General features: G+C 72.3%; 44 protein-coding genes and 1 pseudogene (1 of these 45 only partly in view). 25 read left to right on the forward strand and 20 right to left on the reverse strand.

Annotation, left to right across the window (positions count from 1 at the left end; translation table 11 throughout):
* The 4 genes and pseudogenes from ABZS42_RS17015 to ABZS42_RS17030 all read right to left on the reverse strand — a co-directional run.
* Positions 1–169 (reverse strand): annotated as a pseudogene (locus ABZS42_RS17015) (recombinase RecQ); its annotated part reaches 5 nt to the left of the window's first position; the annotation flags it as partial.
* An 18-nt stretch (positions 170–187) separates the two neighbouring features.
* Positions 188–850 (reverse strand): haloacid dehalogenase-like hydrolase, encoded by a 663-nt coding sequence (locus tag ABZS42_RS17020; RefSeq protein WP_355146201.1) that lies wholly within the window; start codon positions 848–850, stop codon positions 188–190.
* Positions 851–922: 72 nt separating this feature from the next.
* Positions 923–1,873: a TIGR03557 family F420-dependent LLM class oxidoreductase gene (locus ABZS42_RS17025; RefSeq protein WP_355146203.1), complete on the reverse strand. Its 951-nt coding sequence runs from the start codon at positions 1,871–1,873 to the stop codon at positions 923–925.
* 97 nt (positions 1,874–1,970) lie between these two features.
* Positions 1,971–2,096: a hypothetical protein gene (locus ABZS42_RS17030; RefSeq protein WP_281251427.1), complete on the reverse strand. Its 126-nt coding sequence runs from the start codon at positions 2,094–2,096 to the stop codon at positions 1,971–1,973.
* Between the two features lie 218 nt (positions 2,097–2,314).
* On the opposite strand from ABZS42_RS17030, the gene ABZS42_RS17035 reads away from it, so the two are divergent.
* Entirely contained in the window at positions 2,315–3,811 is a 1,497-nt protein-coding gene (locus tag ABZS42_RS17035; protein ID WP_355146205.1) for a glycoside hydrolase family 3 N-terminal domain-containing protein, read from the forward strand.
* 82 nt (positions 3,812–3,893) lie between these two features.
* On the opposite strand, the gene ABZS42_RS17040 is transcribed toward ABZS42_RS17035, so the two are convergent.
* Together ABZS42_RS17040 and ABZS42_RS17045 are read right to left on the reverse strand one after the other, a co-directional pair.
* On the reverse strand, positions 3,894–4,184 hold the full coding sequence (locus ABZS42_RS17040) for a GNAT family N-acetyltransferase (protein WP_355146207.1): 291 nt from the start codon (positions 4,182–4,184) through the stop codon (positions 3,894–3,896).
* The gene (locus ABZS42_RS17045) at positions 4,181–5,407 is read right to left on the reverse strand and encodes a cysteine desulfurase-like protein (protein ID WP_355146209.1); all 1,227 of its coding nucleotides are present in this window, start codon (positions 5,405–5,407) and stop codon (positions 4,181–4,183) included. Before ABZS42_RS17045 ends, ABZS42_RS17040 begins: the two co-directional genes overlap by 4 nt.
* Positions 5,408–5,469: 62 nt before the next feature.
* Here ABZS42_RS17045 and ABZS42_RS17050 point away from each other — a divergent pair, with 62 nt between their 5' ends.
* The 7 genes from ABZS42_RS17050 to ABZS42_RS17080 all read left to right on the forward strand — a co-directional run bounded on the left by ABZS42_RS17050 (position 5,470) and on the right by ABZS42_RS17080 (position 9,754).
* A complete protein-coding gene (locus ABZS42_RS17050; protein ID WP_355146211.1) occupies positions 5,470–5,838 on the forward strand; it encodes a hypothetical protein in 369 nt (122 codons plus the stop codon).
* A 65-nt stretch (positions 5,839–5,903) separates the two neighbouring features.
* Positions 5,904–6,725: a DUF1206 domain-containing protein gene (locus tag ABZS42_RS17055; protein WP_355146213.1), complete on the forward strand. Its 822-nt coding sequence runs from the start codon at positions 5,904–5,906 to the stop codon at positions 6,723–6,725.
* Between the two features lie 69 nt (positions 6,726–6,794).
* Positions 6,795–7,991 carry a mechanosensitive ion channel family protein gene (locus ABZS42_RS17060; RefSeq protein ID WP_355146277.1) on the forward strand — a complete coding sequence of 399 codons (1,197 nt, stop codon included), beginning with the start codon at positions 6,795–6,797 and terminating at the stop codon, positions 7,989–7,991.
* A 221-nt stretch (positions 7,992–8,212) separates the two neighbouring features.
* Positions 8,213–8,647: a phage holin family protein gene (locus ABZS42_RS17065; RefSeq protein WP_355146215.1), complete on the forward strand. Its 435-nt coding sequence runs from the start codon at positions 8,213–8,215 to the stop codon at positions 8,645–8,647.
* The gene (locus ABZS42_RS17070) at positions 8,644–8,991 is read left to right on the forward strand and encodes a DUF3618 domain-containing protein (RefSeq protein ID WP_355146217.1); all 348 of its coding nucleotides are present in this window, start codon (positions 8,644–8,646) and stop codon (positions 8,989–8,991) included. Before ABZS42_RS17065 ends, ABZS42_RS17070 begins: the two co-directional genes overlap by 4 nt.
* Entirely contained in the window at positions 8,988–9,260 is a 273-nt protein-coding gene (locus tag ABZS42_RS17075) for a DUF4235 domain-containing protein (protein WP_355146219.1), read from the forward strand. The genes ABZS42_RS17070 and ABZS42_RS17075 overlap by 4 nt, the downstream gene beginning before the upstream one ends.
* Positions 9,261–9,550: 290 nt before the next feature.
* The gene (locus ABZS42_RS17080) at positions 9,551–9,754 is read left to right on the forward strand and encodes a cold-shock protein (RefSeq protein WP_013732668.1); all 204 of its coding nucleotides are present in this window, start codon (positions 9,551–9,553) and stop codon (positions 9,752–9,754) included.
* A 131-nt stretch (positions 9,755–9,885) separates the two neighbouring features.
* Here the strand turns inward: ABZS42_RS17080 and ABZS42_RS17085 are convergent, their stop codons facing one another.
* Both ABZS42_RS17085 and ABZS42_RS17090 read right to left on the reverse strand, forming a co-directional pair.
* Entirely contained in the window at positions 9,886–10,083 is a 198-nt protein-coding gene (locus ABZS42_RS17085) for a hypothetical protein (RefSeq protein ID WP_076470225.1), read from the reverse strand.
* A gap of 124 nt (positions 10,084–10,207) precedes the next feature.
* On the reverse strand, positions 10,208–11,191 hold the full coding sequence (locus tag ABZS42_RS17090; protein WP_355146222.1) for an aldo/keto reductase: 984 nt from the start codon (positions 11,189–11,191) through the stop codon (positions 10,208–10,210).
* 83 nt (positions 11,192–11,274) lie between these two features.
* On the opposite strand from ABZS42_RS17090, the gene ABZS42_RS17095 reads away from it, so the two are divergent.
* Together ABZS42_RS17095 and ABZS42_RS17100 are read left to right on the forward strand one after the other, a co-directional pair.
* Positions 11,275–12,069, forward strand: a complete 795-nt coding sequence (locus ABZS42_RS17095) for a trans-aconitate 2-methyltransferase (protein WP_355146224.1) — start codon at positions 11,275–11,277, stop codon at positions 12,067–12,069.
* A complete protein-coding gene (locus tag ABZS42_RS17100; RefSeq protein ID WP_355146226.1) occupies positions 12,066–13,091 on the forward strand; it encodes an adenosine deaminase in 1,026 nt (341 codons plus the stop codon). Before ABZS42_RS17095 ends, ABZS42_RS17100 begins: the two co-directional genes overlap by 4 nt.
* Positions 13,092–13,583: 492 nt before the next feature.
* Here ABZS42_RS17100 and ABZS42_RS17105 read toward each other — a convergent pair whose 3' ends face one another.
* Together ABZS42_RS17105 and ABZS42_RS17110 are read right to left on the reverse strand one after the other, a co-directional pair.
* On the reverse strand, positions 13,584–15,005 hold the full coding sequence (locus ABZS42_RS17105) for a HAMP domain-containing sensor histidine kinase (RefSeq protein ID WP_355146279.1): 1,422 nt from the start codon (positions 15,003–15,005) through the stop codon (positions 13,584–13,586).
* 14 nt (positions 15,006–15,019) lie between these two features.
* Positions 15,020–15,709, reverse strand: coding sequence for a response regulator transcription factor (locus tag ABZS42_RS17110; protein ID WP_355146228.1), 690 nt, complete (start codon positions 15,707–15,709; stop codon positions 15,020–15,022).
* Positions 15,710–15,782: 73 nt separating this feature from the next.
* Between ABZS42_RS17110 and ABZS42_RS17115 the strand changes: the two genes are divergently transcribed.
* Complete coding sequence (locus tag ABZS42_RS17115; RefSeq protein WP_355146230.1) at positions 15,783–16,706, forward strand: ADP-ribosylglycohydrolase family protein; 924 nt, start codon at positions 15,783–15,785, stop codon at positions 16,704–16,706.
* A gap of 42 nt (positions 16,707–16,748) precedes the next feature.
* Here ABZS42_RS17115 and ABZS42_RS17120 read toward each other — a convergent pair whose 3' ends face one another.
* A complete protein-coding gene (locus ABZS42_RS17120) occupies positions 16,749–17,180 on the reverse strand; it encodes a hypothetical protein (protein WP_355146232.1) in 432 nt (143 codons plus the stop codon).
* Positions 17,181–17,475: 295 nt separating this feature from the next.
* Between ABZS42_RS17120 and thrS the strand changes: the two genes are divergently transcribed.
* Positions 17,476–19,482, forward strand: coding sequence for a threonine--tRNA ligase (thrS, locus tag ABZS42_RS17125; protein ID WP_355146234.1), 2,007 nt, complete (start codon positions 17,476–17,478; stop codon positions 19,480–19,482).
* Between the two features lie 246 nt (positions 19,483–19,728).
* Positions 19,729–20,241, forward strand: coding sequence for an HIT domain-containing protein (locus ABZS42_RS17130; protein ID WP_355146281.1), 513 nt, complete (start codon positions 19,729–19,731; stop codon positions 20,239–20,241).
* 120 nt (positions 20,242–20,361) lie between these two features.
* On the opposite strand, the gene ABZS42_RS17135 is transcribed toward ABZS42_RS17130, so the two are convergent.
* On the reverse strand, positions 20,362–20,844 hold the full coding sequence (locus ABZS42_RS17135) for a hypothetical protein (RefSeq protein ID WP_355146236.1): 483 nt from the start codon (positions 20,842–20,844) through the stop codon (positions 20,362–20,364).
* 205 nt (positions 20,845–21,049) lie between these two features.
* On the opposite strand from ABZS42_RS17135, the gene ABZS42_RS17140 reads away from it, so the two are divergent.
* Complete coding sequence (locus tag ABZS42_RS17140) at positions 21,050–22,108, forward strand: aldo/keto reductase (RefSeq protein ID WP_355146238.1); 1,059 nt, start codon at positions 21,050–21,052, stop codon at positions 22,106–22,108.
* 143 nt (positions 22,109–22,251) lie between these two features.
* On the opposite strand, the gene ABZS42_RS17145 is transcribed toward ABZS42_RS17140, so the two are convergent.
* Positions 22,252–24,411 carry an elongation factor G-like protein EF-G2 gene (locus tag ABZS42_RS17145; protein WP_355146239.1) on the reverse strand — a complete coding sequence of 720 codons (2,160 nt, stop codon included), beginning with the start codon at positions 24,409–24,411 and terminating at the stop codon, positions 22,252–22,254.
* 253 nt (positions 24,412–24,664) lie between these two features.
* On the opposite strand from ABZS42_RS17145, the gene pgsA reads away from it, so the two are divergent.
* The 8 genes from pgsA (at position 24,665) to ABZS42_RS17185 (ending at position 31,606) form a co-directional block, all read left to right on the forward strand.
* Positions 24,665–25,297: a phosphatidylinositol phosphate synthase gene (gene pgsA / locus ABZS42_RS17150; RefSeq protein ID WP_076470235.1), complete on the forward strand. Its 633-nt coding sequence runs from the start codon at positions 24,665–24,667 to the stop codon at positions 25,295–25,297.
* On the forward strand, positions 25,294–26,205 hold the full coding sequence (locus ABZS42_RS17155) for a phosphatidylinositol mannoside acyltransferase (protein WP_355146241.1): 912 nt from the start codon (positions 25,294–25,296) through the stop codon (positions 26,203–26,205). Before pgsA ends, ABZS42_RS17155 begins: the two co-directional genes overlap by 4 nt.
* 2 nt (positions 26,206–26,207) lie before the next feature.
* On the forward strand, positions 26,208–27,368 hold the full coding sequence (locus ABZS42_RS17160) for a glycosyltransferase family 4 protein (RefSeq protein WP_355146283.1): 1,161 nt from the start codon (positions 26,208–26,210) through the stop codon (positions 27,366–27,368).
* Positions 27,369–27,562: 194 nt separating this feature from the next.
* A complete protein-coding gene (locus ABZS42_RS17165) occupies positions 27,563–28,066 on the forward strand; it encodes a hypothetical protein (RefSeq protein WP_355146243.1) in 504 nt (167 codons plus the stop codon).
* Positions 28,067–28,231: 165 nt separating this feature from the next.
* On the forward strand, positions 28,232–29,149 hold the full coding sequence (gene pdxS, locus ABZS42_RS17170) for a pyridoxal 5'-phosphate synthase lyase subunit PdxS (protein ID WP_355146245.1): 918 nt from the start codon (positions 28,232–28,234) through the stop codon (positions 29,147–29,149).
* A 67-nt stretch (positions 29,150–29,216) separates the two neighbouring features.
* A complete protein-coding gene (gene pdxT, locus ABZS42_RS17175) occupies positions 29,217–29,825 on the forward strand; it encodes a pyridoxal 5'-phosphate synthase glutaminase subunit PdxT (protein WP_355146247.1) in 609 nt (202 codons plus the stop codon).
* A gap of 409 nt (positions 29,826–30,234) precedes the next feature.
* Complete coding sequence (locus ABZS42_RS17180; RefSeq protein ID WP_355146249.1) at positions 30,235–30,984, forward strand: YebC/PmpR family DNA-binding transcriptional regulator; 750 nt, start codon at positions 30,235–30,237, stop codon at positions 30,982–30,984.
* Between the two features lie 7 nt (positions 30,985–30,991).
* Positions 30,992–31,606 carry a DUF402 domain-containing protein gene (locus ABZS42_RS17185; RefSeq protein WP_355146251.1) on the forward strand — a complete coding sequence of 205 codons (615 nt, stop codon included), beginning with the start codon at positions 30,992–30,994 and terminating at the stop codon, positions 31,604–31,606.
* 70 nt (positions 31,607–31,676) lie between these two features.
* Here the strand turns inward: ABZS42_RS17185 and ABZS42_RS17190 are convergent, their stop codons facing one another.
* The 6 genes from ABZS42_RS17190 to ABZS42_RS17215 form a co-directional block, all read right to left on the reverse strand.
* Positions 31,677–32,738: an ABC transporter permease gene (locus ABZS42_RS17190; RefSeq protein WP_355146253.1), complete on the reverse strand. Its 1,062-nt coding sequence runs from the start codon at positions 32,736–32,738 to the stop codon at positions 31,677–31,679.
* 89 nt (positions 32,739–32,827) lie between these two features.
* Positions 32,828–33,721 carry an ATP-binding cassette domain-containing protein gene (locus ABZS42_RS17195; protein ID WP_355146255.1) on the reverse strand — a complete coding sequence of 298 codons (894 nt, stop codon included), beginning with the start codon at positions 33,719–33,721 and terminating at the stop codon, positions 32,828–32,830.
* Between the two features lie 81 nt (positions 33,722–33,802).
* The gene (locus tag ABZS42_RS17200; RefSeq protein WP_355146285.1) at positions 33,803–34,522 is read right to left on the reverse strand and encodes a response regulator transcription factor; all 720 of its coding nucleotides are present in this window, start codon (positions 34,520–34,522) and stop codon (positions 33,803–33,805) included.
* A gap of 32 nt (positions 34,523–34,554) precedes the next feature.
* A complete protein-coding gene (locus ABZS42_RS17205; protein WP_355146257.1) occupies positions 34,555–35,838 on the reverse strand; it encodes a sensor histidine kinase in 1,284 nt (427 codons plus the stop codon).
* 191 nt (positions 35,839–36,029) lie between these two features.
* Positions 36,030–36,977: a permease prefix domain 1-containing protein gene (locus tag ABZS42_RS17210; protein ID WP_355146259.1), complete on the reverse strand. Its 948-nt coding sequence runs from the start codon at positions 36,975–36,977 to the stop codon at positions 36,030–36,032.
* Complete coding sequence (locus tag ABZS42_RS17215) at positions 36,974–37,315, reverse strand: PadR family transcriptional regulator (protein WP_355146261.1); 342 nt, start codon at positions 37,313–37,315, stop codon at positions 36,974–36,976. Before ABZS42_RS17215 ends, ABZS42_RS17210 begins: the two co-directional genes overlap by 4 nt.
* Positions 37,316–37,555: 240 nt before the next feature.
* Between ABZS42_RS17215 and dnaE the strand changes: the two genes are divergently transcribed.
* Positions 37,556–41,089 (forward strand): DNA polymerase III subunit alpha, encoded by a 3,534-nt coding sequence (gene dnaE / locus ABZS42_RS17220; RefSeq protein ID WP_355146263.1) that lies wholly within the window; start codon positions 37,556–37,558, stop codon positions 41,087–41,089.
* Positions 41,090–41,296: 207 nt separating this feature from the next.
* On the opposite strand, the gene ABZS42_RS17225 is transcribed toward dnaE, so the two are convergent.
* Positions 41,297–42,535, reverse strand: a complete 1,239-nt coding sequence (locus tag ABZS42_RS17225; RefSeq protein ID WP_355146265.1) for a DUF418 domain-containing protein — start codon at positions 42,533–42,535, stop codon at positions 41,297–41,299.
* Positions 42,536–42,682: 147 nt separating this feature from the next.
* Here ABZS42_RS17225 and ABZS42_RS17230 point away from each other — a divergent pair, with 147 nt between their 5' ends.
* Positions 42,683–43,441 carry a TetR/AcrR family transcriptional regulator gene (locus ABZS42_RS17230; RefSeq protein WP_355146267.1) on the forward strand — a complete coding sequence of 253 codons (759 nt, stop codon included), beginning with the start codon at positions 42,683–42,685 and terminating at the stop codon, positions 43,439–43,441.
* A gap of 345 nt (positions 43,442–43,786) precedes the next feature.
* The gene (locus ABZS42_RS17235; protein WP_355146269.1) at positions 43,787–44,827 is read left to right on the forward strand and encodes an aminotransferase class V-fold PLP-dependent enzyme; all 1,041 of its coding nucleotides are present in this window, start codon (positions 43,787–43,789) and stop codon (positions 44,825–44,827) included.
* The last annotated feature ends 963 nt before the right edge of the window (positions 44,828–45,790 follow it).

The following is a 45,790-nucleotide window of genomic DNA, read 5'->3' on the forward strand; positions in this document are numbered from 1 at the left end:
CCAGCGTCAGCAGGTCCTGTTCGGACACCACACGCACGGACAGCGTCTTGTACCCCACCTCGTCGAAGAGAACCCTCATCCGGTCCTCCTCGTAGCCGAGCACGAGCCCCGGCCCCCACTCCGGGTGGCGGACCCGGCTGTGCACCGGGAACGGCCCGACCGCGCCGTCGTCTGCGGTGCAACGGATTCACCGAGTGCTGGCGACCAACCGGCTCAGCACCGGGAGCACACTGCGCAGGTCGCCGTCGTCGACGCTGGCCGTCGCCACCGCCCGGGCGCCCGCCGAGGCGTTGAACGCCACGCTCACCCCGACGTGTGCGAACAGCGGCAGGTCCGACCGGCTGTCTCCGACTGCCCCGCACGCGTCCGGCGCCAACCGCATCTCCCGTGCCTGAGCGAGGGCGAAGTCCCGCTTGTCGTACTCGTCGAAGTGCCGGGCGACGCGGCCCGTGAACCGTCCGTCGACGACCTCCAGACGCGGTCCGCTGAACGAATGGAACCCGAAGCGGTACGCCAGGTAACTGCCCACCGGGGACCAGGCCAGGGTCGCCAACACGGGCACCAGGCCACTGCGGCGGCACCACGTCACGGTCTCCGCGATACCCGCCACCAGGGGAAGGTCGGTGAGCCAGCCGGAGACCCGCTGCTCGGGCACGCCGGCCCATCCGGCCGCGTCCAGCTCCGAGACCTGTCGGTTGTCCAGCACTCCGGCGGCGTACGCGTCCTCCGCCTCCGCCAGCTCGGTACGGTGCCCGAGGAAGCCCGCCAGGAAGACCGAGGAGCTCGTGCCCGGGACGAGGGTGCCATCGACGTCGACGAACACGGCACCCGCGTGACCAGATGAGAACACGGGCCAAGGATGCCAGCGCCGCGCCGCGACGGACAGGCCGACCCGGGCTGGTCACCGTCGCACGGTGCCGGCTCAACGGAGGCGGGGCAGGATCTCCCGCTGGTAGAGGTCGAACAGGCCCTGGGTGTGGGGGCCGGTGTTGGCCACGTACACCTCGTCGAAGCCGGCCTTGGCGTACTGGTCGATCATCTCCAGGTGGGCCTCGGCGTTGTTGCCGCAGACGAACGACTCCTTCATCATCTCCGGCGCGACCAGCTGCGAGACCTGCTCGAAGTGACGTGGTGAGGGAAGCACCTGGGACAGCTCACCCGGCACGCCGGAGTTCGGCCACCGCTCGTACGCGACCTGCGCGCCCTCGTCCTCGCTGTCGGCGTACGCCGCCTTGAAGCCGCCCTGGCACGGCTTGTCGCCGCCCCCACCCTCGCGGAACCGGCGCACGAGGTCGGGGTCGGGTGTGGTGCAGATGTAGCCGTCGCCGACCCGGGCGGCCAGGTCCACCGCCTTGGGGCCGAAGCCGGAGACGTAGATCGGCGGCGGCGTGTCGGGCCGGGTGTAGATCCGGGCGTGCTCGACGGTGTAGTGCTTGCCGTGGTGGTTGACGAAGCCGCCCCGCCACAGCTCGCGGATCACCTCGATCGCCTCCCCGAGCATCTCCAGCCGCACGTCGGCCTGCGGCCAGGCGTCGCCGAGGATGTGCTCGTTCAGCGCCTCTCCACTGCCGACGCCGAGCACGAACCGGCCGTTGTGCAGCACGGCGCTGGTCGCCGCCGCCTGCGCGATCACCGCCGGATGGATCCGTACGGTCGGGCAGGTGACCGCGGTGGTCACCGGCAGCCGGCAGACCTGGCTGAGCGCGCCGATCATCGACCAGACGAAGGCGCTCTGCCCCTGCGCGTCCAACCAGGGGTGGTAGTGATCGGAGATCCAGAGTGCCTGGAAGCCGGCCCGTTCGGCGCCGCGTGCCTGGTCGAGCAGCTCGGCCGGGGTGTACTCCTCGGCGGCGAGAAAGTATCCGATCTTCATGCTTCTCCCTCGTGACGTCACCGGGTCAACGAGGGCAGCGGTACCCAGGCACCGGGGCGGGCACACCGCCGCCGCGGATGGCAGGCCGAAGTGACCGTCAGCGGCGGCGGAACATCGCCCGGATCGCGGCGAGTAGCAGTAGGCCGCCCACCACCACTCCCAGCAGTCGTACGCCGGGCACGTCGGCCGGGCTGGTCGCGTCGGCCAGCAGCGTGGGTTCCATGCCCCGCACTCTGCCCACCGGCCCCGCCCTCGGCAACTGTAAGGTTTATTGACTATTTGTTGGCGCGATGTGACCATGGCAGCACCGCCCGCCCGAGGCGGGCCAGAATCGCGAAGAAAGTGGGGGTACGGGGGCCGAATGAGTGAGCGCAGCGAGAAATTCATCAGGTGCGGTGCGGACGAGCCTCGTGCCGGTGCCGGCCGCTGGGAGGCACGGGCATGAGCCTTCCGGCGGGCCACCTGGCCGCGCTCGCGGCCGCCGTCCTGCAGCCCGGCTTCGTCGGCACCACCCCGCCGCCCTGGGTCCGCCGCTGGCTCGGCGAAGGGCTCGGGTCGGTGGTGCTCTTCGCCCGCAACGTGATCGACCACGAGCAGGTCGCCGCGCTCACCGCGGCGCTGCGCGCGGAGCGTCCCGACGTCATCGTGGCGATCGACGAGGAGGCCGGCGACGTCACCCGGATCGAGTCGGGCCGGGGCAGCTCGCGCCCCGGCAACTTCGCGCTCGGCGCCGTGGACGACCCGGAGCTGACCGAGGAGGTGGCCCGCGACCTCGGTGCCGATCTCGCGAGCCTCGGCGTCACCCTCGACTACGCCCCGGACGCGGACGTGAACTCGAACCCGGCCAACCCGGTGATCGGGGTACGGTCCTTCGGCGCCGACCCGGAACTCGTGGCCCGGCACACCGCCGCCTGGGTCCGCGGGCTGCAGGCCGGCGGCGTCGCGGCCTGCGCCAAGCACTTCCCCGGCCACGGCGACACCCAGGTCGACTCGCACCATGACCTGCCGTTGATCGGTGGCGGGCGGGCGCAGCTGGAGGCCGTCGAGCTGGCCCCGTTCCGGGCGGCGGTGGCCGCCGGCGTGCAGGCGGTGATGACCGGCCACCTGCTCGTGCCGGCGTTGGACCCGCAGCTGCCCGCCACCCTGAGCTCGCGCATCCTCGGCGGGCTGCTCCGCGACGAGCTGGGCTTCTCCGGCGTGGTGGTCACCGACGCCGTGGAGATGCGCGCGGTCGCCGACCGGTACGGCTACGCCGGCGCCGCCGTCCGTGCCCTGGTGGCGGGCGCGGACGCGATCTGCGTCGGCGGAGAGCGGGCCGGCGAGGAGGACGTCCGGGAACTACGGGACGCGATCGTGGCCGCCGTGGTCTCCGGTGAGCTGCCCGAGGAACGGCTCGCCGAGGCGGCCAAGCGGATCGGCCAGCTCACCGAGTGGACAGTCGCCGCCCGGGCCGCGCGCCCCGCCCGACCCGGCCTGCCGGTCGACACCTCGCCCATCGGGCTGGCCGCCGCACGGCGTGCGCTGCGGATCACGGCCCCCACCGGCGCCGACGTCCTGCCGCTGACCCGTGCGGCGTACGTGGTCGAGTTCGAGCCGCCGCGCAACATCGCGATCGGGGCGGAGACCCCGTGGGGTATCGGCGCTCCGCTCAGCGAACTGCTTCCCGGCACCACCACCCGCCGGTACGCGCAGCCGGACGTGCCGGTCGACCCGACCGTCGGAGCCGACGGACGGCCGGTGGTGCTGGTCGTCCGCGACCTGCACCGGCACGACTGGATGCGTGATGCGGTGCGGCGGTCACTGGCCGCCCGCCCGGACGCGGTGGTGGTCGAGCTCGGGGTACCCACACTGGTCACCGGCACGGTGCACGTGGCCACCCACGGGGCGACCCGGGCCGCCGGGCAGGCCGTCGCCGAGCTGCTGACCGGGGCGGGCTGAGGCCCGTCCGGCCCCGGCGACAGGCGTCGGGGCCGGGCAGCCCGACGGCGGCGCGGGGCCAGGGATGACGGCCGGCCTGCGGTCAGAGCTCGTCGATCACCAGGGTGGCGTACTCGGGGTGACGGTCGATGAAGGCGGCTACGAACGAGCATCGGGGCACCGCCCGGCCGCCCCGCGCGCGAACGTGGTCCAGCGCCCGGCGAACCAGCTCGGACCCGACGCCCATGTCCCGGTACCGCGGGTCCACCACGGTGTGCGTGAAGACCAGCACCTCGCCCTGGGGCTGGTCGTACGCGGCGAACCCCGCCAGCGCGCCGTCGACCAGGATCTCGAACCGGCGCTTGGCGGGGTTGTCCTTGACCAGGCTGCTCACCCGGCCATTGTCCTCCCGGCGGCGGCCAGCCGGTCGAGTTCACCGAGCAGCCGGTCCACCTCGTCGGCGGTGTTGTAGTGGTAGATGCTGGCCCGCACCGCGCCGCCGCTGTCGCGCAGCCCCATCGCGGTGAAGTACTCGTAGGCGTAGTAGTCCCCGGCCGAGAGGCAGAATCCGGCTTCGCCCAACGCCGCCTGGGCCTGCCCCGGCGACATCCCGGCGATCCGGAAGGAGACCGTCGGCCAGCGCCGCGCCGGGGCACCCAGGACGGTGATCCCGTCCAGCCCGGCGAGCCCGGTGAGCAGCCGGTCCAGCAGCGCCTCCTCGTGGGCCCGGGCGGCGGTCAGTCCCGCCCGGAGGCGGGCCCGCCGGTCGCCGGTGGCCGCCGGGTCCAGCGCCGCCAGGTGATCGACCGCCGCGGCGACCCCGGCGAGCAGCGGGAAGCTGGGGGTGCCGTACTCGAAACGCTCCGGCACCGCGTCGGAGGAGGGGATCAGCTTCGCGGGGCGCAGCGTGCCCCAGAACTGCGGATCACCCACCATCGCCGCGAGGTGCGGCCCGGACCACTTGTACGCGCTGGTGACCAGCACGTCCGCGCCGAGTTCGGCCAGGTCGGTCGGCGCGTGCGGGACCGCGTGCACCCCGTCCACGCAGGCCAGGGCGCCGGCCGCGTGCGCGATCTTGGCGATCGCCGCGACGTCCGGAGCGGTGCCGATCGCGTTGCTGCCGGCGGTCACCGCGACCAACCGGGTCCGCTCGGTCACCAGGTCGGCGTACTGGTCGACGGGCAGGTCGCCGGTGCTCCGGTCGAACTCCGCCCACCGCACGGTCGCCCCGGCCGCCTCGGCGGCCTGCACCCAGGGGCGCACGTTCGCGTCGTGATCGAGTCGGCAGAGCACCACCTCGTCGCCGGGGCGCCAGCCGGCGCCGAGCGTACGGGCCAGGGTGAAGAGCAGCGCCGTCGCGCTCGGCCCGAGCACCACACCCGCCGGATCGCCGCCGACCAGGTCGGCCACCGCGGCCCGCGCACCGGCCACCAGTTCCAGCGCGCGCCGACCTGGAAGGAAGGCGCTGCTGCGGTTGCTGACGGCACTGCGCATCGCCCCGGCGACCGCGTCGATCACCGGCGTGGCGGTCTGGCTGCCACCGGCGCCGTCGAAGTGAACGAACCCCTCGGCCAGGGCGGGATAGGCGGCGCGGACCTTGGTGACGTCGAACGGCATGTCGCGACCCTAACGCGCGTCCGTGCCGGGCAGCCTGGCGGGCGTCTCGTACTGTCGGCGAGATGATTGACCGACCTGGTAACACCTCGCTGACCCCCGCCCGCCGCGCCGCCGGCGCACTGGCCGGCCTGGCGCTCGGCGTCGCCCTGCTGGCCGGTTGCAGCTCCGAGGGTGCCGACACCGACTGCAGCATCGCCGGTTCCTGCACGATCACCTTCCAGCGCGGCGTCGAGGCGAGCGCGAGCATCCTCGGCGTCGAGGCCACGCTCGTCGGCGCCGAAGACGACCAGGTGACCGTCGAGGTCGCCGGTGAACAGGTCACGCTCATCACCGGCCAGCAGGCCGCCGAGGTGGGCGGTCTGGCGGTCACGCTGGACAGCGTCACCGACCAGGAGGTCAAGATCCGCGTCTCGCAGGGCTCCGGCGGCTGACTCCGCCGCGGGCGGCGGTGGCGCGCCACGTTTGGCGATCATCCCCGGCGGAGATTGTGGCTGCCATGTCACTCACCCGTACCGCCGAAGCCACCGCCTCCCGCACGGCGAACAGCCGGTGGCTGGAACTGCTCACCCGGGCCGGCTTCGTCGGCTACGGGATCGTGCACCTGCTCTTCGCCTGGTTGGCGTTGCAGATCGCGTTCGGCCGGTCCGCCGCCGACGGCGACCAGTCCGGCGCGCTGCGTACCCTCGCCGCCCAGCCGCTCGGCAAGGTACTGGTCGTCGTGACCGGCGTCGGCCTGCTCGCCATGGCGATCTGGCAGGCGCTGGAGGCGGCCACCGGCCACCGCGCCGAACGTGGCCGGCAGCGCACCTGGGAACGGATCGCCTCGCTCGGGCGCACCGTGGTCTACCTCTACTTCGCGTGGACCGCGTTCAAGGTCTTCGCCGACGCCGCGTCGAACAGCGCCGACCAGCAGGAGGCGCTCACCGGCCGGATCATGGAGTCCACCGGCGGCCGGTGGCTGGTCGGCCTCGCCGGGCTGGTGCTCGCCGCGATCGGTGTCGGGCTGGTCGTCTACGGGCTGCTCAAGCGCTTCGAGAAACACCTCAGGACGGGCGAGATGAGCGCCCGCACCCGCACGTTCACCCGCCGGCTCGGGATCGCCGGATACACCGCCAAGGGGGTCGCGTACGCCATCTCCGGCCTGCTGGTGATCGTCGCCGCGGTGAACTACGACCCGGAGAAGGCCCGCGGGTTGGACGCCGCGCTGCACACGTTGCGCGAACAGTCGTACGGCTCCCTGCTGCTGACCCTGGTCGCGCTCGGTATCGCCGCGTTCGGCCTGTTCTGCTTCCTCCAGTCCCGCTACCGCCGCGTCTGACCCGGCCACACCGTGCCGGACGGCTCGCCCGTCCGGATACCGAACGTGACCGGATCAGAGGAGAACCCTGTGCAGAACTACCTGGAGATGATCGTCGCCGTGTTCGCCGCGGCGGCGATCGCTCTCTTCGTGGCCGCGGTGGTGCACCGGTCGACCCGTCGACTCGGCCGCCGGTCGAGGCTGATGACCGAACTCACCGACCACGCGCACCGTCCGTTCCAGGTGGCCGCCACCGTCGTGGCGATCCAGTTCGCGGTCCGGTTCACCACCACCTACGCGGTCGGCACCCCCTGGCGGCGGACCCTGCTGCACCTGCTGGTGCTCGCGGTCATCGCCAGCGCCGCCTGGCTGGTCGCCGCGCTGCTGGTGGTGGTGGAGGACACCGCGCTGGCACGGTTCCGGGTCGACGTGCCGGACAACCGGCACGCCCGGCGGGTACGCACGCAGGTGGTGATGCTGCGCCGGCTGACCATCGTGGTGATCGTGATCCTGACCCTCGGCGTGATGCTGATGACCGTCCCCAGTGTGCGTGGGGTGGGTGCCGGGGTGCTGACCAGCGCCGGTGTGGTCGGGGTGGTCGCGGCACTGGCCGCGCAGAGCCTGCTCGGCAACGTCTTCGCCGGGCTCCAACTCGCCTTCAGCGACGCCGTGCGGCTCGACGACGTGGTGGTCGTCGAGGGGGAGTGGGGGCGCATCGAGGAGCTGACCCTCAGCTACGTGGTCGTGCAGATCTGGGACGACCGCCGGCTGATCCTGCCGACGTCGTACTTCACCAGCACGCCGTTCCAGAACTGGACCCGTACGGAGGCGGCGGTGCTCGGGACCGCCGAGTTCGATGTGGACTGGGCGGTACCGGTACAGGCGATGCGGGAGGAGCTCCGCCGCCTGGTGGAGAGCACCGAGCTGTGGGACGGACGGGTCTGCGTGCTCCAGGTGACCGACGCGACGGGCGGCGCCGTCCGGATCCGCGCGTTGGTCAGTGCCGCGGACGCCGGCAGTCTGTGGGATCTGCGCTGCCTGGTCCGCGAGCACCTGGTCGCCTGGGTGCGCGACCAGCGCCCGACGGCGATGCCCCGGGTCCGTACGGAGCTCGGCGACGCCCGCAGCGAACTGCCCTGCCAGTGGGTGCGGCCGCGGCGCCCAGCCCGGCGGCCGACCGACGGGGAGGTCCCCGACGACGCGCGGCTCTTCGGCGGCAGCGACGACGGCGACGCGCGCAGCGAGGCGTTCGTCGGCCCCGACGAGCCCGTGGAATCGCGCCGCTGACCTGTCGGGTGCCCGCCGGTCACGTTTCCTTCCGGTGGGCGTGGGCGTTTTCCGTGTCGGGGAGGGCGGGAGCGCGAGGACCGACCCGGTCCGGGAGGTTTGACCCGGCTGCTACCGGGGACCTGCTGCCGGACGTCTCTTCGTGGTCTGGGCGGACACGCACAGGATTGACGAACGGCGACCCCGGGCATACAGCGCGGTGATGACGAAAGGAGGACAGCATGGCTGACCTGGCGAACGCCCGCACGTCCCGCAATGGGAGCGAGCCCTCCACCGCCGAGTTGGTGCAGCGGGCCACCGAGCAGCTCTCGCGCCTCGTACGGGACGAACTGGCGCTGGCCCGGGCGGAGTTGACCCAGAAGGGTAAGCACGCCGGCATCGGTCTCGGCCTCCTCGGCGGGGGCGGAGCGATGGCGTTCTACGGCCTCGGTGCGCTGGTCGTCACCGTCGGGCTGCTGCTGGACCTGGTGTTGCCCGGCTGGGCTGCCGCGTTGACCGTCGCGGTCGGTCTGTTCCTGCTCGCCGGCATCCTGGCCCTCGTGGGCAGGCAGCAGGTCAGCCGCGCCGTCCCGCCGCTTCCGGCGGCGACCGTCCGCAGCGTGAGAGCGGACGTGGACGTCCTCGCCGCGGCGGTCAAGGACAGGGGACGCTCATGACGAGCAACGGTCACGGACGGGTGGACACCGAGGCGCTGCGGGACGAGATCCGGAGAACCCGGGTCGAACTGGGCGAGACGATGGAGGCACTCGCCGCCAAGGCCGATGTCAAGGCTCGCCTGAAGGAGTCCGCCGGCCAGGCCCGGCAGCGGATGCGGGAGCAGGCCGCGTCGACCGTGGCCCGGCTGCGCGGGCAGGCGGCGGAGATCTCGGGGCTGGCCCGCGCGGACATGGCCCAGCAGGGCGAGATGATGCGGCGTAACCCCACGCCGTGGGCGGCGGTCGCGGTCGGCGCGGTCGCCGTCGTCGTCGCAGTGCTGGTCATTCAGGGGAGGCGCAGGTGAGCAAGGGCATCGGCAATGTCGCCTACAAGCCGGTCGGGGTGCTGCTCGGGATCGCTGCCGGCACCGTCGCCGGTTCGATCTTCCGGCAGGTCTGGAAGCTCACTGCGGGCGACGGCGAGGCGCCCAGCGCCACCGACGAGGACCGCGGCTGGGTCGAGATCCTCGCGGCCGCCGCACTGCAGGGCGCCATCTTCGCGATCGTACGGGCGGCTGTGGACCGTGGCGGGGCGGTGGGCGTACGCCGCCTCACCGGACGCTGGCCCGAATGATCCGTATCTTCGTGTCAGGTCCCCTTCCGCATCGACGGGAAGGGGGCCTTTCGCATGGCGGTAAGGGCCCACCCAGCGGATCTCTGACGACCGTCAGGTCACATGTCGGAGAATTTCGTCGGGTAGACTGTGCAGAGTTTTTGCGTACGTGGTTTGCTGTCCCCGCTGTTGAGAGATGGCGTGGGTTGAGAGAAGTCTCCTTCACTGGGGGCCGCCTCAGGCGCCGCTGCTCGAAAACGGCCAATCGGCCGCACGGCGTGCTCGGCCGCCAGTTTTAGAAGGAGATACACATGGCGCAGGGAACCGTGAAGTGGTTCAACGCTGACAAGGGCTTCGGCTTCATCACCGTCGACGGCGGGGGTGCTGACGTGTTCGTCCACTTCTCGGCCATCCAGAGCAGCGGCTACCGCACTCTGGAGGAGAACCAGCGGGTGGAGTTCGAGATCGCTCAGGGCCAGAAGGGCCCGCAGGCTGAGCAGGTCCGCCCCCTCTGAGCAGCGTTGACCGGCAACTGAACGGTCAACAGTCTGATCCGTTCACGGATCAACAGTGAGACCCCGCGTCCCGCCCGGGACGTGGGGTCTTCCGTTTCCATCGCCGCCCGAGCCGGGCGGCTCGGGCGGGGTCAGGGGCGCCGGCGGCGGGCGCGCAGGCCGAACCAGATCCCCACGAGGCCGGCCAGTGACACCACCGGCCCGGCGACCACCCAGATCCGTTCGCCCGTCATCACACTGCCCTCGACGTAGCCCAGCCCCTGGACGGTCCAGACGGCGCCGATCACCAGCGCCAACAGGCCGAGGGTCAGCAGGAACCAGCCCCTCATCGGGTACCCCCTTCCCGGCGCCGCAGGCCCACCGGTCGGCGGTGGGCCCCTGGCGTGGTCCGCCGGCGGTCGGGTCCAGCATCCCCGCAAGCGACGGCGGGGGCGAGGACCCGACTCGCGCGGGTCACCACCGATTGTGGATCTGCGGGCGGATCAGCTCGTCGTAGACGTCCCGGACCCCGTCGAGTTGCTCGGCGGACAGCGGCGGCAGCCCGGCCGCCTCGACGTTGCGCCGGGCCTGCTCGGTGTTGCGCGCGCCGGGAATGACCACGGTGACTCCGGGCTGGTCCACCACCCAGCGCAGCGCGAACTGGGCCATGCTGCTCTCGGGGCCGACCAGCGGCGCGAGCCGGCGTACGGCCGCCAGCCCCAGTTCGAAGTCGACACCGGAGAACGTCTCGCCGACGTCGAACGACTCGCCGTGCCGGTTGTAGGTGCGGTGGTCGTCCGGGCCGAAGGTGGTGTGCTCGTCGTACCGGCCGGAGAGCAGTCCGCTGGCCAGCGGTACGCGGGCGATGATGCCGACCCCGGCGGCGGCCGCGGCGGGCAGCACCCGTTCGAGGGGCTTGTGCCGGAGCGCGTTGAGGATGATCTGGACGCTCGCCACACCGGGCCGGGCGATCGCGGTGAGCGCCTGGTCGCAGGTCTCCACACTCACCCCGTACGCGCCGATGGCGCCTTCGGCGACCAGCGTGTCCAGTGCGTCGAAGACCGCGTCGTCGGCGAAGACGGCGGTGGGCGGGCAGTGCAGCTGGACGAGGTCCAGAGTGTCCATACCGAGGTTGGCCCGGGAGCGGTCGGTCCACTCGCGGAAGTGCGCCAGGGTGTACGCCTCCGGCCGCTGCTCGACCCGGCGGCCCATCTTGGTGGCGACGGTCAGTCCGGCGTCGGGGCGTGCCCGCAGGAAGCGGCCGATGAGCTGCTCGCTGCGGCCGTCGCCGTAGACGTCCGCGGTGTCGAGGAAGGTGACGCCGGTGTCGACCGCGGCGCTCAGGACCGCCATCGCGTCGTCCTCGGTGACCGTGCCCCAGTCGGCGCCGAGTTGCCAGGCGCCGAGGCCGACGACGCCGACGGTCCGACCGAGTCGGGGGAAGGTGCGCTGCTCCATGCCGACGAGCCTAGTGAGCGGCTTGCCGGGTCGGGCACCGGCCCGTACCGTAAAAAAGACGAACGTACGGTTTGGGAGGCGCCATGTGGGATCCAGCCGCGTATCTGCGTTACGGCGACGAGCGGTCTCGACCCTTCTACGACCTGGTCGCCCGGATCCCGGCCCGCCGGCCGCGCACGGTGGTCGACCTCGGCTGCGGCCCCGGTCAGCTCACCGCCACCCTGGCGCAGCGCTGGCCGGCGAGCCGGGTGATCGGCCTGGACTCGTCGCCGGAGATGATCGAGCGGGCGGGCGAGCTGGGCGCGCCCGTCGAGTTCGGCGTCGCTGACGTACGCGACTGGCGACCCACGCCCGAGGTCGACGTGGTGATCAGCAACGCGGTGCTCCAGTGGGTGCCCGGGCACCAGGACCTGCTCCGGAGCTGGGCGCGGCAGCTGCCGGCCGGGGCCTGGCTGGCGACGCAGGTGCCGGGGAACTTCGACGGCCCGTCACACCGGGCGCTGCGCGAGGTCGCCGGGCGTCCGGCCTGGCGCGAGACGTTGCTCCCGCTGCTGCGGGAGGCTCCGGTCGACGACCCCGCCGACTACGCGGCGCTGCTGACCGGCGCGGGCTGCGCGGTGGACGCCTGGGAAACTACCTACGTGCACCTGCTCCCGGCCGACGTCGACGCCGCGCATCCCGTGCTCTCCTGGATGGAAGGCACCGCGCTGCGCCCGGTCCGCGCGGCCCTCTCGCCGGGCCGGTGGGCCGACTTCCGCGCCGAGCTGGAGGTACGCCTCGCCGAGGCGTACCCGATCCGTCAGGGGCAGGTGTACTTCCCGTTCCGCCGCGTCTTCGTCGTCGCCCACACCGGCGCCCGTGCCGAGGAGAACCTGTGACCGACCTGTCCGCCTTCATCGCCGGAATGCCCAAGGTGGAGCTGCACGTGCATCACGTGGGCTCCGCATCCCCTCGGATCGTCGCCGAGCTGGCCGCCCGCCACGAGGGGCGCAGCCCGGTGCCGGCCGACCCGGCGAAGCTGGTCGACTACTTCGAGTTCCGCGACTTCGCCCACTTCATCGAGGTCTACCTCAGCGTCGTCGACCTGATCCGTGACCAGGAGGACGTCTGGATCCTCACCCACGAGGTGGCCCGGGAACTGGCCCGCCAGCAGGTCCGGTACGCCGAGCTGACCATCACGCCGTACTCGCACGTCCGGCGGGGCATCCCCGCTCCGGCGTTCTGCGAGGCGATCGAGGATGCCCGCAAGCGGGCCGAGGCCGACTTCGGCATCGAGTTGCGCTGGTGCTTCGACATCCCCGGCGAAGCCGGCCTGGAATCCGCCGAGGAGACGCTGCGCATCGCCCTCGAGGAACGCCCGGACGGGCTGACCAGCTTCGGCCTGGGTGGTCCGGAGATCGGCGTACCCCGGCCACAGTTCAAGCCGTACTTCGACCAGGCCCGTGCGGCCGGGCTGCGTTCGGTGCCGCACGCCGGGGAGACCACCGGCCCGCAGACCATCTGGGACGCGCTGCGTGACCTCGGCGCGGAGCGGATCGGGCACGGCATCGCCGCCACCCAGGACCCGGAACTCATGGCGTACCTGGCCGAGCACCGGATCGCCATGGAGGTCTGCCCCACCTCGAACCTGCGCACCCGAGCGGTCGCCGACCTCGCCGAGCACCCGCTGCCACGGCTCGTCGAGGCGGGGCTGCTGGTCACCATCAACTCGGACGACCCGCCGATGTTCGGCACCACCCTCAACGACGAGTACGCCATGGCGGCCGGACTGCTGGGCGTCGGCGCGGAGGGGATCGCCGGGCTGGCCCGGGACGCGGTGACCGCCTCGTTCCTGGACCCGGCCGGCAAGCAGCGCATCATCGGCGAGATCGACGCGTACCTGGCGACCGCCGAGCGCTGAGCGGGCCTCGCGGGTGCTGATCCGGGGTCGGCGGTGGGAAGGGCGCGCGGCGGGAGTAGGTGTGGGGGGACCGATTCTCCCGCCGCGCGCACGGCCCCACCGGAGGAGTGGGTGCGCGAATGCGCCCCCCGGTGGAACTGATGGGTTCGTACGAGATCCTGTCAGGTCGCGGCCGGACAGACGCCGCCGTTAAGCCGGATCTAAGGAAGACTTGCGCCGCCGCACAGCCGGCCGCGACCCGGCGACCGTGCCCCAAGACCCTCGCCGCGCGGCGCGCGGGCGCTGCGGTGCGCCGTAGCTCCGCTCACCGAGCGGCGATCGGGGGAGTTCCGACGCTGCGGCGCGCCTTATTTCCCCTCACGCAGGTCAAGGCGGTGGTGCGTCGGTGGGTGCAGAGCAAAGCGTCCGAAGCGATGTGGGTGAGGCGCAGCCGCCGTCAGGGAGAGTGCGAGCACTTCTGTAGTCGCCAGTCGTCAGTCGGCCGGTCGGCGCTCAGTGATCCGGCGGGCGCTGCCGGGGCCAGGGGCGGCGGCCGGAGCTCTTCTGGTCGCGGGCCTCCCGTGCCATCCGGCCGACGAGCCCGAACCGGTTGACCTGCCGGGGCGTCGCCTCCGGGTCGGCGAGCAGCATCACCACGCTCGCCCCGCCCAGCTGCGCCCGGTCGATGCTCACCGAGCCGTTCGCCTGCGTCGCCACCCGCTTGGCGATGTCCAGCCCCAGACCGGTGGAGCCCCGGTCGCTGGCGCCGCGACGCAACGCCCGGTCGGGGTCAGGGATGCCCGGGCCGGCGTCGTCGATGCGGATCGCCACGTACCCGTCGCGCCGGGAGACGGCCACCTCGAACGCGGTGCCCTGCGGGGTGTAGCGGAACACGTTCCCGATCACCGCGTCCAGCGCGGCGGCCAGCTCCGCACGCGGCACCGGCGCCGGGATCCGCAGCTGCGCCCCGCTCACCCGGTGCGGACGGTTCTGGTCGCCGGCGAGCGCCGACCAAAACACCATCCGGTCCCGAACCACCTCGCTGACGTCGCACATCGCCGGCCCGGCGTCGTGGGTGACCGCCTTGCGCGTGGTCTTGATCAGTACGTCGATCTCGCCCTCGAGCGTGACGATCGCCTGACGGATCCGCCGGATGCCACGCCGGTGGTCCAGCTCGGCCTGGCTGAACGTGCCGACACTCGTGTCGTCCGACTCCAGCGCCTCCGCGTCGAGCCGGAGCACGGTCAGGGGCGTACGCAGCCGGTGTGACAGGTCGGCGACGAGTTCCCGCTCGTCGGTACGGGCCGCGTCGAGGCGCTCGGCCATCTGATTGAACGCGTGCCCGGCCTCGGCCAACTCCCGCGGGCCGGTCGGCTCCACCCGCGCCGCGAGGTCGCCGTCGCCGATCGCGAGCGCCCCGTCGATGAGGCCCCGGGTGGCGTACGCGGTACGGATGGCGACCCGGTCGACCACCACGACCGCCGAGCCGACCAGGGCCAGGGCGACCGCGCCGAGCAGGAGCAGCCTGGTGCCGGATCCCCGGCTCATCGCCCTGTCGGGAACGAAGACCTCGACGACCGCGATCCGGTCACCCAGCACCACCGGGTCGAGCCGGGCGGCGCCGCCGGGCACGTCCACGACGAGCGACCGTCGCTGCGCGCGGGCCCGGTCGAGGGCGGCGGGCGTGGCCCGGCCGGCGTCGCCGTCGTCACCGAGGCCGTGCACCACCGGACGCGTGGCCGCGTCACCGCCGCTGGCGGCCACCGCCCGCTCGATCACCGCGGGGTCGGTGCTGACCGCCAACGCCCCCGTGACCAGCGCGCTGCGCCGGGCCGCGTCGGCGATCGCCTCCGCACGGACCCGGTCACCGAGGCTGACCGCGAGCGGCACCAGGAACGCGAGCGCCACCAGGGCGCAGACGGCGGCCGTGAGCAGGGTCAGCGTGACTCTCAGTCCGGCGCCACCAGCCGGAAGCCGACCCCCCGCACGGTGCGCAGGTAGCGCGGCTTCGCCGCGGACTCGCCCATTTTGCGGCGCAGCCAGTACAGGTGAACGTCGATGGTCTGATCCTCGCCGACCGACGGCTGCCGCCATACCTCCTCCAAGAGTTCCCGCCGGGACACTACCCGCCCGGGACGTGCGGCGAGATACGCCAGCAGGTCGAATTCCTTGCGGGTCAGTGCCAGGGGTTCCCCGTCGAGGTGTGCGCTGCGCTCACCGACGTCCATCCGCAGCCCGCCGACCTCGTGCACGGCCGGCCGGACGGTACGGCTGGCCCGGCCGGCCCGGCGCAGCACCGTGGTGATCCGGGCGTCGAGGTGAGCGCCGGTGAACGGTTTGACCATGTAATCGTCGGCGCCCGCACGGAGCAGCCGCACCACGGACTGCTCGTCGTCGCGGGCGGTGGCGATGATGATCGGCACGTCGGTGATGCCGCGCAGCATCCGCAGCGCGTCCGAGCCGTCCAGGTCGGGCAGGCCGAGGTCGAGGACCACCAGGTCGGGGGTCTCCGCGGCGACCCGGCGCAGTGCGTCCAGCGCCGTGCCGACCGCGTGCACGGCGTGCCCCCGATCGGCGAGGGACCGCAGCATCGCGCCGCGTACGACGTGATCGTCTTCGACCAGGAGGACGGTGGCCACGCACAGACGGTACTTGGCGTGGCAAGTTGATCGCGTTGCGGCGCACCTGGGAACCGGGCAAGCTGGTACAACGATGTCCTTCACGCTCTTCGCCGACGCCCGACTGGCGCTCGCCCGGGACAGCCTCACCGGCCTCTCCGTCGGCGACGCGCTCGGTTCGCAGTTCTTCGTCCCCGGCCGGCAGCCGGCGGATCTGCTCGCCGGGCGCCTCCCGCCGACCCCGTGGGAGTGGACCGACGACACCGAGATGGCCTGCTCGGTGCTGGCGGAACTGGTCGAGTCGGGCCGGATCGACCGGGACCGGCTGGCGCTCGCCTTCGCCGAGCGCGCCGAGCCGTACCGGGGGTACGGGCCCGGCGCGGTGACGATCCTGCGGTTGATCCGCACCGGCACGCCGTGGCCGGTCGCCGCCGCGTCGGCGTTCGACGGGCAGGGCTCCTGCGGCAACGGGGCGGCCATGCGGGTCGCGCCGTTGGGCGCGTACTTCGCGGACTCGACCGGCCGCGCGGCGGCCCAGGCCCGCGCGTCGGCCGAGGTGACGCACGCGCACCCGGAGGGGATCGCCGGAGCGGTCGCCGTGGCCGTCGCCGCCGCACTGGCCGCGCGGGGCCGGTTGGACGGGGACCGGCCCACCGCGCATCGTCTCCTCGCCGGAGTGGCCACCGCCCTGGACCCGGCCACCGAGGTGCACCGTCGGCTGCGCCGCGCGGCCGACCTGCTCGGCCATCCGCTGCCGCGGGTCGTCGGGGCGCTCGGCAACGGCGCCCGGGTCACCGCGCAGGACACCGTGGCCTTCACGCTCTGGGTGGCCGCCACGCACCTGGAGGACTACCCAGCCGCGATCCGCGCCTGCGTGGCGGCAGGCGGGGACGTGGACACCACCGCGGCGATCGTGGGCGGGATCGTGGCCGCCTTCGCCGGGGTGGGCACCCCGGGCGGCGTACCCACCGACTGGCTGGCCGCCCGCGAACCCCTCCCCGACTGGCTCAGTTCTTGACCTACTCGGCTTCAGTGAGATCGGGGTGTCCCAGGCATGCGGTCAGCCCGACCTACCTGAACTCGAGTGGATCAACTTGAGGGTGGGACCGGACCGGTGCTGGGCGCTCCCAGAGCGGCGGCGCCAGCGGCTCGCGAACCAGCCGAGCGTAGTGCCGACGCCGAGCCCCGCGAGCAGGCCCGCCGCCAGCAGCGCGTCGGCGTTGCCACCCGCCCACCCGGCCGCGTCCCCGAACCCGTCCGCCCCGGCCGCACCCGCCCCGCCGGTCCGCTTGCCGGCCGTATCCGCCCCGCCGGGCTGCTCGCCGGCTGCTCCCGGGCCGCCGGACCCGCTCGTGCCGGCGCCTCCCGACGCCGCGCTGGGCGTCGCCGCCGCACCGCCGTGACCCGCGTGCCCGTAACCCCCGCCCACCGCGGCCGGGAGCAGGGTGAGTCGCGGGGCCGGGTGCGCGCCGGTCGGGCCGGTCCAGCGCACGACGATGCCGTCGGCGTAGGTCTGCCGCAGCCGTGGCCAGGGCGGCGAGTGTCGCCGCGCCTCGGTGGCCTCGGGTCTTCGCCATCTCGCGTCCCCATCCCTGTCGAGTCGGCCGGGAGTGGATCCCGGCCGCATCCGGTAGTTCGGCTCCCGACGGCGAAAGGTTCAACGCGGGTGCCCGCAACTGGGCAGTTGCCTCGGCTGAGGCGTCGGCGGTCGGGGCGCAAGGGGGGACCGATAGCATCGGCGGGGGCCGTACCGGCCCGTTCTGTGCCGTCTGCTGCGAGGAGTCACCGTGTCCGCACCCCGTACCCCCGCCGTGGCCGACCCCGTCGTCGTCGCCGCCGGGACGACGGCGGCCGACGCGGTGGCCGCGGCCGAGCTGCCCATGACCGGCCCGAAGGCGATCGTGGTGGTCCGCGATCCCGAGGGCCGCCTGCACGACCTGGACTGGCGTCCGGCGACCGACATCGCGGTCGAGCCGGTCAGCATCGACTCGCCGGACGGGTTGAACGTGCTGCGCCACTCGACCGCGCACGTGCTCGCGCAGGCCGTGCAGGACGTCTTCCCCGAGGCGAAGCTCGGCATCGGCCCGCCGATCGAGAACGGCTTCTACTACGACTTCGCGGTGGAGAAGCCGTTCCAGCCGGACGACCTGGCGAAGCTCGAGAAGCGGATGCAGGAGATCATCAAGTCCGGCCAGCGGTTCCGGCGGCGCCGGTTCGCCAGCCTGGACGAGGCGCGGGCCGAGCTGGTGAACGAGCCGTTCAAGCTCGAGCTGATCGACATCAAGGGTGAGGGGCTGGACTCCTCCGAGGTGATGGAGGTCGGCGGTGGCGAGCTGACGATCTACGACAACCTCGCGGCGAACGAGGAGAAGGTCTGCTGGTCGGACCTGTGCCGCGGCCCGCACCTGCCGAACACCCGGCTCATCGGGGCGTTCAAGCTGATGCGCTCGGCCGCCGCGTACTGGCGCGGGTCGGAGAAGAACCCGCAGCTACAGCGGGTCTACGGCACCGCGTGGCCGACCCGGGACCAGCTGAAGGCGTACCTGAAGTTGCTGGAGGAGGCCGCCCGGCGCGACCACCGCAAGCTCGGCGCGGACCTCGACCTGTTCAGCTTCCCGGACGAGATCGGCTCGGGCCTGGCCGTCTTCCACCCCAAGGGCGGCATCATCCGCCGGGAGATGGAGAACTACTCGCGCCGCCGACACGAGGCCGCGGGGTACGAGTTCGTCAACACCCCGCACATCACCAAGGCCAACCTCTTCGAGACCTCCGGTCACCTGCCGTACTACGCGGACACCATGTTTCCGCCCATGCAGCTGGAGGGCGCGGACTACTACCTCAAGGCCATGAACTGCCCGATGCACAACCTGATCTTCAGGGCGCGCGGGCGGTCCTACCGGGAGCTGCCGCTGCGGCTGTTCGAGTTCGGCACGGTCTACCGGTACGAGAAGTCCGGCGTGGTGCACGGCCTGACCCGGGTACGCGGGCTCACCCAGGACGACTCGCACATCTACTGCACCCGGGAGCAGATGCCCGGGGAACTCACCACGCTGCTCACCTTCGTGCTGGACCTGCTGCGCGACTACGGCCTCGACGATTTCTACCTGGAGCTGTCCACCCGGGACGACTCGCCGAAGTTCATCGGCAGCGACGAGGACTGGGCCGAGGCCACCGAGGCGCTGCGTACCGCCGCCGAGCAGTCCGGTCTCGAGCTGGTGCCCGACCCGGGTGGCGCGGCCTTCTACGGCCCGAAGATCTCGGTGCAGGCGAAGGACGCCATCGGCCGGACCTGGCAGATGTCGACCATCCAGGTCGACTTCAACCAGCCGGAGCGGTTCGGGCTGGAATACCAGGCCGCCGACGGCACCCGGCAGCGGCCGGTGATGATCCACCGAGCGCTCTTCGGTTCGATCGAGCGGTTCTTCGGGGTGCTCACCGAGCACTACGCGGGCGCGTTCCCGGCCTGGCTGGCACCGGTGCAGGTGGTCGGCATCCCGATCCGTGAGGACCACACCGACTACCTGCACGGCTTCGTGGCCGCGCTGCGCGCCGAGGGGATCCGTGCCCAGGTCGACGCGGGCGACGATCGGATGCAGAAGAAGATCCGTACCGCGCAGCAGCAGAAGATCCCGTTCATGGTGATCGCCGGCGACGACGACGTGGCCGCCGGCACCGTGTCGTTCCGCTACCGGGACGGGTCACAGCGCAACGGCGTGCCGATCTCGGAGGCGGTGGCGCACGTGCTGGACGTGGTCGGCTCCCGTACCAACATCGGCCCCTCCGCGCAGATGTAGGGGCCAGGCACGGGCCGCGGGGCGTTCGCGCGGGCTGCGGGGCGTTCGCGCCGGTCATGATCGTGCACGATCCGGGAAGTAGTGCCTCCGCCGCGGCAGGAGGCCACTACTTCCGTGTTCGAGCGCGATCTTCCGCGTGCCCACAAGCCGACGGCGGGTACCTGGGACGCACCCGTCGCCGGCGCCCGGAGAGTCCGTAGGATCGCGCCTGTGACTGGGGCGGAACGGCACACGGACAGCGATGGAATGGCCGACGGTCTGGAGCGGCTCTGGACGCCGCACCGGATGACGTACATCTCGGGCGACGACCGCCCCGACGAGGGCTACGAGAAGCCGAGCGGCTGCCCGTTCTGTCGGGCGCCGCAGGCGCCGCCGGAGGAGAACCTCGTCGTGGCACGGGGCGAACGCGTGTACGCGGTACTCAACCTCTACCCGTACAACCCGGGCCACCTGCTGGTCTGCCCGTACCGGCACGTGGCCGACTACACCGAGCTGGACGAGGCGGAGACCGCGGAGCTGGGCGCGTTCACCCAGACCGCGATGCGGGTGGTCCGCAAGGTCAGCAACGCGCACGGGTTCAACCTGGGCATGAACCAGGGCGGAGTGGCAGGTGCCGGCATCGCCGCACACCTGCATCAACACGTGGTGCCACGCTGGGGCGGCGACGCGAACTTCATGCCGGTGATCGGGCGTACCAAGGTTCTCCCGCAGCTGCTCGGCGACACCCGCGAGCTGTTCGCCCGCGTCTGGCCGTCCTGACGGCACCGCTCTGCGTCCGGCCGGGCCCGCCGGGCAGCGCCGCGCGACTGCCCCACAGCTCGCCCCGCCGGGCCCGCCGGGCAGCGCCGGGCCCGCCGGGTGACTGCCCCACAGCGCCGGTCAGTTGCCCCGCAGCGCGGTGACGAGTTCCGGCCAGCCCGCCACCCGCCGTACCTGGGGCAGGTGGGCGACGTGCGCGGCCACCTCGGCGGGCCGGGGGCGGAACAGGAAGCGGTGCGGCACCGAGTCGAGGTAGCCGAGCACCTCCAGCCGGTCGTCGACGAAGTGGGTCAGCCCGAGCCGCCGGGCGATGGGCGCCTTGGCCGGTCGGGTACGGCAGAAATGCACCCGCTGCACGGGGATCCCGGTGCGGGTGTGGAAGTCGTGGTGCGCCAGCCATTCGAGGGTCCGCCGCTCGGTGGCCTCGCCGCACTTGCTCACCAGGTGCACCTCGTCGAAGCCGTCGGCCAGTGCGGCCAGGGCGTCGACGGCCCCCACGACCTCTGGCGTACGCAGGTAGTGGTCGCCGAAGAACGAGGTGTCCGCGTCGTCGTCGGCCGGTTGGATGATCACGCCGCCGATGTCCACCCCGAGCCGTCGCATGCGGCCGATCATGCCGCAGGAACGGTGGCTGGGGCAGCGCCATCTTTCCGGCCGCACACGTCGTCGCCCTTCGGGCCCTGCCGCAACCGGTTCTCCCGCGCGTCCCGGCATCTCGGACTCCGCCAAACACTCCGGGCAGGCGCCCGCGACAGCGAATATGGCCCCTTGTTGTGTTCGATCGCGCTCGAGGTGGCACGATCTGCCGGTGGCAGTCACGACGCGGACGTTGGGGCGCAGCGGCATCGAGGTCAGCGCGCTGGGGATGGGCTGCTGGGCGATCGCCGGCCCGTGGATGGAAGGCTCCCAACCACTCGGCTGGGGTGCCGTCGACGACGACGAGTCGATCCGGGCGGTCCGCCGGGCGCTCGACCTGGGCGTCACCCTGTTCGACACCGCCGACACGTACGGGGCGGGGCACGGCGAGCGGATCCTCGGGCGCGGGCTGGCCGGTCGCCGCGACGAGGCGGTGATCGCCACCAAATGGGGCTACACCTTCGACGAGGCCACCCGGCAGGCGACGGGGGAGGACGCCTCGCCCGGGTACCTGCGCCGGGCGGTCACCGACTCGCTGCGCCGGCTGGGCACGGACCGGATCGACCTGTACCAGCTGCACCTGGCCGATCTGCCGGTGCCGCGCGCCGAGGCCCTCATCGGCACGCTGGAGGAGATGGTCGCCGAGGGGCTGATCCGGGCGTACGGCTGGAGCACCGACCGGGCCGACCGCGCCGAGACGTTCGGCCACTCGGCTCCCGGCGCGACGGCCGTGCAGCACTCCCTCTCGGTGCTCCGGGACGCCCCCGAGCTGCTGCTCGTCTGCGAGAAGTACGACCTGGTCAGCATCAACCGTGGGCCGCTCGGGATGGGGCTGCTCACCGGCAAGTACACGGCCACCTCCACGCTGCCCCGCGACGACGTACGCGGACTCGCCCCGGGCTGGCTGGAGTGGTTCCGTGGCGGCCGGCCGGCGCCGGAGTGGCTGCGCCGGGTGGCGGCGGTACGCGACACGCTGACCGCCGACGGGCGCACCCTGGCGCAGGGCGCGCTCGGCTGGATCTGGGCGCGCAGCGGGCGGACCGTTCCGATCCCCGGCTGCCGTACCGTCGCCCAGGTGGAGGAGAACGCGGCGGCCCTGCACCACGGTCCGCTCGCGCCGGACCAGTTCGCCGAGGTGGAACGTCAGCTCGCCGCGCTGCGCCGCGCGGCCCTCCGGCACGCCGATCACCCCGGCTGGCCCAGCCCCACCACCCCCGCCACCCACCCCTGACCCCACGCCGTCCCACCCGGAACCCCGCCGGGGTTTCGCCCGGCCACGGGTGCACGAAACGACACGGGTTCACGGAACGAGTGGCCGTCCCAGCGGAAACGGCCACTCGTCGCGTGCACCGGGCCCCGCGCCCGGGGCATGGGTTACGAGGTGGGGTGTTCCTTGCGGATCTGGTCGGCCAGGTGCGCGGGCATGGGGTCGTAGCGGACGAAGCTGCGCCGGAAGGTGCCGGTGCCGGCGGTCATCGAGCGCAGCTCCACGGCGTAGCGGAGCAGTTCGGTGGCGGGGACCTCGGCGCGGACCACGGTCCGTCCCTCGCTGTCCGGATCCGACTCGGTGCCGAGCACCCGGCCGCGCCGCCCGGAGAGATCACCCATCACCGCGCCGACGGAGGAGTCGGGCACCCGGATGGTCACCTCGTCCACCGGTTCCAGCAGGGCCGGCTGCCCCTTCTCGGCCGCGTCCCGCAGGGCCAGCGCCCCGGCGGTCTGGAACGCGGCGTCCGAGGAGTCGACGCTGTGCGCCTTGCCGTCGAAGAGGGTGACCCGCACGTCCACCACCGGGTAACCGGCGACCAGGCCCCGTTCCATCTGGGCCCGGACACCCTTCTCCACCGACGGGATGTAGTTGTGCGGCACCGCCCCGCCGACCACCTGGTCCACGAACTCGAAGCCGGCACCGCGGGGCAGCGGCTCGACCTCGATGTCGCAGACGGCGTACTGGCCGTGGCCGCCGGACTGCTTGACGTGCCGGCCGTGCCCCCTGGCCGCGTTGGTGAACGTCTCCCGCAGCGCCACCCGCACCGGTTCGGTGTCCAGCTCGACGCCGCCGGCGCGCAACCGGTCGAGCACCACGTCGGCGTGCGCCTCGCCCATGCACCAGAGCACGAGCTGGTGCGTCTCGGCGTTGCGCTCCAGCCGCAGCGTGGGGTCGCCGGCGATCAGGCGGGACAGGTTGCGGGCCAGGGCGTCCTCGTCCGACCGGCTCTTCGCCGCGATGGCCACCGGCAGCAGCGGCTCGGGCATCTCCCAGGGCGCGATGAGCAGCGGGGTCTCCTTGGTGGAGATCGTGTCGCCGGTCTCCGCGCTGCCCGACTTGGTGATCGCGCAGATGTCCCCGGCGACGCAGGCGGCCACCTCACGCAGGGCGGAGCCGAGCGGGGTGTAGATGTGCCCCACCCGCTCGTCGGAGTCGTGGTCGGGGTGCCCGCGCTCGGCGAGGCCGTGCCCCGAGACGTGCACGGTCTGCTCGGGCCGCAGGGTGCCCGAGAAGACCCGCACCAGGGAGACCCGCCCGACGTGCCGGTCGATCGTGGTCTTGACGACCTCGGCGACCAGCGGTCCGTCCGGGTCGCAGGCGAGCGGCGGATGCGGTGAGCCGTCCACGCCGGTCACCACGGGCGGCTCGTGTTCCAGCGGCGACGGGAAGGCGGCGGTGAGCACCTCCAGCAGGGTGTCCAGCCCGACGCCGGTCTCGGCGCACACCGGCACCACGGGGTAGAAGTGGCCCCGGGCGACGGCCCTCTCCAGGTCGTCGATGAGCACGTCGGTGCCGATCTCCTCGCCCTCGAGGTACCGGTCCATGAGCGACTCGTCCTCGCTCTCCGCGATGATCCCCTCGATGAGCTCGTCGCGCGGCTCGACGATGGCGGGCAGGTGCTGCGGGTCCGGCTGCCGGATCTCGGCGGGCAACCCGCCGGTGTAGTCGAAGACCCGGCGGGTGATCAGGCTGAGCAGGCCGACTGTCGACACCCCGTCGTCGCCGAGCATCGGCAGGTAGAGCGGGAGCACGTTGTCGCCGAAGACACGCTGGCAGAGCGCCACCGCCTCGTCGAAGTCGGCGCGCGGGTGGTCCAGCCGGGAGACGGCGACCGCCCGGGGCATGTCCACGGCGGCGCACTCCTCCCACAGCGCGGCCGTGGCCGCGTCCATCCCGTCGACCGCGGAGACGACGAAGAGCGCGGCGTCGGCGGCCCGCAGCCCGGCCCGCAGCTCGCCCACGAAGTCGGCGTAGCCGGGGGTGTCCAGGAGGTTGACCTTGATGCCGTCGTGCAGCAGCGGCGCGCAGGTCAGGCTCACCGACCGCTGCTGGCGTACGGCGGCGGGGTCGTGGTCGCAGACGGTCGTGCCGTCGGTGACCGCCCCGGCGCGACCGATCGTGCCGCTCGCCCTGAGCAGCGCCTCGACCAGGGTCGTCTTGCCGACGCCGGAATGCCCGACGAGCACGACGTTGCGAACCCTGCCGGGCTCGGTCACCACCGGCACGACGCCGGTGACACCCTTCTCCTGACTCTTCTGCGCCATTGGGCGCACCTCCCTCAGCCGGTGGTGGTGGCGAACCGCCGCGCGTAACGGGACAGCGGCCCGGGGCGGGTGCGCGGCGATATCCTCCGGTGGACTGCTGCACAGCGAGAACTCGGACGGGTGGGCAGGTGAGCTGGGTCACCTTCCTGACCCGATCAGACACCCGTTCCGGGGCGCGCACAAGCTTTCGCCGCGCCGCCGCGCTGACCGGCCGTATCGCCGTACCTGGGTGGACCGTTATCGTGGGACCGCCATGGCGAAGATCTTCCAAGTGTCGGCCCGCGCGGGGATGACCCGCGTCGTCGAGCCGCTCGCACGCGGCCTGCTTCGAGCGGGCGTCACCCCCAATGCGGTCACCGTGACCGGCACCGTCGGCGTGCTGGTCGGCGCGCTCGGCTTCGGCGCCCGCGGTGACCTGGTCGCCGGCGCGCTGATCGTCACGGTCTTCGCGCTCACCGACCTCCTCGACGGCACGATGGCCCGGATGAGCGGCGGCTCGACCCGGTTCGGCGCCTTCCTCGATTCGAGCATGGACCGGATCGCCGACAGCGCCGTCTTCGGCGCGGTCGCGTACTGGCTGGCCACCGAGGGCGACCACGCCGGCGTGGCGGCGGCGTTGCTCTGCCTGGCGGCCGGCAGCATCGTCTCGTACGTCAAGGCCCGAGCCGAGGGACTCGGCATGACCAGCAACGTGGGCATCGCCGAGCGCACCGAGCGGCTGCTGATCGTCGGGGTCGGCGGCCTGCTCACCGGCCTCGGCGTGCCGATGGCGTTGCAGATCGCGCTCTGGCTGCTCGCCGCCGTGTCGATCTTTACCGTGGGGCAGCGCATGCGGCACGTGTACCGGCAGGCCCGGCAGCTTCCCGCACCGGGTGCGAACGGGTGAATCTCACCGAGCTCGGGTACGTCGCGGGCTGGCGGGTCGTTCGCGCGTTGCCGCGGCCCGTCGTGGCTGCGGCGTTCCGGGCCGGCGCGGACCGCGCGTCCCGAAAGGGCGGCGCGGGTACGACCCGACTGCGGGCCAACCTGCGCCGGGTGGTCGGGCCGGAGCTGCCCGAGGCCGAGCTCGACGACCTGGTCAAGCGGGGCATGCGTTCGTACGCCCGCTACTGGATGGAGGCGTTCCGGCTGCCGTCGCTGAGCCGCGAGCAGGTCCTGGCCACCTTCCAGCTGGACGGTGCGGAGGAACTCGCGGCGGCCGTGGCGGCCGGCACCGGTGCGGTGATCGCGCTGCCGCACGCCGGCAACTGGGACGCCGCGGGCGCCTGGGTCGCCGCCAACGGCTGGCCGATCACCACCGTCGCCGAGCGACTCGAGTCGGACGGCGTCTACGGGCGGTTCCTGGCCTTCCGCAGGGGCCTGGGCATGGAGATCCTGCCCAACCGCGGCGGCGAGCGTCCCGCGTTCGACGTGCTGGTCGACCGGCTGCACGCCGGCGCGGTGGTGCCGCTGCTGGCCGACCGGGACCTCTCCGCGCGCGGGGTGGAGGTCGACTTCTTCGGCGCCCGTACCCGCATGCCCGCCGGGCCGGCCCTGCTGGCCCTGCGCACCGGGGCGCCGCTCTACGTGGCCTCCCTCTGGTACGAGCCCGATCGGGCGCACGCGGCGCTCGTGGGCCCGATCGCCGTGCCCGGTGCCGAGGACGGCCCGCTCGACCAGCGGGTCCGGACGCTCACCCAGCGCGTCGCCGACGAGTTCGCCGTGGGCATCGCCCGCCATCCGGAGGACTGGCACATGCTGCAACGCATGTGGCTCGACCAGCGGAGCGCGGTAGGCCCGGACAGCGGGCGATGACGTTGCGGATCGGCATCGTGTGCCCGTACTCCTTCGACATCCCGGGTGGGGTGCAGAACCACGTCATGGACCTCGCCGAGGCGCTGATCGCCCTCGGCCACGAGGTCAGCGTGCTCGCCCCGGCCGACGAGGACTCGCCGCTGCCGTCGTACGTCGTGCCGGCCGGCCGGGCGGTTCCCCTGCCGTACAACGGTTCGGTGGCCCGGATCGCGTTCGGCCCGGTGTCCACCGCCCGGGTACGGCGCTGGATCACCCGTGGCGACTTCGACGTGCTGCACGTCCACGAACCGCTGACGTTGAGCCTGTCGCTGCTCGCGGTCCTGTCGGCCCGGGGTCCGGTGGTGGCCACCTTCCACACGGCGATCACCCGGTCCCGGGCGCTGGCCGCCGCGCAGGGAGTCCTCCAGATCGTGCTGGAGCGCATCACCGCCCGGATCGCGGTCAGCGCGCTGGCCCGCAAGGTGCAGGTCGAGCACATGGACGGCGGCGCGGTGGAGATCCCGAACGGCGTGGCGGTCGCCAAGTTCGCCCACGCCGACCCGCTGCCCGGGTGGCCGGGGGAGTGCGCGCCGGGCACCGGCGGGACGCTCGGCTTCCTGGGCCGGTTCACCGAGCCGCGCAAGGGCTTCGCCGTGTTGCGTGACGCCTTCGTCGACCTCGCCCCGAACCGCCCCGGGCTGCGGCTGCTGGTCGCCGGTCCCGGCGATCGGGACGAGCTGTTCGGCCAGTTCCCCGCGGCGCTGCGCGACCGGGTGACCTTCCTGGGCCTGGTGTCGGAGGAGGAGAAGGCGCGCATGCTGCGCGGCGCGCACCTCTACGTGGCGCCGAACACCGGCGGCGAGTCGTTCGGCATGATCCTCACGGAAGCGCTGGCCGCCGGCACCACGGTGGTCGCCAGCGACCTCGACGCGTTCCGCCGGGTGCTCGACGGCGGCCGTGCGGGCCGGCTCTTCCACACCGGCGACCCGGTGGCGCTGCGCGACGCGCTCGTCGACCTGCTGGACGACGGGGCGGCGCGGGCCGCGCTGACCGCCTGCGGCGACCAGGTGGTGGCGAACTACGACTGGCCGGTGGTGGCCCGGCGGGTGCTCGAGGTGTACGCGGCGGCGATCGAGGCCACCGACGGTCGGGTCATCGACGAGGAGTGGGTGGGACTGGGTTGAGCCGTCGCCCGCCGAGCGGGCGCGGCCGGGTGCGGGCTGCCGGCCGGCGGGTGCCGGGGTGAGGTCGCGCAGGTGAGGGCGGGTCCGGGACACCCGGGCGTGGCGCTGACCGGATCGCCGGGGCGGCCGGATCCGGGGGAGTGGATCGCCGTGGCCGGCCGGGCCCGGCGGGACGGGAACGGAGCAGCACTACGATGCCGGGCATGTGGTGGGCGGTGGGCGCGATCGTGGTCGTCGGGCTCGTCTCGACGTACCTCGTCTGGACCGCCGGCCGGGTCGAACGGCTGCACGCCCGGGCACAGCTGGCGGCCCGGGCCCTCGATGCCCACCTGTTGCGCCGGGCGGCGGCCGCCGCCGTGCTGGCCGAGCGGCGGTACGGCGTCGAGCTGTACGCGGCCGCGCGCATCGCGCTCGACGCGCACCCGGAGGAGCGGGAGGCCGCCGAGAACGACCTGACCCGCCAGCTGCGCCTGGTGCAGCTCGACCCGAGCGACCCGGACTGTGAGGCGGTGGTCGCCGCCAGCCGACGCCTGGCGCTGGCGCGGCAGGTGCACACCGATCTGGTGCGCGATGCACGGGCGGTGCGTGGGCGCACCTTGGTGCGCCTGTTGCGGATGGGACGCGGCCGGGAGTGGCCCCGGTACTTCGACATCGACGACCCGACGCTGACCGTTCCGGCGGACGTCCCCACCGGCTGAGCCGCCGGACCCACCCCGCACGAACGGACGTTCACCCCGAACATCCGCCGGTGATGGCTGCCACAGTGCAGGCCACCAGGGGTCTGATTGGCTGTCGGAGCGGCGTTGTGCTCGGCGTAGCCTTTCCGCTGTCACCCCCCGAGCCCGTCCGAGGAGCGATAACTCGTGCCTGAAACCACCGCCCCGAACACCAGCGGCAGCCCCGTCGTCGGCACCGCCCGCGTCAAGCGTGGCATGGCCGAGATGCTCAAGGGCGGCGTGATCATGGACGTGGTCGACGCCGAACAGGCCAAGATCGCCGAGGACGCGGGAGCCGTCGCGGTGATGGCGCTCGAGCGGGTGCCCGCGGACATCCGCGCCCAGGGCGGCGTGGCCCGCATGAGCGATCCCGACATGATCGAGGGGATCATCAACGCCGTCTCGATCCCGGTCATGGCCAAGGCCCGCATCGGTCACTTCGTGGAGGCGCAGATCCTCCAGGCGCTCGGCGTCGACTACGTCGACGAGTCCGAGGTGCTGACCCCGGCCGACTACACCAACCACATCGACAAGTGGTCCTTCACCGTCCCCTTCGTGTGCGGCGCGACCAACCTGGGTGAGGCGCTGCGCCGGATCACCGAGGGCGCGGCGATGATCCGCTCCAAGGGCGAGGCGGGCACCGGTGACGTCTCCAACGCGACGACCCACATGCGGAAGATCCGCCAGGAGATCCGTCGGCTGAGCTCGCTGCCCGCCGACGAGCTGTACGTGGCGACCAAGGAGCTCCAGGCGCCGTACGAGCTGGTCAAGGAGGTCGCCGAGACCGGGAAGCTGCCGGTGGTGCTCTTCACCGCCGGCGGGATCGCCACCCCGGCCGACGCCGCGATGATGATGCAGTTGGGCGCCGAGGGTGTCTTCGTCGGCTCGGGCATCTTCAAGTCCGGCAACCCGGCCCAGCGGGCCGCCGCGATCGTCAAGGCGACGACCTTCCACGACGACCCCGACGTGCTGGCCAAGGTCTCCCGAGGCCTCGGCGAGGCGATGGTCGGCATCAACGTCGACGAGATCCCGCAGCCGCACCGCCTGGCCGAGCGCGGCTGGTGACGGCAGGAGGAGACCCCTCGCCTGTGCGGGGGGTCTTCCGCACACGGACTTCGGAAGGAGCGGTGCGATGAGCGGGACACCCGTCATCGGTGTGCTCGCCCTTCAGGGCGACGTACGCGAACACGTGGCGGCGTTGGCCGCGGCGGGCGCACAGGCCGTACCGGTACGTCGTACGCAGGAGTTGGACGCAGTCGACGGTCTGGTCATCCCGGGCGGGGAGTCGACCACGATGAGCCGGCTGGCCGACGTGTTCGAGCTGCGCGAGCCGATCGACAAGCGGATCGCCGGTGGGATGCCCGTCTACGGTTCCTGCGCCGGGATGATCATGCTCGCCACCGAGGTGCTGGACGGCCGTCCCGACCAGCGCGGGTTCGACGGCATCTCGATGACCGTCCGGCGCAACGCCTTCGGCCGGCAGGTCGACTCGTTCGAGGCGCCGGTGACGATCACCGGCATCGTGGGCGAACCGTTCCACGCGGTGTTCATCCGGGCGCCCTGGGTCGAGCGGGTCGGCGAGGGCGTGGAGGTGCTCGGTCAGGTCACCGACGGTCCGTCGGCCGGGCGGGTCGTCGCGGTACGGCAGGGCAACCTGCTGGCCACCTCGTTCCACCCCGAGCTGACCGGCGACGTGCGGCTGCACCGCTACTTCGTCGACCTGGTGCGCGCCGCCGCCTGACCGGCGGCATCTCCGGGTGGCGGCCTCGCCGGCCTCGGGGCTGATCAACTCGGGTTCCATGATGTCGGGGTATCCCGTGCGCCTGGACACCGCGATTTCAAGGAGCCCGAGTCGATCACCACGGAAGCCGGGTGGACCCCGGACGTCACGGCGCGTCCTCCCCGCCGGGCATGGATCCCGGCCGCCGGATGTTGTGCTTTCCGTGCCCCCGACGGCCTAACGCCGCCAGCCGGTGATGACCGGGTGTGACATGGTGGGGCCCGGGCTCGGTAGGATTGCCGCCGTTCGGCAGGGCCATCCGCCCGCGTGGCGTCTCCCGCGGGAGCCGACCGGCCGCCGGATCGCCGAATGCGGCACTTGATCGGCGTGGCAGTCGACGCAGGCGTGGAACGACACACGGAGGTAGCAGATGTCCGGCCACTCAAAGTGGGCGACCACCAAGCACAAGAAGGCCGTCATCGACGCCAAGCGCGGCAAGATGTTCGCCAAGCTGATCAAGAACGTCGAGGTGGCGGCCCGGACCGGCGGCGGTGACCCCGCCGGCAACCCGACCCTCTACGACGCCATCCAGAAGGCGAAGAAGAACTCGGTCCCCAACGACAACATCGACCGCGCGGTGAAGCGCGGCTCCGGCCTGGAGGCCGGCGGCGCCGACTACCAGACGATCATGTACGAGGGCTACGGCCCGAACGGTGTCGCGCTGCTGATCGAGTGCCTGACCGACAACCGCAACCGCGCGGCCACCGAGGTGCGCACCGCGCTGACCCGCAACGGCGGCTCGTTCGCCGACGCCGGCTCGGTGTCTTACATGTTCTCCCGCAAGGGCGTCGTGATCGTCCCGAAGGCGGGGACCACCGAGGACGACGTGATGATGGCCGTCCTGGACGCCGGCGCGGAGGAGGTCAACGACCTTGACGAGGCGTTCGAGGTGGTCTCCGAGCCGACCGACCTGATCGCGGTCCGCACCGCCCTGCAGGACGCCGGCATCGAGTACGAGTCGGCCGAGTCCTCGCTGATCCCGAGCGTCAACGTCCCGCTCGACGAGGAGGGCGCTCGCAAGATCTTCAAGCTGATCGACGTGCTGGAGGACTGCGACGACGTGCAGAACGTCTACGCGAACTTCGACGTGAGCGACGAGATCATGGCGGCGGTCGGCTGAGCCGGCCGTGACAGCGCAGCGATTCGCGCCGGGCGACCTGGTCGTCCGGCGCGAAGTGCTTCTCGGCGAGGTCTGGTTCGCCGTCCCGACGATCTGCGTCGAGGACACACCGGAACTGCTCGCCCTCTACCTGCCGCCCGGGGCTGAGTTCGGGTTCCCCGAGTCGGGGACGTTCCCAGCCGGCCGGCACCCGTGGCAGACTGCCGGCCATCGGGCCTGGACCGGGCACGGCAAGTTGATGCTGCAGCGGCCCGGCGAGGCGCACTCGGTCGACGTCTTCTGGTCGGGGCCGGAGCGCGCCTTCGCCGGCTGGTACTTCAACCTCCAGGACCCGTTGCGGCGTACCCCCATTGGAGTGGACACTCTCGACCACGAGCTGGACCTGTGGTGGGGCGCGGACGCCGACCGGTACGTCTGGAAGGACGTGGAGTTGTTCGCGCAGCGCCTCGTCGAGGGGCGCTACCTGGGAATGGCCGAGGCGATCCGCGCCGAGGGCGACCGGATCGCCGCGCTGCTGGACGCCGGGCGACGCTGGTGGGACGAGGGGTGGGCGGCGTGGACGCCCGAGGCGTCCTGGCCGGTGCCCCGCCTGCCCGCCGGGTGGGAGACCGTCCCCCGCTGAGCCGCCGGGTCGCCGACCCGGTGGCCCGCACACCACCACATCGGCAACCCGCAGGTGATCTCCACCGGAGTCAGCTCGCGTTCTCCCGGGCCCGCCAGGCCGTCCGGATCGAGGTGCGACCGTTGGTGCGCAGCAGTGCGCCCTGGTACACCCGGGCTCCGGCGAGCAGGAACGCGAGGGCCGTGACCAGCAGCAGGACCAGCGCGGCCACCGGTTCCCAGACGGCGGCATCCCCGTTGAACAGCCGCAGCGGCATGGCTGTCGGCGCGGAGAACGGCAGGTAGGACAGGATCCGCATGGCGGTCGTGTTGTCGTTCAGAAAGATCACCGCGAAGAACGGCAGCATCACCGCGAACTGCACCGGCGTGGAGACTCCGCCGATGTCCTCCAGACGGTTGACCAGTGCCCCGGCCGCCGCCCACATGGCCGCCACCAACACGAAACCCACGACGAAGAACGGTACGAACCAGCCGATCGCGGGACCCAGCAGCGGAAGCAGGCCCCCGCTGTCTCCGAAGGCCATGCCGACGACCGCGACGAGGGCGACCAGCACGATCTGCCCGAGCGCCAGCACCGTGCCGGCGATCATCTTGCCGGCCAGCAACGCCCGGACCGGCACCGCGGCCGCCAGGATCTCCACGATCCGGGTCTGCTTCTCCTCGATGATGCTCTGCGCGATCTGCACACCGAAGACCTGCGACGTGATGTAGAAGATGAACGCGAAGACGAACGGCACCAGGAAGGCCGCCACCGGATCCAGGGCGTCGGGGTCCAGCAGCCGCACCTGCGGTTGGGTGCTGAGCGCGGCCACCACGTCGTCGGGGGCCTCGTCCATGGCGAGCACGGCCGGGCCGGCGACGACTGCCGCGTCCACGTCTCCGTCGCGGACGGCCTGCTCGGCGGCGCGGTCGTCGGGCACCGTGCGCACCTCCAGCCCGGCGGAGCGCAGCGGACCGGCCTGCTGCTCGGCGACGGCCACCGTGGACGGCCCGCCGGAGAGCAATGGCGGCAGGATGGTCGCCGCGGCGGCGATGAGCAGGAAGAACAGGGTGCTGAACAGGAACGTCTTGTCGCGTAGCTTGACCCGGATCTCGCGTCCGGCCACCAGGCGGGCGGCCTGCACGGTGGTCACCGAAGCCTTTTCAGCCTCCCCTTGCGGTCCGGCGGCCGGCACGGTCGGGCGCGCCGCACGCGCGCCGCGCGGTTCAGACTGCACGGTGTTCACTGGGTGACCTCTCGGAAGATCTCGGTGAGGGAGGGGCTGACCGGCCGGAATGCGCGTACCGGGCCGCGCGCCAAAGCCGCGTGCAGCACCGGCTGCTCGTCGGCGCCGGCCGTCAGGTCGAAGACGGCGCGGGCGCCGTCCAGGTCGACCAGGGTCACGCCGGGCTGGTCGCGCAGCCAGCCGGCGTCGGTCTCCACGACCAGTTCGAAGCGGGGCGAGGTGTACGTCTTGCGCAGCTGCTCGCGGTCACCTGCCGCCCGGATCGCCCCGTCCGCGATGATCACGAGGTCGTCGCAGAGCCGTTCGACCACGTCGAGCTGGTGACTGGAGAAGAGCACCGGCGCGCCGGCCGCGGCGCGTTCCCGCAGCACGCCGACGACCGTGTCGACGGCCAGCGGGTCGAGGCCGGAGAACGGCTCGTCGAGCACCAGCACCTCGGGGTCGTGCACCAGCGCGGCGGCGATCTGCGCACGTTGCTGGTTGCCGAGCGAGAGCGTCTCCAGCAGGTCGCCGCCGCGCTCGGCGAGGCCCACCCGCTCCAGCAGCGCCGCCGTGGCCCGCGTGGCCGCGGCGGCGGTCATGCCGTGCAGGCGGCCCAGGTAGACGACCTGTTCCCGGACGCTCATCTTGGGGTAGAGGCCACGTTCCTCCGGCATGTAGCCGAAGCGCCGCCGTACCTGCGGGCTCAGCGGGGCCCCCTGCCAGGTCACCCGGCCGGCGTCGGCGGCGAGCACCCCGAGGATGATCCGCATGGTGGTGGTCTTGCCGGCGCCGTTGCCGCCGACGAACCCGGTCATCCGACCGGCCACCACGTCGAAGGACACGTTCTTGAGTGCCTGCCGGTCGCCGAAGCTGCGGTCGACGCCGTCGAGGCGAAGCACACTGGTCACAGCCGTCACGCTAGTTCGGCGGCCGCCCGCCGCCGTCCGTCGGCGGGCGGATTCCCGGCGTCCGCCTGACGGCGGAGGCGGTCACGCGCCGGGGCGAACCACCCCGTGCTCGTACGCGAAGACCACCGCCTGCACGCGGTCGCGCAGGCCGAGCTTCGCGAGCACCCGGCTCACGTGCGTCTTCACCGTCGCCTCGCCGAGGTGCAGGTGGGCGGCGATCTCCGCATTGCTGGCGCCCCGAGCGACCAGATCCAGCACCTCCCGCTCGCGTGGGGTGAGCTCGTCCAGCCCCGGCGGGCCTCCCGCCGCGCCGCCGGTCGCCGACGTCCCGGCGGTGCCGGGCCGGGTGAAGGTGGCGATCACCCGCCGGGTGATCTCGGGAGCGAGCAGGCCGTCGCCACGGGCCACCACCCGGATCGCCTCGATCAGCGACTCCGGGGTGCCGTTCTTGAGCAAGAACCCGCTCGCCCCGGCGCGCAGCGCGGAGAAGAGGTAGTCGTCCCGGTCGAACGTGGTGAGGATCAGCACCGCCGGCCCGTCCGCGTCACCCGGCGCGGTGATCCGGCGGGTCGCCTCCAAGCCGTCCACACCGGGCATCTCCACGTCCATCAGCACCACGTCCGGGTGCAGCGCTCGGGTCATGCTCACCGCGCGTTCGCCGTCGGCCGCCTCGCCGACGACCTCGATGTCGTCCTCCACCTCGAGGATGACCCGGAAGCCGGTCCGGACCAGATGCTGGTCGTCGGCGACCAGCACCCGGATCGGCTGCTGCACGCCGGGCAGGCCGGCGACACCACTCATACCGGAAACCCCGCTCATACCGGTCCCGCTGCTCATACCGGCTCCGCCACGGTCACCGCGATCGGGAAGCGGGCGCGTACCCGCCAACCGCCGCCGGCGCGTCCGCCGGCCTCCAGCACGCCGCCGTGCGTGCCGACCCGCTCGCGCATGCCGACCAGACCCAGCCCGTCCGGATTGGCGGGGCGGGCGGGCCGCCCGTCGTCGGTCACGTCGACCTCCACCTCCTTGGCCAGGTACCGTAGCCGCACGTCCAGCACGCGGGCTCCGGTGGCGTGCTTGAGCACGTTGGTGACGGCCTCCTGGACGACCCGGTGGATCGCCTGCGACACCGACTCCGGCAGCGGCACCGCCTCCCCGTACACCGCGAAGGTCGCCCGCAGCCCGGCGTCGCGGGCCCGCTCCACCACCGTGGCGACCTGGTCCACACCGGAGGGCGCCTCGACGCGCTCCGGGGCGCCCTCGCTCGCGCGCAGCACACCGAGCATCCGGCGCAGCTCGTCGACGGCCGTACGGGCGGTCTCCTCGATCGCGGTCAGCGCGGTCCGGGCCTTGGTCGCGTCCCGGTCGAAGACCCGGCGCGCGGCCGCTGCCTGCACGCCCATCACCGACACATGGTGGGCGACCACGTCGTGCAGTTCGCGGGCGATGCGTACCCGCTCACCGATCACGGCCCGCCCGCGCGCCTCGGCCTGTGAGCGGCGAAGTTCCTCGGCCTGTTCGGCCAGTTCGTGCTGCCGGCGGGCGGCCAGCCACGCGGTCTCCCCGAAGAAGTACGCGAAGCCGAAGTAGAGCCCGTTGACCAGGACCCCGGTCACCAGGGCGGCGAGCACCGGGGGTACCGGCCCGACCGCCTGGGCGAACGCGTCGGGCGGAATGCTGCCGACGGCGACCGCGTAGTAGAGGCCGAGCCAGGCGAACATGGTGCCGATCACGCCGACCCGCAGCCGCCGGGACAGCCCGCGGTCCGGCCCCCAGGCGCCGAGCGAGTAGATCGCGGCGAAGAGCGCCCACGAGGAGAGCTGCGCCTCCGGGGCGGAACGCGCCTGGGCGGCGATGAACATGACCGCGACGACGACGAGCACGCCGGCGGGGTGGCGCCGCCGCCAGATCAGTGGCAGCGGCACCGCCACGGTCCAGAGGAGCTGTTCCGGCATCGAGGGCGGCGGCCCCAGCAGGAACGCCCCGGTGCTGCGGGTCAGCGTGAGGCTGAACAGCGCCAACGCCGTGAGGGTGAGGCCCGCGTACAGGTCGAGCCGCCGCTGTTCCGGGGTGGGGCCGGGCCGGCGCCAGCCCTCGTCGGGGGTGGGGGTGGTCACCTGGCCAAGCATGTCATCCCGGCGGCCTTCGTCGCGTGGCGGTTTTCCTGGGGCGGTGCCGGCCGTCGGCCGCGCCGTCTGGGCGGTCCTCGCCGCGGCCACCGTCGGGACCCGGCGCGCCCCCGACCGGGGCTGGACGCGCCGCGGCCCGGCACCTCGGTGAGGGCCGGGCCGCGACGTGCCGAGCCGCGTCAGTGTCGTCCGCGGTACGCCTTGATCGAACTGTCGATGACGTCCCAGGCGGTGATCAGGACCGTGCCGACGATGACGAACGTGGCGACGTTGTTCAGGTTCTCCTCGCGGGAGAGCCACTCCCACCGGTTCACGAAGTCCGGGTTGAACAGCCGGTCGGTCGAGATCAGCCAGATCACCGGGACGGCGAACGCGAGGTCCAGCGCGGCGTTGACCCCGACCAGCGGCCACGTCCAGCGGCCGGCGCGGAACTTGGCGAGCTCAAGGCCGATGGTGGCGACCAGCACCGCCATCAGGAAGGGCAGCCAGAAACTCCACAGTGCCGGGTCGAGGATCGGCAGGTTGCCGCCGCCGTTGCCGGATACGAACGAGTGGAAGTGCTGGAGCGGCAGGTACGCGATGACCAGCACCAGCCACCCGATGGCGGCGACCGTGTCGACCGGCTTGATCTGCCGATTGACGTAGTCCTCCTGGAGCTGATCGACGGTCCACGCCGGCAGGTTGAGCGAGGTGTTGGTGCGCTCCAGCACCGCGAAGACCAGGGTGACCCAGAAGCCGATCTGGACCACGGTCTGGATCGCGGTGCCGATCCCCGCGCCGATCGCGTCATCCGCGTTCCCGTCGGTCGCCTCCACCAGGCCGACGATGACGCCGACCAGCGCCGGGATGAAGCTGAGCAGCAGCTTCATCAGCCGCTCCCAGGCCAGGTAGTAGGTCGGGCCGATGAGCTGGAGACGCCGGTCGGCGTAGCGGGCCGCGAGCCGCGCCGGGTTGCCCAGCTCGGTGAGCACCTCGCGCTCGGCGGCCTCGGCGTCGCGACCGTCGGCGCGCCGGCCGTCGATCATGTCCTCGATGGAGCCGCGCAGCTCGGTCGCGATCTCCTCGCGCCGGGCGGCCGGCACCGCCCGCAGGGTGGCGGCGAGGTAGCGGTCGGTCAGGGAGGTCATCGTCCTACTCCTTCGATCAGCCCGGTGAGAGAGGTCTGTACGGCGGCGAGGTCGTCGATCAGCCGGCGGAGCACCGACTCGCCTTCGTCACTGGTGCGGTAGAACTTGCGCGGTCGGCTCTCCTCGGTGTTCCACTCGCTGGTCAGCAGCCCCTGCTCCTCGAGTCGGCGCAGCAGCGGGTAGAGGGTGTTGGCGTCCACCGGGAAGCCGTGCCCGGTGAGCCGTTGCAGCAGCGCGTAGCCGTAGTCGGGGTGGCGCAGGGCGATCAGGCTCGCCACCACGACCGTGCCCCGGCGTAGCTCTTGGAGGTGGGTCCGTAGCACTTCGTCACTGCCCATGCGTCACACGATACTGTGTGGCACACACTAATGTCCACCCGCACATCGTCGTGTGGCCGACAACGATGTGCGTCAGGCGATGCTGTGGCCGTTCACCCGCTGTCGATGCCGACCCGCACGGCGCGACGAGACGCGTGCCACGAGCGGCGGCGCGGACGGTGGAGCCGCGGAGTTGACCTCGGTAGGGTGGTCCCCGGTCGGTTCCCGACCGCCAAGATCCACAGCTGGGGGGCGCCTCGCATGGGCGATTCGTTCGCGCATCTGCACGTACACACCGAGTACTCGATGCTCGACGGAGCGGCCCGGCTCAAGGACCTGTTCGCCGAGGTCAGCCGCCAGGAAATGCCCGCGGTGGCGATGACCGACCACGGCAACATGCACGGCGCCAACGACTTCTACAAGCAGGCGATGGCCGCCGGGGTGAAGCCGATCCTCGGCGTCGAGGCGTACGTCGCGCCGGAGTCGCGCTTCCACAAGCAGCGGGTCAAGTGGGGCCGCCCCGAGCAGAAGAGCGACGACGTCTCCGGTAACGGCGCGATCACCCACATGACCATGTGGGCGCAGAACAAGACGGGGCTGCACAACCTCTTCAAGCTCAACTCGCGCGCGTCCATGGAGGGCCACTACATCAAGTGGCCCCGGATGGACATGGAGCTGATCGCCGAGTACGCCGAAGGGATCATGGCCACCACCGGCTGCCCCTCCGGCGCCGTGCAGACCCGGCTGCGGCTCGGGCAGTTCGACGAGGCGCTCAAGGTCGCCGGGGCGTACCAGGACATCTTCGGCAAGGAGAACTACTACCTGGAGCTGATGGACCACGGCCTGGACATCGAGAAGCGGGTCCGCGACGGGCTGATCGAACTCGGCCGGAAGCTCGACATCCCGCCGGTGATCACCAACGACTCGCACTACACCCGCGAAGACCAGGCCGAGGCGCACGACGTACTGCTGTGCGTGCAGACCGCCAGCAACATCGCCGACCCCAACCGGTTCCGCCTCGAGGGCGGCGGCTACTACATCAAGTCCGCCGACCAGATGCGCGCGGTCAACTCCTCCGAGCTCTGGCTGGAGGGCTGCCGCAACACCCTGCTGGTGGCCGAGAAGGTCGACCCGGCGGGCATGTTCGAATTCCACAACCTGATGCCGCGCTTCCCCGTGCCGGACGGGGAGACCGAGGAGTCCTGGTTCCGCAAGGAGACCTTCGCCGGCCTGCACCGCCGCTACCCGAACGGCATCCCCGAGGGGCACGTCAAGCAGGCCGAGTACGAGCTGGGCGTCATCGTCCAGATGGGCTTCCCGTCGTACTTCCTCGTGGTCGCCGACTTCATCCAGTGGGCGAAGAACCAGGGCATCGCGGTCGGCCCCGGCCGAGGCTCGGCCGCCGGCTCGCTGGTGGCGTACGCGCTGGGCATCACCGACCTGGACCCGATCCCACACGGGCTGATCTTCGAGCGGTTCCTCAACCCCGAGCGCGTCTCGATGCCGGATGTCGACATCGACTTCGACGAGCGCCGGCGCGGTGAGGTCATCAAGTACGTCACCGACAAGTGGGGCGAGGACAAGGTCGCGCAGATCGCCACCTTCGGCACCATCAAGGCGAAGGCCGCGATCAAGGACTCGGCCCGGGTGCTCGGCTTCCCGTACGCGGTCGGCGACCGGATCACCAAGGCGATGCCCCCGGCGGTGATGGGCAAGGACATCCCGCTCACCGGCATCTTCGACCCGAAGCACCCCCGGTACGCCGAGGCCGGTGAGATCCGCGGTCTCTACGAGTCCGACCCGGACGTCAAGAAGGTCATCGACACGGCGAAGGGCATCGAGGGGCTGATCCGGCAGACCGGCGTGCACGCGGCCGGCGTGATCATGTCCGCCGAGCCGATCATCGATCACATCCCGCTGATGCGCCGGGACGCCGACGGGGCGATCATCACCCAGTTCGACTACCCGACCTGCGAGTCGCTCGGGTTGTTGAAGATGGACTTCCTCGGCCTGCGCAACCTGACGATCATCGACGACGCGGTCAAGAACATCGAGCTCAACCACGGCAAGAAGCTGGACCTGCTGACCCTGCCGCTGGACGACAAGATCGCCTATGAGTTGCTGGCCCGGGGCGACACCCTGGGCGTGTTCCAGCTCGACGGCGGGCCGCTGCGGTCACTGCTGCGGATGATGAAGCCGGACAACTTCGAGGACATCTCGGCGGTCATCGCGCTCTACCGGCCCGGCCCGATGGGCGCCGACTCGCACACCAACTACGCGCTGCGCAAGAACGGCCTCCAGGAGGTCACCCCGATCCACCCGGAGCTGGAGGAGCCGCTGCGGGAGATCCTCGCTCCCACCTACGGCCTCATCGTCTACCAGGAGCAGGTGCAGCGCGCCGCGCAGATCCTCGCCGGCTACAGCCTCGGCCAGGCCGACCTGCTGCGCCGGGCGATGGGTAAGAAGAAGAAGGAGATCCTCGACAAGGAGTTCGTGCCGTTCCGCGACGGCTGCCGCGCGCGCGGCTACTCCGACGAGGCGATCCAGGCGGTGTGGGACGTGCTCGTCCCGTTCGCCGGCTACGCGTTCAACAAGGCGCACTCCGCCGCGTACGGCCTGGTCTCCTACTGGACGGCGTACCTCAAGGCGCACTACCCGGCCGAGTACATGGCGGGGCTGCTGACCAGCGTCGGCGACGACAAGGACAAGATGGCGCTCTATCTGTCCGAGTGTCGCCGGATGCGGATCCAGGTGCTGCCGCCCGACGTGAACACCTCCGCCGGACCGTTCACCCCGGTCGGCAAGGACATCCGCTTCGGCCTGGCGGCGGTACGCAACGTCGGCGCGAACGTGGTCGCCTCGATCATGCGGTGCCGGGACGAGAAGGGCGCGTACACCGACTTCTACGACTTCCTGTCGAAGGTCGAGGCGGTGGTCTGCAACAAGAAGACCATCGAATCGCTGATCAAGGCCGGCGCGTTCGACTCCCTGGGACACAGCCGTAAGGGGCTGCTCCAGGTGCACGCGGACGCCATCGACGCGTACGCCGACGTCAAGCGCAAGGAGGCCACCGGCCAGTACGACCTGTTCGGGGCGGGCTTCGGCGACGTGGAGACGACCGCCAGCGCCACGGTCATGCCCGTCATCAGCGAGAGCGAGTGGGACAAGCGCGACAAGCTCGCCTTCGAACGGGAGATGCTCGGCCTCTACGTCTCCGACCACCCCCTGTTCGGCCTGGAGCACATCCTCAACGCGGCGGCGGACACCACGATCGCCGCGCTCGCCGAGGAGGGCGCGGTGCCCGACGGGGCGGTCGTCACCCTCGCCGGGATCCTCTCCGGCGTGCAGCGCCGGGTCACCAAGCAGGGTCGGGCGTGGGCCTCGGCCACCCTGGAGGACCTCGCGGGTGGGGTGGAGGCGCTCTTCTTCCCGAACACGTACGAGGTGATCGGTCAGTACATCGCCGAGGACGCCATCGTGGTGGTCAAGGGCCGGGTGGACCGGCGCGACGACACGCCGCGCATCATGGCGATGGACATGTCGATGCCGGACGTCAGCGCCAGCGCGGCCAACAAGCCCGTCACCCTCACCATCCCGGTGACCCGGTGCACCCCGCCCCTGGTCGAGCGGCTCAAGGAGACGCTGGTGCTGCACCCCGGCGACGCCGAGGTGCACGTCAAGCTCCTCAACGGCAGCAAGACCACCACGCTACGGCTCGGCCCGTTCCGGGTGGCGGCCACGACCGCCCTGATGGCGGACCTGAAGAGCGTCCTCGGCCCGGCCAACGTGAGCTGACCGCGGGTCGGTGCTCATGCGCGCCCGCGTCGCGCCTGCGCCCGCGTGCGGCCATGATCGTGCTGGATCCAGGAAGTAGTGGCCTCGCCGTCGTGGCGAGGCCACTACTTCCACGTTCCAGCGTGATCTCACCCGGTCGGCCCGGGGTCCGCGGTCCGGGGTCGGCGGTCCAGGGCTGCTGGCGGAGTGGTCACACCCACGGCGACCTCAGGCCGTTGTGCCGCCCTGCCGGCCGTAGGCCAGTCGGCGGAGCAGGACCTCGGCCGGTCCGCGCCGGGCCCGTTGGTGCATCAGGTACGCGCCGACCAGCGTGCCCAGCCAGACGAGCAGCGCACCGCAGGCCGCGACGAACGTGGGGCTGCCCAGCCGATCGCCGAGCGCGAGGGCGTACGGGGACGCCAGCACCAGCCAGGCGACGGACTGCACCAGGTAGCCGCTGAGTGAGCGCCGGCCCAGCGCGGAGAGGGCGGTGACGAACACTTGCCGCCGTGAGATCGCCGGCCGGGTGGACACCCGGAGCGCGAGCAGGCCGAAGAGGCAGCCGTAGCCGATGCCGCCGAAGAATCCGGCCGTCTCGTACAGCATCTTCACGTACCCGGCAGTGTCGGCGTCGACGTGCAGGAAGCCACCGGCGAGCAGGCCCATCGGCAGGCCGCCCAGGACGGCGACGGTCAGCCCGATGGCGGCGCCGCGGCGCAGCAGGCGGCGGTGCTTCGCCGGCTCGTCGAGCAGCCGGCGCCGGGCCGCCCAGGCGCCGATCCAGATGAACAGGATCATCGGGAGCATGCTGAGCACGGTGGCCGGCCATTCGCCCGCGCGGGCCGCCAGCGACGCGGCATAGCCGGTCTCCGTCACGGACCGGAACTCGCTCGTCGGCACACCGGCCGCGCCGCCGGCTCCGGCCGTCATGCCGTGCAGCACCAGCGCGGCGAGGGTGAGTACGTAGCCGGCGCCGAGGATCAGGTACGCGGGCGCGAGGCGGTGAACCCGGTCGCCGCGCCGGAGCAGGAGCACCGTGAACGCGATCCCGATCAGTCCGTACGCGCCGAGCACGTCACCGGAGTACAGCAGCACGCCGTGCGCCAGGCCGAAGGCGAACAGCCAGGCATTTCGGCGCAGCAGCAGCGTGCGGACCCGCCCCGGTGGGTGTCCGGCCTCGTCCTGGTGGCGGGCGAACTGGACGAGGCCGTAGCCGAACATCAGGGCGAACAGCGGCAGGGCGCGTGCGTGCACGAAGAGGAACAGGAAGACGTTCCAGAGCCGCTCTGCCCCGTGCGGCGTGGTGTCCACCCCCGGGGTGGAGGCCAGGAACACCCCCGTCGCGTTGGCCAGCGCGATGAGCAGCAGCATGGCCCCGCGGGCCAGGTCCGGCGCCAGGATCCGTTTCCCGCCCGAGACCGGCGGCGCCCCGCGCCCTCCGGTGCGCGCCTGCACGTCGACCGTCATTCGTCTCCCCCTCGCCCGCTGGAAGCACTAACCATACGATCGAAACTATATGACGTAAACAAAAGTGCGCCGACCCGTCGCTCCGGCCCGGCGCTGCGCGATGATGGAGACTGAGATCGGAAGCGGACGCGGAGGTGGCTGCCGGCCATGGGCGACGAGGTTCCCGTCGGGCTGGCCCGGCTGTGGCGACTGCCGACGGAGTCCCGCCTCGGCCGACCGGCCGCGTTGGACATCGACCGGGTCGTCCGGACCGCCGTGGCCCTGGCCGACCGCGACGGGCTCGCCGGCGTCACGCTGGCCAAGATCGCCAAGGAGTTGGACGTCACCTCGATGTCGCTCTACCGGTACGTCGGCTCCAAGGAGGAGTTGCTCGTGCTGATGGGCGACGAGGCCACCGGCCCCGCCCCGGACCTCCCGACCCGCTCCGACGACTGGCGGTCCGGCCTGCGCGCCTGGGCGTACGCCCTCCGTGCCGTGCACGCCAGGCACGCCTGGCTGTCCCACCTGCCAACCAGCGGCCCACCCAGCGGCCCGAACGCGATCAGCTGGATGGACGCCTGCCTGCGCGCGCTACGCGACACCGAACTGGACTGGGGCACGAAGGTCGGCATCCTGACCCTGCTCTCCGGATACGTGCGCAACGCCGCCCAACTCAGCGTCGACCTGGCCGAAGGGCGCCGGGACAGCGGCCTCGACCAGCCCCAGGTGGAGCAGGAGTACGGCCGGGCGCTGGCCGGCCTCGTCGACGGCGAGCGCTTTCCGGAGGTAGCCGCGCTCTTCACCTCCGGCCTGTTCGAGCAGCCGCCGCCCGACGACCCGGAACAGGCCGACTTCGACCTCGGTCTCGACCTGATCTTCGACGGCGTCGCCGCCGCGATCCGGGCCGCCGGAACCACCAACACCTGACCGCGCGCCCACCGCCCACCGCCCGCTGTCGGTCGCACCGTCGCACCCCCTGAGGGCGATATGCCTACGAGGCGATACCTCACAGTCATGAACATGCCTCTGAGGTATCAAGCTCGCGGCACCTTTCGCCGTGCGCCGTCGGTCGTGCGCGGTCGGTCGTGCGCCGTGCGCTGTCGGTCGTGCGCCGTGCGCCGTGCGCTGTCGGTCGTGCGCCGTGCGCTGTCGGTCGTGCGCCGTGCGCCGTGCGCGGTCGGTCGTGCGCGGAACGAGGTCCGCCGTTCGAGCGGGCCGCCGGCCGCGCATTGGCCGTCCACCTCAGCCGGTCCCGCGGCTAGTGTCGGCGACATGGACCTCGACACCGCCCAGAAGTTGTGGCGGCCGGAGCCCGGCTGGCTCAACACCGCCAGCTACGGGTTGCCGCCCGACTCGGCGTGGATCGCGTTGCAGGAAGCCCTCGCCGACTGGCGGGTGGGGCGTACCTCGTGGGAGGGGTGGGGCGAGTCCGTCGACCGGTCGCGCGTCGGCTTCGCCCGGCTGATCGGGGGCGTACCGGCGCGGGACGTGGCTATCGGCGCCAGCGCCTCCCAACTGCTCGCGCCGGTGGCGGCGGCGCTGCCCTCGGGAGCCACCGTGGTGGTGCCGGACGTGGAGTTCACCTCGAACCTCTTCCCCTGGCTCGTGCAGGCCGAGCGTGGCGTGCGGGTTCGCACCGTTCCCCTCGCGGGGCTGGTCGACGCGATCGACGCCGGCACCGACCTGGTCGCGTTCAGCCTCGTGCAGTCCGCCGACGGCACGATCGCCGCGTACGACGAGATCGTGGCGGCGGCCCGGGCGCACGGCGCGCTGGTCGTGGTGGACGCCACCCAGGCGGCCGGGTGGCTGCCCTTCGACGGCACCCGGGCCGACGTGGTGGTGGCCGCGGCGTACAAGTGGCTGATGGGGCCGCGCGGCGCGGCGCTGGCCTACCTGGCCCCGACGCTGCGCGAGCGACTGCGACCCGACGCCGCCGGCTGGTACGCGGGCGACGACCCGCACGCCTCCTACTACGGGCCGCCGCTGCGGCTGGCCGACGACGCCCGCCGGTTCGACATCTCCCCGGCCTGGTTCAGCTGGGTCGGTCTCGCGCCCGCGCTGGACCTGCTGCTCGACGTCGGCCTGCCGGCGATCCGGACGCACAACGTCGCGCTCGCCAACCGGTTGCTCACCGGGCTCGGCCGGCCGCCGGGGGAGAGCGCCATCGTGACCGTCGAGGTGCCGGACGCGCAGGAGAAGCTCACCCGGGCGGGCGTACGCGCCGCGGTGCGGGCCGGCCGGGTCCGCGCCTCGTTCCATCTCTACTCCACCGCGGACGATGTCGACATGGCGCTCAACGCGTTGCTCGGCTGAGCGGCTGCGAAAGTGGCAGGTCAAGGGCTCGACGAGGAACCCCGCGAGCCAACGCATGCGCTGCTTCGGCCGCTCGGGCAGGAGACGTCGTGGCCTCCGGGCTGCTCGATCGGGAGAAGCCCTGGCTGAGTTCCGCATGGGTGCGCGGGTGTCGAGGCGCGCGCCGAGCCAGGGGGTCACTGTCGCCGTCAGACCGTGCGCGCCACACTTGTGGGCGCGCATCGATAACGCCGAGTCGCTCGCGCAGGGCCTCGGATGGGGTCGCCCGAGGCCGCGATGTAGCGGGGAAGACTGGCCATGCGCCGCGCGCCGGGCCTGTGGGCTTCCGGGCTTGTGAGCCTTGCCGGTCGCGGGGCTGCTGTCGCAGGCCCGGCCGTTCAGCCGTACCGCGGTCGCTGCTGCGGCTGTGCTCACCACGGACCAGATCTCGGCGGTCGCCTGGCTGGTGACGGGTTTCCGGCTCAGCTCGGCTCGGCTCGGCTTGGGCTGTGGCGGGTGCCTGGCAGGCCGGGCTCCGCCCCTGTGCACCGCTCGGCTCGGCTTGAGCTGGGGGTGGGTGGGCCCGCCGGACCGGGGCCCGACTCGGCCCGGGTGCCGCTGCGCCGCACTGGGCGGCTGCACGGCACCGGGTTCCGGCGCGGCCCTGTGTGGGTGCGCCGCTGTGCTCGGCTCGCCCCAGACCCGGGCTTGGGCCCTGCCGGGTCTGGCATCGGCAGGGTTTGGACATGCCCGCCCCGGTCTGGCCGTCGGCCGGAGTGTAGCCATCGGCCTGGTCTGGACATCTGCCCGGTCTGGCCATCGGCCGGGGTGTGGGTATGCCGCCGGCCGGCACCCGTGGTGGGGGGCCGGCCGGCGGTTCGAGCTCGTGTGTGGTTGTCAGCTGTTCCAGTGCTGGGCGACGAGGTCGGCGGCCTGCTGTTCCCACTGGGCGTAGGCGTCCGGGTAGGCCGACACCTGCACGGT

The sequence above is a fragment of the Micromonospora sp. NPDC005367 genome (assembly GCF_040606825.1).
Taxonomy (GTDB): Bacteria; Actinomycetota; Actinomycetes; order Mycobacteriales; family Micromonosporaceae; genus Micromonospora.

Coding starts and splice junctions, on each gene's coding strand:
- ABZS42_RS17025 (WP_355146203.1), bottom strand. CDS start 1,873: ATGAAGATCGGATACTTTCTCGCCGCCGAGGAGTACACCCCGGCCGAG.
- ABZS42_RS17030 (WP_281251427.1), bottom strand. CDS start 2,096: ATGGAACCCACGCTGCTGGCCGACGCGACCAGCCCGGCCGACGTGCCC.
- ABZS42_RS17035 (WP_355146205.1), top strand. CDS start 2,315: ATGAGCCTTCCGGCGGGCCACCTGGCCGCGCTCGCGGCCGCCGTCCTG.
- ABZS42_RS17045 (WP_355146209.1), bottom strand. CDS start 5,407: ATGCCGTTCGACGTCACCAAGGTCCGCGCCGCCTATCCCGCCCTGGCC.
- ABZS42_RS17050 (WP_355146211.1), top strand. CDS start 5,470: ATGATTGACCGACCTGGTAACACCTCGCTGACCCCCGCCCGCCGCGCC.
- ABZS42_RS17055 (WP_355146213.1), top strand. CDS start 5,904: ATGTCACTCACCCGTACCGCCGAAGCCACCGCCTCCCGCACGGCGAAC.
- ABZS42_RS17065 (WP_355146215.1), top strand. CDS start 8,213: ATGGCTGACCTGGCGAACGCCCGCACGTCCCGCAATGGGAGCGAGCCC.
- ABZS42_RS17070 (WP_355146217.1), top strand. CDS start 8,644: ATGACGAGCAACGGTCACGGACGGGTGGACACCGAGGCGCTGCGGGAC.
- ABZS42_RS17080 (WP_013732668.1), top strand. CDS start 9,551: ATGGCGCAGGGAACCGTGAAGTGGTTCAACGCTGACAAGGGCTTCGGC.
- ABZS42_RS17085 (WP_076470225.1), bottom strand. CDS start 10,083: ATGAGGGGCTGGTTCCTGCTGACCCTCGGCCTGTTGGCGCTGGTGATC.
- ABZS42_RS17090 (WP_355146222.1), bottom strand. CDS start 11,191: ATGGAGCAGCGCACCTTCCCCCGACTCGGTCGGACCGTCGGCGTCGTC.
- ABZS42_RS17095 (WP_355146224.1), top strand. CDS start 11,275: ATGTGGGATCCAGCCGCGTATCTGCGTTACGGCGACGAGCGGTCTCGA.
- ABZS42_RS17115 (WP_355146230.1), top strand. CDS start 15,783: ATGTCCTTCACGCTCTTCGCCGACGCCCGACTGGCGCTCGCCCGGGAC.
- ABZS42_RS17130 (WP_355146281.1), top strand. CDS start 19,729: ATGGCCGACGGTCTGGAGCGGCTCTGGACGCCGCACCGGATGACGTAC.
- ABZS42_RS17135 (WP_355146236.1), bottom strand. CDS start 20,844: ATGCGACGGCTCGGGGTGGACATCGGCGGCGTGATCATCCAACCGGCC.
- ABZS42_RS17145 (WP_355146239.1), bottom strand. CDS start 24,411: ATGGCGCAGAAGAGTCAGGAGAAGGGTGTCACCGGCGTCGTGCCGGTG.
- pgsA (WP_076470235.1), top strand. CDS start 24,665: ATGGCGAAGATCTTCCAAGTGTCGGCCCGCGCGGGGATGACCCGCGTC.
- ABZS42_RS17165 (WP_355146243.1), top strand. CDS start 27,563: ATGCCGGGCATGTGGTGGGCGGTGGGCGCGATCGTGGTCGTCGGGCTC.
- pdxT (WP_355146247.1), top strand. CDS start 29,217: ATGAGCGGGACACCCGTCATCGGTGTGCTCGCCCTTCAGGGCGACGTA.
- ABZS42_RS17180 (WP_355146249.1), top strand. CDS start 30,235: ATGTCCGGCCACTCAAAGTGGGCGACCACCAAGCACAAGAAGGCCGTC.
- ABZS42_RS17200 (WP_355146285.1), bottom strand. CDS start 34,522: ATGAGTGGTGTCGCCGGCCTGCCCGGCGTGCAGCAGCCGATCCGGGTG.
- ABZS42_RS17210 (WP_355146259.1), bottom strand. CDS start 36,977: ATGACCTCCCTGACCGACCGCTACCTCGCCGCCACCCTGCGGGCGGTG.
- ABZS42_RS17215 (WP_355146261.1), bottom strand. CDS start 37,315: ATGGGCAGTGACGAAGTGCTACGGACCCACCTCCAAGAGCTACGCCGG.
- dnaE (WP_355146263.1), top strand. CDS start 37,556: ATGGGCGATTCGTTCGCGCATCTGCACGTACACACCGAGTACTCGATG.
- ABZS42_RS17225 (WP_355146265.1), bottom strand. CDS start 42,535: ATGACGGTCGACGTGCAGGCGCGCACCGGAGGGCGCGGGGCGCCGCCG.
- ABZS42_RS17230 (WP_355146267.1), top strand. CDS start 42,683: ATGGGCGACGAGGTTCCCGTCGGGCTGGCCCGGCTGTGGCGACTGCCG.
- ABZS42_RS17235 (WP_355146269.1), top strand. CDS start 43,787: ATGGACCTCGACACCGCCCAGAAGTTGTGGCGGCCGGAGCCCGGCTGG.